The sequence below is a fragment of the Arthrobacter sp. PTI12 genome (genome assembly GCF_056679915.1).
In genome coordinates this window covers 1,357,496-1,413,964 of record NZ_CM155256.1, presented here as the reverse complement: position 1 = coordinate 1,413,964, position 56,469 = coordinate 1,357,496, and the positions used below count along the sequence as shown (strand labels likewise).

The window sequence follows — 56,469 nt, the reverse complement described above, 5'->3', positions numbered from 1 at the left end:
TTGACCAGCCCGAGTACGAAGCCGCCGATCAGACCGAAAATCATCAGCAGCGGCGCCAGCGAGGGGAACAGGAACACCGGAACAGCGGCGCCGACCAACACCATGCCGATCGTGGCAACGGTCTTGACGATGACGTCGTCGAACGTCATGCGCCCCGTATCCGCAGGACCTGCCGAAGGCTGGTTGTAGAGGTGCTCCAGCTGCTGCTGGTTCATAGCCGTTTGACCGGCCAAAGCTGTGGAACCGTACGCTGCCGAATTGTTGCCGCGGGCAGCGGTACGGAAGTTCTTACCGTTGAAAACCGGGTTTCCGCCGATTGCCATTGTGATGTAGTCCTCCATCTGGGGGCTGAGATTGTTCAACCCTACCAATATCAACGGATTCCACGCCGTTTTGTTCCTGAACCGCCCAGCCGGCTCTACCCGCGGCTGGAGAGCGCCAACGGTAGACTGTCGGCGTGCCAAACCTCCCTGGAGCGAAAGCTCCCCTGCCCGACGCACTGCCGCTGAAGATGCTGCACGACCGCCTCCTGGTCATCCTGGACAAGGACAGCAGCGAGCGGCGCTCGTCGTCGGGCATTGTCATTCCCGCCACCGCGGTGATGGGTAAGCGGCTCGCGTGGGCAGATGTGGCCGCGGCCGGACCCAGCGTCCGGCAGGTTTCGCGCGGTGACCGCGTGCTGTTCGACCCTGAAGAGAAATCCGAGGTCGACGTCGGCGGCACCGACTACATCCTCCTGCGCGAACGGGACGTCCATGCGGTGGCGCAACCAGAGACCGACGACGCCGGCACCGGCCTCTACCTCTAGCCACACCCTGGCGCCGGCCCAGTTTCCTCGCTCGAAGGCGTTCGCGCTACCCGCCGGTAGTCTCCGCCGAACAGTTGTTATGCAATTGCTATCTGGCAGGCCCCGTATGGCAAAAAGTGGTAACACAGCGCAGGTAACATAATCTCCACACTGAGTGACTTCGATCACAGGCTGTAAGGCCGTCGTACCTCGACGGACAAGCCACCATCGTGGAGGTTCATAACTTGATAACCAAGCCGACGCCGGCATGGCGCAGGAGGCTACTGATCCTGATTGCCGGCCTCATGGCCGCATGCTTCATGAGCGCACCCGCTGCAGGAGCATCAGCCTCCGTTGCTGCACCTGTCATGAACATGCAGACCCCCGCCTCCGTCCAGGCCGGGGAATTCCAAAACAGGATCAGCGGCGTGCTGCGCAACGCCGAGGGTCCGCTTGCAGACGTCCGCATCACGGTCACCGGTGAGGGTTTCGAAGGCGAAACCACCTCCGATGAAAACGGCCGCTGGGTTGTTGAGGTCGAGGAGCAGGGTGCCTACGAGGTGGAACTCGATGAGTCCACCCTCCCCGAGGGAGCCGCTCTGGCCGAAGGCCAGGAGAACCCCCGCACCGTTACCTTCGCCGGAACCACAAACATCACCACGCTCTTCCTGTTCGGTGAGGGCATTGTGCTGGAAACCACGAGTTTCTGGAACGTCTTCGCCGACCGCGCTGTGGCCGGCCTCAGCTTCGGCCTTCTCCTGGCACTGAGCGCGGTCGGGCTCTCACTGATCTTCGGCACCACCGGACTCACCAACTTCGCCCACGGAGAGATGGTCACGGCGGGGGCGGTACTGACCTTCGCCTTCGCGGCCATCGGGCTGCCGGCGTTCCTCGCAATCGTCCTAGCCGTCATCGCAGGAGGTGCGCTGGGCTATGTCCAGGACGCGGGCCTCTGGAAGCCGCTGAGGAAACGGGGCTCCGGGCTCATCCCGATGATGATCGTCAGCATCGGTCTCGCCCTGGCCCTGCGCTACATCATCCAGTTCTTCTTCGGCGGTGCAACGCAGCAACTTCCAGGCGCACAGGGCCGCATCCTCGACTTCGGGCCGGTATCCATCTCGCAGAACAACCTGACGTCGCTGATCACCAGCCTCGTTGTCATCCTGCTCATCGCGTTCCTGCTCCTGCGTACGCGCATCGGCAAGGCAACCCGGGCGGTCGCTGACAACCCGGCGCTGGCAGCTGCATCAGGAATCGACGTCGACCGCGTTATCCGGCTGGTCTGGGTGGTCGGCGGAGCACTCGCGGCCCTCGGCGGCATCCTCTGGGCCTACTACCGCCCCGGTGTCTCCTTCAATATGGGCCAGCAGATTTTGCTGCTGATCTTCGCGGGCGTGGTCCTCGGCGGGCTGGGTACAGTCTTCGGCGCCCTTGTCGGCTCGCTTATCGTTGGCCTCTTCGTCGAAGTGTCCACCATCTGGCTGGAGGCTGACCTCAAGTACGTCGGCGCTCTGCTCATCATGATCATTGTTCTTCTCTTCAAGCCAGAGGGCATCCTCGGCCGTCGAGAGCGCGTAGGTTAGGGGCCACCTGAAATGGACTTCGGAAATATTCTTGCCCTCGCCTTCGGCGAGATCATCAGCCCGACGACGGCGGCCTACGCGCTGGCGGCGCTCGGTCTCGCAGTGCACTTTGGCTATACCGGGCTGCTCAACTTCGGCCAGGCAGGTTTCATGGCGGTCGGCGCGTACGGCTTCGCTATCCCGACCCTCAGTTTCGGTGCGCCGCTTCCGGTCGCAGTACTGATAGCGCTGCTGGCTTCAGTGGTCTTCGCGATCCTGCTCGGCATTCCCACCCTGCGCCTGCGCGCAGATTACCTTGCCATCGTGACCATCGCTGCAGCGGAAATCATCCGCTATGTGGTGACGACCAACAGCCTCACGAACGTCACCGGCTCAGCCAACGGCCTCGCCGGAGGTTTCGAGAACGGGTTCTTCGCGCTGAACCCGTTCCCCGAGGGTGCCTACAACATCGGTCCGGTCGGCATGAACGCGGACGGGCTTTTCATCCGGGTGGTGGGCTGGACGATCGTTGCCCTGGCCTGCCTGTCCGTGTGGCTGCTCATGCGCAGTCCGTGGGGACGGGTGCTGAAGGGTATCCGCGAAGACGAGAACGCTGTGCGGTCCCTCGGCAAGAACGTCTACGCGTACAAGATGCAGGCGCTGATCATCGGTGGTCTGATGGGCACGGTTGCGGGGATGATCTTCACCATCCCCCGCGGCGCCGTGCAGCCGGCGAACTACGCGACGGAGCTCACGTTCTTCCTCTACACCGTGCTGCTGCTCGGCGGCATGGCCACCGTGCTCGGCCCGGTCATCGGCGCAATGATCTTCTGGGTGGTCCTCTCCCTCACCCAGAGCCTGCTCTTCGGCGCCATCGAGACCGGCGCCATCACATTCCTCACCAACGTCCAGGCCGGTCAGCTCCGGTACATCCTGGTGGGTGTTGCGCTCATGCTGCTCATGATTTTCAGGCCGCAGGGCGTACTCGGCAACAAAAAGGAGTTGGCGTTCGCATGAGTGAACCCACGGCGGAACCGACACCGCAACCCCCAGCAAAGCCAGGCGGACGGCGCGCAGCACATGCCGTTTCCGGCTCAGCCCAATCGCCAGCCGGGTCCATGCCCGGGCCCGCGGCGGATGGCATTGACTACATGACTGATTCACGGCCCATCACCGACGACACCCCCGGCCCGGGCTGCCGCAAGCGCGATCCGATCGTCACGGCGAAGAACGTCACCCGGAGCTTCGGAGGCGTCAACGCCGTCGATGTTGAGTACCTCGAGATCCCGCGGAACAAGATCACCGCGCTCATCGGCCCCAATGGCGCAGGCAAGACGACCCTGTTCAATCTGCTCACCGGGTTTGATTCGCCGCAGAGCGGGGAATGGACGTTCGACGGCCAGCCCCTGGCCGGCGTCGCGCCCTACAAAGTGGCGCGTCTCGGCATGGTCCGCACGTTTCAGCTGACCAAAATCATGGGCAAGCTCACCGTCATGGAAAACATGCGCCTCGGCGCTACAGACCAGCCGGGTGAGAGCCTCGCGCGAGCCCTCTTCAAGGGCCTGTGGGGCGGCCGCGAGAAGGAGATCACCGGCCAGGCCGAGGTCCTGCTGAAGAAATTCAAGCTGGATGCCAAGACTGACGACTACGCCGCCTCCCTCTCCGGCGGGCAGCGCAAGCTGCTGGAGATGGCACGGGCACTGATGGTCAAGCCGCGCCTGGTGATGCTTGACGAGCCGATGGCAGGCGTGAACCCGGCACTCACCCAGTCCCTGCTTGACCACATCAAGAACCTGAAGGCAGAGGGCATGAGTGTCCTGTTCGTCGAACATGACATGCACATGGTCCGGCACGTTGCGGACTGGGTGGTGGTCATGGCGGAAGGCCGCGTGGTCGCGGAGGGAACTCCCGACGTCGTCATGAAGGATCCGGCGGTCATCGACGCCTATCTCGGTGCTCACCACGACGTCGACCTCGGCGACTCCCACGGCGTGGAAAAGCTCGAGGCCGAGCTTTCCCACGACGAGGAGTCTGTGGTGGGAACAGAGAATGCGGGGCTCCTGGACCACGCCAGAATCACCGAGCTTGAGGGCACCGCCCGAGACACTGGAACAGAGGAGAAGCGGCCATGAGCGAAGCAGCGGGAACCGCAGGATCACAGCGCGCCCACGGCGCGGAGTCAGTGCCCGGCAAGTCCGTCGTGAAGGTCACCGATCTAGTGGCCGGCTACCTGCCCGGCGTCAACATCCTGAACGGTTGCTCAATCGAAGCGCGGTCGGGTGAACTGATCGGGATTATCGGTCCCAACGGCGCAGGGAAGTCGACTCTCCTGAAGGCAATGTTCGGCCTTGTGAAAGTGCACTCCGGCACCGTAGTGGTGCGTGACCAGGACATCACCGGCCTGAAAGCCAACAAGCTGGTCAGCAAGGGTGTGGGATTTGTCCCGCAGAACAATAACGTCTTCGCCACCCTGACCATCGAAGAGAACCTTCAGATGGGCATGTACCAGCGGCCCAAGGACTTCAAGGAACGCTTCGACTTTGTCACCGGCCTCTTCCCGGAGCTCGGCAAGCGGCGCGCCCAGCGCGCCGGGTCTCTCTCGGGTGGTGAACGGCAGATGGTGGCCATGGGCAGGGCACTCATGATGGAACCGGCCGTGCTACTCCTTGACGAGCCGTCCGCCGGTCTCTCCCCCGTCAAACAGGATGAGACGTTCCTCCGTGTCCATGAAATCAACCGGGCCGGCGTCTCGGTCATCATGGTGGAGCAGAACGCCAGGCGGTGCCTGCAGATCTGCGACCGCGCCTACGTCCTCGACCAGGGCAAGGACGCCTACACCGGCACCGGACGCGAGCTCATGAAGGACCCCAAGGTCATCCAGCTTTATCTCGGGACGCTCGCCGACACCGCGTAGCTCACGCCAGTAGAGGCCCTCTCCGTCCAGGAGGGGGCCTCAGCTGCGTTAAGGGCCCGCCCACACGCAGAAGAACCCCTCTCAGGCTGGGAGGGGTTCTTCTGTACTGTGCGAGTGAATCAGGTGGTGCGGTTAGAGCTGTCCTGCCTCGGAACGGTAAGGCTGCGGAACATTGTCCGCGTCGAACTCGTAGATACCGATGAAGGCTTCGGTCGGATCACCGTTCTCGTCGAACGTGATCGGGCCGGAGATGCCCTGGTAATCGATATCCTCGCCGTTGCGCTGGAGGGTGATGCAGCCTGCGTAGTCGAAGCACTCAGTGCCCTCCTTGGACACTGCCTCGAGTTCAGCTGCGATTGCTGCTCCGTCAATGCTTCCCGCTGCATCTGCGGCGAGGGCAATGAGGTTCACGGCATCGTAGCTTTCACCTGCGTAGTTCCAGACGTTCAGGTTCGGGTCGATACCGGCCAGCGCCTCCTTGAACTGGTCGCCTGCGAAGGAACCGGGCTGGGTGCCCTGTGCGCCTTCGAGAGTGCCGGGATCGAGATCCTCGCTGTAGTCGGCGGTGTTGCCGTCCACGAAGAACATCGATCCTGGGTCAACACCCTGACCGGTCATCAGCGGGATGATGCTGTTGGCCTGGTCGAAGCTGATAACCACGTAGGCGTCAGGCTCGGCTGCCACGAGGGCGTCCACCTGGCTGCTGAACTGCGAGTCACCCTCATTGAACATTTCCTCGGCGACGACCTGACCGCCGGCGCTCTCAACTGTTTCCTTGATACTGGCCTGGAGACCGGTGCCGTACGCATCGTTGAGTACGATCATGCCCACGGTCTGTGCACCACAGGCCATGATGTAGTTGCCGAGCACGCGGCCCTGCAGGACGTCGGAGGGAGCGGTCCGCCAGTAGAGCCCGTTGTCATCCCAGTCGGTGAAGTCCGGAGAGGTGTTCGCGGGCGACATCTGAACTACGCCTGCGCCGGTGATCTGGTTGATCACCGTCTGCGATACGCCGGACGACGCCGCGCCGACAATCGCACTGACATCCTGGGACAGGAGGTCGGTCACGGACTGCGTTGCAATGTCAGTGGTCGTGTCACCGGAATCGCGGTGGATGATCTCGATGTCCTGGCCGAGCACGCCGCCGGACTCGTTGATTTCCTGTGCCGCGAGGTTGACGCCTGCAATTTCGGGAGGACCGAGGAATGCGAGCGCGCCCGTTGTGGGCAGAAGGGATCCGAGCACCAAGGGAGATTCGGAAGTGGTTTCCGCCTCAGGTACTGCACTCGGATCGCCCTTTTCGCCGGGCTCGGGGGCTGCGCCGCCCTGACTCTCGGGACAGGTGAGTCCCGACGCTGCCGCTGCCGAGGCTGTCTCGTCCGAAGGTGAGGCGCCGTCACCTTCGGGGGTGGGATTTCCACCGCAGGCAGATGCGAAAAGTGCGACTCCCAGACTCAGGGCCGCAATCTTCGCTGCGCGCGGAGCATTCTCCCCGATGCTGAACCGCGCGGAGTTACGTGTTGCTGTCATGAAATTTATCTCCTCGATCGAAAGACTCGATCAGCCTTTGATGCGATCTCCAGGTGTTCCTGGTATGTGAAAAAGCTAGTGCAAAAACGTGTCCAAGATAAGCAAATCTGGTTACATCCTTGTAACGCTCGTCACAGGGGTCTTGACTAGCCTTCCAGCGGCATCGATCGAACGTGTGCGCGGCTCGCGTATTCTTGATGGGGTGCTCTGGTGGACTCCCTGCCGGGACGTCCGTCGGAAGTTACGCCCCAGTAGCCCAATGGCAGAGGCAGGAGACTTAAAATCTTCACAGTGTGGGTTCGAGTCCCACCTGGGGCACCATCGGCGATGCCGCGCAGTCAGCTCTCTTCAGTCCCGAAGTACAGGTGTTTGTGCAGCCGGCAGCCAGGGTTGAACGGTGCACTGCACGAGAAACATCCGTCAGCCTCCAGGTAGTCCCGGATGGACATGGTGCACCGGCACACACCGCACAAGATTGCATCCGTGCCGTACTCCCCCGGTGGCCAGACCTCGGCGGCGTGGTCTGCCGTCTCCGCATGGCACAGATGGCAGGGGTAAAACTCGCCGCAGCACCTGAACCGGATGGCAACGATGTCCAGGTCCGTCCGGTAATGCACGCAGCGCGTTTGATCATCAACCGCACGCCCCAGCACCTTCCTCACGATCGTGAACTATAGCTGCTTAAACGACGACGGCGGCACCCGTGAAGGGTGCCGCCGTCGCCTTGAGGAGGTACTAGGCCTTGAGGAGGTACTAGGCCTTGGCCTTGGTCTTCTCTGTATCCTCGGAGCGGTTCTTGTCCAGCGAGGGCGTCTCCTGCTTCTTCGGCGGAGGAGTGGCAGCCTCACGGAACTGGCGGCGTGGAGTCTGCAGATCCATCAGCTGGGTGGTGTCACGCCCGAAGACGAAACCGAGCACCCAGTTGCCCACTACGCGGGCCTTGCGCTCGAACATGGGCATTGCCATGCCGTGGTAGCCGCGGTGTGCAAGCCACGCGGGCAGTCCGCGCATGCCGAAGCCCATGATGTTGGCTACGCCCTTGTACTGGCCGAACCCGGCAACCGCACCGAGGTTCTTGTGCCTGTATTCACGGACGCGGCCCACGCCGTAGCGCTCAGCGTAGATGTTGTCGGCGAGAAGCTTGGCCTGCCGCACAGCGTGCTGCGCGTTCGGGACGCAGAAACCGCCCACGCCGCCGCCGGAGAGATCGGGCACTGCGGAAACGTCACCGGCCGCCCAGGCGCCGTCCAGCGGGCCGTCGTCGCCGGTGATGCGCAGCTCAGCGCTGGCGCGGACACGGCCGCGCTCGTCAATCGGGAAGTCCGTGTTGCGGACCACGGGGTTGGCCTGCACGCCGGCAGTCCAAACGAGAGTGTCTGTCTCGAATTCATCCGCCGGGGACTTGTCCGGCATATTGATCAGCTTCAGCTTGCCGTCCTTGGCGCTGGCCAGCGAGGTGTTCAGCTTGACCTGCACGCCGCGGGCCTGCAGGTGCTGCACAACCCATTTGGCCTGCTCTTCGGTGACCTCGGGCATGATGCGCCCCATGGCCTCCACCAGCACAAAACGGATGTCCGAACGCTGAAGGCGCTTGTTCTTCTTGACGGCAGCGCGCGCGAGGTCTTCCATCTCTGCAAGCGCCTCGATGCCGGCGAACCCACCGCCGACGACGACGAAAGTCAGCGCGCGGTCACGCTCCGCACCCGGCTCCATCAGGGATCCGGTCTCGATGCGCTCGAGGAGCTGGTTGCGCAGGGCGACGGCCTCCTCGATGGTCTTGAGGCCGATCCCCTCCTCCGCCAGGCCCTCGATCGGGAACGTGCGGGTGATGGCGCCGGCCGCGATGACGATGTCACGGTAGTTCAGCTCAAAAGGCTCACTGCCGTCCGCGGGTTCAACGGTTGCCGTGCGCGAGGAGTGGTTGACGCCCGTGACCTTGCCCGAGATGAGCTCGGTGTCAGTCAGGTGCATGCGGTGGGAGACGACGGCGTGACGCGCCTCAATGTTGCCACCGGCCACCTCGGGGAGGAACGGCTGGTAGGTCATGTAGGGCAAAGGATCAACGAGCGTGACAATGCCACCGTGATCCTTCACCTTCTTCTGCAGCTTGTGGGCTACGTACAGACCGACGTAGCCGCCGCCGACAACAAGGATCCGGGGACGATCAGAAAAGTTGGAGGTTTGAGCCATGAAACCAGCGTACCGGACTTTGTGAAAATCTTCACTAACTGTTGTCGCCGTCCGTTTCCGCGCCACCCTGCCGGTACACCCGGATGACCTGATACGTTCCGCCGAGCAGGATACAGAGGATCAGCCCGCCGAATCCGAACACGATGAAAGCGGGCAGCGATGTGGCAGCTGACGCACGCTCAGCGGCAGCCGGCACGGTCGGTTCAGGGATGTCGGGCAGCGGCTCTTCGGCCGGTGCCGGTTCCGGCGGAGGAGGCGGCGGCACCTCGCCGCGCCGGTACGTCTCGATGTACTGCGCCATGCTCACCACACCGCCCGCCCCCAGCAACAGTTCTTCAGGAACTGTGAGGTCGGCATTCACCGCCGCGGCGGCGTCGAGAATCCCGTGACCGTAGATGGTGTCCTTGCCGGGTATGCCGGCATCGCGTGCGGTCATGATGATCCGGTTGATGACCTGCGGAGCTGTCAGGTCCGGGTACTTGGCACGGATCAGTGCCGCGACGCCGGAGACCAGCGGCGCAGCACCGGAGGTTCCGGACCACTTGCTTGCGTACAGCCCACCCGGCAGCGCCCCGACGAGGTTCTCGGCCGGCGCCGCAATGCCGATGCTGATGCCCTCGGATGATGACTCCCGACTCGCCGCACCCTCCGCATCCAGCCCGCCCACAGCGAGAACACCGGGCATGGTGGCCGGCGCACCTACCTGCACGGACCCGCCGGCGCGGTTGCCGGCGGCGGCGACAATGACGACGTCGTTCTGTTCGGCATAGAGGAATGCCTCGTCCCAGCTCTCCGGCCAGGTGGGAGACGTGCTGCCCAGCGACATGTTGATCACGGACGCCCCGTTGTCCACCGCCCACCGCACAGCGTTCGGGATCTGTTCGTCAATGCTGACCCCCGCGGGATTGGCGCCCGTGGACTCGCCGCCGATCCAGAGCGAGACGGCAAGCAGCTCTGACTCCGGTGCAACCCCGACGACGCCGTCCGGCCCCCGTCCGGCAGCCTTGACTGCAGATTCCCCGGCCTTGGCAGACGCCTCAGCAGATGCCTCAGCTTCAGCAGACGGCGGTGCGGAGCCCGACGGCTTAGCCGATGGCGATGCAGTGCCGGACGGTGTGGCGGACGGGTTTGGTTGAGGCTCTTCGGGCTCGTGCCCACGGCCGGCAATTAGGCTGGCCACCAGTGTGCCGTGCTCAGGCACCTCGCCGATACCGCGCTGCCCGTTGGGCGCTCCTGCTCCGGAAACATCGGTGCCGACGGTGACAACGCCTTCCAGGTCCGGGTGGCTTCCATCCACCCCGCTGTCTATCACCGCGACCGTCACTCCGGCACCCTTTGTGTCCTCCCACGCCTCGGTGATTCCGTAATCTTCCAGCCAGTATTCACGCTCGCGGATCTCCCCGCCATGGGCCGCAGCGCCTCCCACCGGGATGATGACGCCGGCGGAAAGACCCACTGCAAGCACGACGGCGGCAATCGACCGGGGAACAAGGGCGCCGGACGGCACGGGACGCACTGTCATCCATGTTCCCTTCGGGAGACGGCGCTGAGAGCGATTCCGTCCAGAATGTCATGCTCACTCGCCACTGCGCTCTGCACGCGGCCTTCCGTGGCGTCGGCAACCCGCCGGACGATTGTCCGCCAGATCAGGGCGCCGGCTCCGATCACGTCCACGCGGCCGGGGTGCATGTAAGGCAGGGCCGCGCGTTCGGAACGCGACAGGTGGAGCAGCGAGGTGGTGGCGGTATCGATCTCGTCAACCGTCAGGGACGTGCCATGGATCCGCTCCGACTGGTACTCCGGAAGTTTTAACGCGTGCGCTGTCACGGTGGTGATGCTCCCTGCAACGCCGATGACGCCGTGGACGGAGGCAAGGTTGACGTCGGTGTTCGCCTCATCGATCATCCTGCCGATCTCTTCCTCGGCAGCGGCGATCTCCTGCTCCGTCGGCGGGTCCGAGCGCAGGAACCGCTCAGTGAAACGGACGCAGCCCATATCCGTGCTGCGCGCCGAAAGAACCTGGTTACCGGTGCCGACGACGAATTCGGTACTTCCGCCGCCGAGATCGACCACGAGGACAGGGGCGTCGTTCTCCCCTGCCAGCACGCTCGCGGCCCCGGAGAACGACAGCTCCGCTTCCTCGCCGCCGCTGACGACCTCCGGTTCGATGCCGAGCCGGTCCCGTACGCCGGAGACGAAGACGTCGCGGTTGCCCGCATCACGGGTAGCCGACGTCGCCACGAACCGGACGCTCCCGGCGTCGTGCTGCTTGATCAGTGCAGCGTACTCATCCACGGCCTCGAACGTCCGCTCCAGCGCTGCTTCGGAAAGCATGCCGGTGGCGTCAACTCCCTCGCCGAGGCGCACCACCCGCATCAGGCGGACGACGTCCGTCAGCCCGGTACCGCCGTCGACATCCGCGATCAGCAGGCGAATCGAGTTGGTTCCGCAATCAATGGCTGCAGTACGCATGTCAGCCCTTCCCTTCGCTCGTTCGACGTTCGGCACGTTTGGCATCCAGCTCTGCAGGGCTGAGGCCCTGGGTCTTCACATGCCGGCTGAGATCGCGGTTCGGCGCGTGTCCGCTGGTGTCCCACGCGCCCACGCAGCGGCACTGATCCGCAGTCCACCATTCCGCGATGGCAGCCAGCGCCTCATCTCCCAACGGATTCACACCCGGACCGGCCGCAAGGGAATGACCGACCAACACATGAAGGCACTTGACGCGTGAGGGCATGCCGCCGGCGGACACGCCGTCGATCTCCGGCACAGGACCGATGCCGGTGCGCTCCCCGATCTCGGACCGCGCGCGGAGGTACGCCTCGTGGGCCTGCCGGTAGCGGGCCGCGAGAGCGGGGTCCTGTTCGAGCCGCTCCGTCATTTCGGTCATGGTCCCGCCGGCTTCCAGGCGGGACACCGCCGCGGTGATGACCGGATGCGTGAGGTAGTAGGTCGTGGGGAAGGGGATGCCGTTACTGAGTCGCGGGGCGGTGGTCGCCACCAGCGGATTGCCGCAGACGCACCGGGCACCGATCTCGACGACGTCCCGCACCGGGCGGCCCAACTGCCGGCTGAGGGTCTCGAGATCAGCCGGTGTGGGGGCAAGCGGATTCGATTCCGTCACTGCTGTCCTTCCTGAACCTTGTCTACCTCCGGCGTTTTTGTCGCCTGGTTGCGGTTTCGGAGTGCCTTTGACAACAGATAGGCGACAAAAACTTCCGCATACCAAGGTTAGTCGGTGGCAGCCCGCTCCACAGATTCCCAGAGGGCATCCGCCCACGGCAGATCCTCCGGCGCCGCGGCGGACTGCTGTTCCGCCGACGTCTCCACGCCTGTTCCGCCCTTGACCAGGTAGCGGGTTTCTCCGGGCATCACCAGGAAGAGGCGGTCGCGGGCCTGCTGCTTGATGTACGCGGGATCCTCCCACCGGGCGATCTGCGTTTCGAGGACGCCCTGCTCCTGCTGCAGCGCCGCGATGCGATCCTGCAGGGCTTCGGTTTCCGACTGCTGCTGCAGGTAGGTGCGCACCGAGGGCGCCAGCAGCACGATGATGGTCACCAGCACGACGGCGAGCGCCAGCAGGCGGCCGGAGAAGGCTTTGGCGGGGATCGGTTCCGCGTCCTCCGCCGGCACAATCACTCGATCCGAGGGCTTGCGGAAGGGTGCGCTCGCGGTCCGGATGGCTCCCGCCAGTTGGGAGCGTTCCGCGGCCCTGGCTTCGGACGGGGAGGATTTTTTGCGCGGTTCGGGCGATGCCGGAGTACGCGCTGCCCTCTGCGGTGCCGGCGGCGTCTCCGTCTTGCGGCCCGCACCCGACGGCGCTGAACGCGCTGAAGCGCCCTGGGTACCAGGGCGCTTCAGTTGCGGCGTCTGCTGCCTCTGCCCGTCAGTGCGCGCTCGCGTTGTACGCGGAACGCTGGGGCGTCGGGTGGACATCGGACTCCTCGCTCACGCTGTGTTCTGCCGTCAGGTCAGGGGAAATGCCCCGACAAAGACGGTTACCTGCTTAACGAGGGTAACGCCCCATGAAGGACCAATCAGGCAGTGAAACGCGGGAAGGCCGAACGTCCCGCGTAGCGCGCGGCGTCGTCCAGTTCTTCCTCGATGCGCAGCAGCTGGTTGTACTTGGCTACGCGCTCCGAACGGGCCGGTGCGCCCGTCTTGATCTGCCCGGCGTTGGTTGCCACGCAGATGTCAGCGATGGTGGTGTCTTCGGTCTCACCCGAGCGGTGGGAGGTGATCGTGGTGTACCCGGAACGCTGGGCCAGGGAAATGGCGTCCAGTGTTTCGGTGAGCGTGCCGATCTGGTTCACCTTTACGAGCAGCGAGTTGGCGGTGTCAGCCTTGATGCCGCGCTCTAGCCGGACCGGGTTGGTGACGAAGAGATCGTCGCCGACGAGCTGGACCTTGTCACCGATGGACTCGGTGAGTGCCTTCCAGCCGTCCCAGTCTTCCTCGTCCAGCGGATCCTCGATCGAGACCAGCGGATAGTCGCGTACCAGCTCCTCGTAGTAGGCGCGCATCGCCGCGGAATCGAGCGTCTTGCCCTCGAAGGTGTAGCTGCCGTCCTTGAAGAACTCGGAAGCGGCAACGTCCAGCGCGAACGCGATGTCCGTGCCCGGGGTGTAGCCGGCGCGCTCGACCGCGGTGGTGATGAGGTCGAGGGCATCGCGGTTGGAGGGAAGATTGGGAGCGAAGCCGCCCTCGTCGCCTAGGCCGGTTGCCAGGCCCTTCTCGTTCAGGACCTTCTTGAGCTCGTGGTAGACCTCGACGCCCCAGCGGAGCCCCTCGGAGTAGGACTCGGCTCCCAGGGGAACGATCATGAACTCCTGGATGTCGACGTCGGAATCGGCATGCGATCCACCGTTGAGGATGTTCATCAGGGGAACGGGCAGCACGTGCGCGTTGGGACCGCCCAGGTAGCGGTACAGGGGCAGTGCGGAGGATTCAGCGGCTGCGCGGGCAATCGCGAGGGAGACGCCGAGCATGGCGTTGGCGCCCAGGTTCGACTTGTTCTCGGTGCCGTCCAGGTCAATCATGGCCTGGTCGATGGCGCGCTGGTCTCCTGCATCGAAGCCGAGCAGTGCCGGCTGGATCTGCTCGATGACGGCTTCCACTGCCTGGAGTACGCCCTTGCCGAGGTAGCGGTCCTTGTCGCCGTCGCGGCGCTCGTTTGCCTCGAAGGCGCCCGTGGAAGCACCGGAGGGAACAGCCGCGCGGCCGAAGGTGTCGTCGTCGAGCAGTACCTCGACCTCAACCGTGGGGTTGCCGCGGGAGTCGAGGATTTCACGTGCGTGGATGGCGTCAATGATTGCCATGGAAATGCTCCTGTTCGTGTCTGTGGAGTTTCTTCGGACGGACAGCGCAACGTGCTCAGCTCTAAAAAGCTGATGCGTCTGCGCGGGGATTCGTACTCAGCCTAATTGAAAGCGGCCGTCGATGGCCGACCGTGACGGGCTCTTTTCACTTGGGGACGACGGGCACGGCCGAGCCAGACCGCGCGAGATGCTCATCCTGGTACCTGCGCACAGCAACGCGCAGCGCCCGCTCAGGATCCAGCCCCGCGTCAACTGCACGCCCGACGACGGCGAGGAGCACCCGGCCGACCTCGTCCTCCGACGCCGGGTCCGCTTCAACCGACGGCTCGACGACGCCGCCTTCCTCTCGCCCGGAGGTTCCGTTGCGGCGTGCGCGCTTGAGCGTCTTCGCCGCCGCTGCGAGCGCCGGAAGCCCCGCCGGGATGCTCGCAAACGGCGTGGAGTCGGGCTGTTCCTGCGCCTTGATGCTGTGCCACGACGCTTCGATCTCCGCAATCGAGGAGGTCGGTACGTCCCGGAGACCGCCGTCGGGAGTGAAAACGTGCGCGTTCCGCCGAATCATCTTTGCTGTGAGTCCGTCGATGACCTCCGCCAGGGCGAACGATCCGCTTTCCTCCTGCAGGCGTGCGTGAAGCACCACCTGCAGGAGGACGTCCCCGAGTTCGGAGCGCAGTTCAGCAACGCTGGCCGGCCCCTCAAGCACCTCCAAAAGCTCGTAGCACTCCTCAAGCAGGTACTCGGCGAGCGATTCGTGGGTCAGCGTACCCATCCAGGGGCAGCGCTCCCGGAGCTGCCCGATGACGTCGACCAAGCGCTCGAGGGCCGCTCCCGCCCGCTGGGCGCTTTGGGTCATGCGCCGTTGGCGCCGTCATACCCCTGCGCGATGAGCTCCGCGAGAGCGGTGCGGCTGTCGAGGGGGATGAACGCGGCTTCCACGGCGTTGAGGGTCAACTCAAGCAGGTCATCGAGGTCATAGTCGAAGGTTTCAACGAGGAGCTCGAACTCCTCGGTGAGCGTGACACCGCTCATCAGGCGGTTGTCCGTGTTGACGGTGACGTTGAAACCGAGCTGGTACAGGAGGTCGATCGGATGGCTCGTGATGTCCTTGCCGAAGGCCTCGATCGCTCCGGTCTGCAGGTTCGACGACGGGCAGACCTCGAGGGGAATACCGCGGTCGCGGACCCACGCGGCCACCTGGCCCAGGCTGGCCATGCCGACCGGGGCGTCCGAACCGCCGTCGTCATCGAATTCCACCGTAATGTCCTCAGCGATGCGCACGCCATGGCCCAGCCGCTGCGCGCGTCCGCTGACGAGGGCGTCGACAATGCTCTCGACGCCGGCAGCCTCACCCGCATGGACCGTTGCCGGGAACTGGTGCTGGGCGAGGTAGGTGAAGGCGTCCGCGAAGCGGGCGGCGGGGAAGCCGTCCTCGGCGCCGGCAATGTCGAAGCCCACGGCGCCGCGCTCGCGGTGGCGGACCGCCAGTTCGGCGATCTCCTGACCGCGGTCCGCGTGCCGCATGGCGGTGATCAGCTGTCCCACCTGGATGGTGCGGCCGCGTGCGGCAACTGCCTCCACGCCGGCGTCGAGACCTTCCTGGACCGCCTCGACAACCTCATCGAGGGACAATCCCCCGGTGAGGTGCTGCTCCGGTGCCCAGCGCACTTCTCCGTAGACCACGCCGTCGTCTGCCAGGTCTTCCACGAACTCCTGCGCCACGCGGGAGAGACCGTCGCGGGTCTGCATGACCGCGATGGTGTGGTCAAACGTCTCCAGGTAGCGCACCAGGGAACCGGAGTCTGCGGAGTCACGGAACCACTGGCCCAGTGCAACCGGATCGGTCGAAGGAAGCTGGTGGCCTACCGCTTCGGCGAGTTCGATGATCGTCGCAGGCCGGAGTCCGCCATCCAGGTGATCGTGCAGCGAAACTTTCGGCAGGGCACGGATGTCGAAGGTGAGGTCAGGAGCAAGGGAAGTCATTGGTTCAGTCACAGGCCAAGACTACGCGAGGCCAGTGACTTCGCTGCGGGTTCCTCCAGACTGTCCGGTTCAGGGGTGCGTGGGTGCAGCGGCTCCGGGCGCGGCCTCGTGGGGGTCGAGCCGCGCACAGCGCTGATGATGCGGTCAACGATGAAGCCGAGGACCACGGCGATCGCTATCGCAACAGTGACGCCCAGGAGGTGGTTGTCTTCGAACCACGCGCCGGCAAGGGCGCCGATCCCCACCGAGTAGCTCCCCCAGGCCAGGGCGGAAATACCCGTCAGCGCAACGAAGCGCCGTCGTGAGTAGCCGGTTGCGCCGGCCGTGAGATTGACCGCCACGCGTCCGAAGGGAATGAAGCGTGCAACCAGGATCAATGATGCCGCCCGCTTCTCAAGTTCGTAGCCGGCCCATTCGAACGCCTTCTGCGAGCGTGGACGGCGCATCCACCGGAAGCGCTGGGTACCGACGCCCCTGCCCATCAGGTAGGCGATATTGTCACCGGCAAACGCCCCGAGGGCAGAGACAAGGATCAGGAGCCAGGCGTTGGGCACGCCCTCGGTGATAATCAGCGACGCGAGACCCACCACCACTGACTCGCTGGGGAACGGCGGAAAGAACCCGTCAACCGTGCAGCAGATGAACACCAGCAGGTAGACCCAGGGCTGCTCGGCGGTGCTGAGAATGAAATCACTCAGTCCATTCGTGACAGCATTAATCGCGTCCACTACCTGCGCTCCTTGGATTGTGCGGATCGGCTCCGGTTGCCGCCGCCCCAGGTGGGTCAGTGACCTTCTATAAGAACCATGCCAGCCGTGGATCAGGAGGGTCCATGGGGTATGCCCCTGTAGAACCCCTGATCCAGCCTTTTTCCAAGGTTATGGTTTGACCCGCTCCCGCCGCGTCGCCCAATGGGGTGATGTTCCCGGTACGGGACTCGTCCCCAGGTAGTAGGTGAGTACCCTGACAGGGGCCCCTGAGAGGGCCCCTGATGTCAGGCGATTCGGCTCAGGCGATGCGGTCGATGATGAGCTGCTGCGCCGGGCGCGCACCGTCGGGTACAATCACGACGGCGGTTTCCAGCGCCTCACGCGCGCGATCGAACTTCTCGGGGGTGTCAGTCAGGAGGGTCATCAGCGGCTCTCCCGCGCGGACCATAGCGCCGGGCTTGGCATGCAGCCGGATACCCGCTCCGGCCTGGACCGCATCTTCCTTGCGTGCGCGTCCGGCTCCCAGGCGCCAGGCAGCAACACCGACGGCCAGGGCATCGAGCCCGACGAGGACTCCGTCGGCCGGTGCATAGATGGTTTCGGACTCCCGGGCGACGGGGAGCGCAGCGCGAGGGTCCCCGCCCTGCGCCTCGATCATGCGGTTCCAGACGTCCATCGCACGGCCGTCCCTGAGCGCCTGAGCGGGATCAGCATCGCGTACGCCGGCGGCAGTCAACATCTCCTCCGCCAGTCGGACCGTCAGCTCAACGACGTCCTGCGGCCGCCGCCGGCAAGTACCTCAACAGATTCCTCAACCTCGATGGCGTTGCCCGCCGTCAGCCCGAGCGGGGTAGACATGTTGGTCAGGAGGGCAACGGTCTTCACCCCGGCGTCCGTACCGAGGGCCACCATGGTTTCGGCAAGCTCGCGGGCCTGGGCCTCGTCCTTCATGAACGCGCCGCTGCCCACCTTCACATCGAGGACCAGCGAACCCGTTCCCTCAGCGATCTTCTTGCTCATGATCGACGACGCGATCAGCGGAATGGCCTCCACTGTCCCGGTGACATCACGCAGCGCGTACAGCTTCTTGTCGGCAGGAGCCAGCCCTGCGCCCGCCGCGCAGATGACGGCGCCGACGTCGGCCAGCTGGGCCATCATCTCGTCGTTTGACAGCTGGGCGCGCCAGCCCGGAATGGACTCGAGCTTGTCAAGTGTGCCTCCGGTGTGGCCGAGGCCGCGCCCGGAAAGCTGCGGCACGGCGACGCCGAAGACGGCGACCAGCGGCGCGAGCGGGAGGGTGATCTTGTCTCCGACACCGCCTGTGGAGTGCTTGTCACTGGTCGGCTTGCCAAGGGCGGAGAAATCCATCCGCTCGCCGCTGGCGATCATCGCGGCCGTCCAGCGTGAGATTTCCGTGCGGTCCATGCCGTTGAGCAGGATCGCCATATTGAGCGCGGCCATCTGCTCGTCCGCGATCGCACCGCGGGTGTAGGCGTCAATGGTCCAGTCGATCTGGGCCGGGCTGAGAGTGCCCCTGTCACGCTTGGTGCGGATGATGTCAACGGCGTCGAACTGTTCGCTCATTCGGTGCTTCCTGTCTCTGTAGTGCCGGCGGCTGACCTGCCCGCGTCTGCGAGGTGCTGCGGGCCGAACGCGTCGGGCAGTACCTCGTCCATGGTCCGGATTCCGCTCACGGTCATCAGCTGCATGCCCGGCGCCCGGAATTCATAGAGCAACTGACGGCAGCGTCCGCACGGCATCAGTGCGTTGCCGTCCCCGTCCACACAGCTGAAAGCGACGAGCCTGCCACCGCCGGTCATCTGGAGCTGGCTGACCAGCGAGCACTCCGCGCAGAGGGTGAGCCCATAGGACGCGTTCTCCACGTTGCAGCCGGAAACAATCCGCCCGTCGTCCGTCAGGGCGGCAGCCCCCACCGGGAAGTTGGAGTACGGGACATATGCCTTCCGCATTGCAGCGGTTGCCGCTTCGGCGAGAGCCTCCCATGGGAGGTCAGCGGCAGAGCCGGCCGTCGTCGTCGTGCTTTCATCCATGGTTCCCATGGCTCTACTCCTTGACGTAGGGGATGCCGCCGGCTGCCGGCGGGCGGGACCGCCCCACCAGGCCTGCGACCGCCAGGATGGTCACGATATACGGCAGCATGGCCAGGAACTGGCTCGGGACGTCCGTCCCGATGATGGACAGGACAAAGCGCAGGTTGGTCGCGAAGCCGAACAGCAGGGCCGCGAAGAACGCGCCGATCGGGTTCCAGCGTCCGAAGATGAGCGCGGCGAGGGCAATATAGCCCTGACCCGCGGTCATGTCCCGGGTGAACGTGCTCACCGAAACCAGCGTGAAGAACGCACCTCCGAACCCGGCAACAGCACCGCCCAGAAGGACATTCCAGAACCGCGTGGCGTTGACCTTGATGCCCATGGTGTCTGCAGCCTGCGGGTGCTCGCCCACGGCCCGTACGCGCAGCCCCCACTTGGTGCGGTACAGCCCGAGCCAGATGATAATGACGGCGGCGTACATGAAGTAGCCGACGATGGTCTGCTGGAACAGGATCGGCCCGATGACCGGAATGTCCGCAAGCAGCGGGATGCGGATGTCCGGCAGGCTCGGCGGGGAGTTGAACGTTGCCGAGTCACGGCTCAGGAGCGTGGAAGCGAGGAAGCCGGTCAGTCCGGAAACCAGCACGTTCAGAACCACGCCGACAATGATCTGGTTCACCAGGTACTTGATGCTGAAGATCGCGAGGATCAGCGAGACCAGGACGCCGGCGAAGGCGGCGGCGATCAGTCCCACGTAGACGCTGCCGGACACCGATGCGGCAACGGCTGCGGCAAACGCTCCGGAGAGCAGCTGGCCCTCGATCGCGATGTTGACGACACCGACGCGCTCGCACAGTACCCCGGACAGCGATCCGAAGATCAGCGGGATGGCCAGCGTCACTGATCCTGCCACCAGGCCCGCTAGGGAGATGGTTGGGCGATCAGCAATCCCCACCACCCAGGTAAGGAATCCGACCACGAAGAGGAACGCGTAGGCGATGCCGGCCCAGCGGTTGATGCTCGCGCCGCGGCGCACCTGCAGGTATGAGTAGACCGTGATTGCGATGAGGGCGATGGCCACAACCCAACCGACCACGTTCGCCGGCAGCGCGATGTCCGCGAGACGGAAGCGGTCGGAATCATCCGAGACCCGGAAGACAGCGGTGGTCGCCGGCCCGCCGAGTGCGAAGACGAACAACGCCAAAAGGGCTCCGACACCGAATCCGATCGGCGCCTTCCAGCTCCTGGTCGATGATCCCGTGACCCGTGAATCAGTCACCGATGCTGCGATGCTCATGCTGCACCTCCGGATGTGGTCGCCTTCTGGTTCTTGCGGGACGGCTTTTCCTTCCGGTCAATCCGGAAGATCGCCTTGACCAGCGGCGGCGCGGCGATGAAAAGGACAATGAGTGACTGCACCACGAGGACAATGTCGATCGGCGTGCCGGTGAGGGTCTGCATCTGCACGCCTCCCGCACGGAACGCACCGAACAGCACGCCCGCGAAGAACACACCCCACGGATGGGATCTGCCCAGCAGCGCAACGGTAATCGCATCGAACCCGAAGCTCGCCGCAATACCGCTGGTCAGCACCTGCTCGGTTCCTGCCACCTGCGCAACTCCGGCCAGGCCGGCGAGACCGCCGGCAAGCATCATGACGACGACGTAGCCTTTGGTCACGCTGATGCCCGCGGTGCGCGCAGCGAACGGGTTGGCGCCCACGGCGCGGAGTTCGAAGCCGACGGTGGACCGGTTCAGCAGCCACCAGACGCCGTAAGTTGCAGCGATCGCCACCAGGAAACCGAGGTGCAGGCGGAACTGCGGACCGAGGATCTGGGGGAACAGCGCCGTTTCGTCCAATCGCGGGCTGATCGGGTTAGCCGATCCCGGATTCTGGAAGGACGGGGTGGTCAGCAGATATCCGACCAGGTAGATGGCGATGTAGTTCAGCATGATGGTCACAATGACCTCGTGCGCACCGGTGCGCGCCTTGAGGATGCCGGGAATGAACCCCCAGAGGGCGCCGCCCACGAACCCAGCGAGGACAACGAAGACCAGATGCAGGCCGAAGGGCAGGTGCCAGGAGAATCCGATCCAGCCGGCAAACATGGCGCCGAGGATGATCTGCCCCTGTGCACCGATGTTGAACAGCCCGGCACGGAAGGCGACCGCCACGCCAAGGCCCGCGAGGATGAGCGGCGTTGCCACGGTGAAGGTCTCCGTGAGCGGGCGGAACATCAGGGCAAGGGAATCGGCGCGCGGGTTGAACACCGCACCCTGGAACAGCGCCACGTACGCGCTGCTTGCCGCTTCCCAGGCTGCCACGAGGGTGTCAGTAGGCCGGGTGAAGAAGTACGACGCAGCTGCGGCGACGTCCTCGTCCGTCAGCGCGATGAGAATCCCGCCGAGGACGATCGACAGCACGACGGCGAGAATCGCCACGAGCGAGGAGCCGGTGACAATGCTCTTCAGAATTCCGCGGCCGCGGTCCTCGGAGTCCTCGGGTGCCGGCGTTGTATCACCGGTGCCCGGTGCCGGCGGCGGCGCAGCAGTGTCCTCGGCTCCGGCTTCGGTACCCCTGTTCGCGGCGCTCATCGGTTTTCCTCCCCGGTTCCCCGGTGCTGGCCCTGTCCCAGGGCCTCTTCGGCCGTCATCCCGGCCATCATGAGTCCGAGCACGTCGCGCGACGTGTCGCCGGGCACCACGCCCATAAGTTCTCCTCCGTGCAGGACCGCAATGCGGTCCGCAAGTTCACTGATTTCATCGAGTTCGGTGGATACGATCATCACCGGTGTGCCGCTGTCGCGCTCTGTCACGATGCGTTTGTGCAGGAATTCGATCGAGCCGACGTCCACGCCGCGCGTGGGCTGGGAGGCAATGAAGAGGTTCAGCGGCCGTGACAGTTCCCGGGCCAGGACCACCTTCTGCTGGTTGCCGCCGGAGAGCGTGCTGACGGGCGCTTCGGCGCTCTGGGTCCGCACGTCGAACTCCGCGACTTTATCCCGGGCATTCTTGAGGACCACTGACGGTTTCATGGCCAGTCCCTTGGCGAAGGGCGGCTCGTTGTACCAGTTCAGGATCATGTTCTCGGCGATCGAGAAACTGCCCACCAGGCCGTCCACCTTGCGGTCTTCAGGAACAAAACCCACGCCTTCGCGGATGATGTCCTTGACCTTCATTCCGAGCAGTTCCTTGCCGTTGAGCTGAATGGATCCCGAGGCATGCGGGTGCAGCCCGAGGATCGCTTCCGTGAGCTCCGTCTGGCCATTTCCCTGCACGCCGGCGACTGCCAGGATCTCGCCCTGTGAAATCTCGAAGCTGACGTTGTCCAGCAGATTCTGCCCACCGGGCCCGGGAACGGTGAGGTTGCGCACGGTGAAAGTGGTTTCACCGGGCTTGGCGGGCGCTTTGTTGAGGTTGAGACTGACCTGCCTGCCCACCATCATCGTGGCCAGTTCTCCGGTGCTGGCGGTGGGTTCAACCGTTCCGACGACGGCGCCCCTGCGGATCACCGTAATGACATCGGAGACTGCCTTCACTTCACGCAGCTTGTGCGAGATGAACACGATGGCCGTGCCGCCCGCCTTCAGCTCCTCGATGATCTGGATCAGTTCGTCGGTTTCCTGGGGAGTGAGCACGGCAGTGGGCTCATCCAGGATCAGCACCTCCGCCTTGCGGACCAATGCCTTGATGATCTCCACCCGCTGCTGCACGCCCACGGGGAGGTCTTCGACGAGGGCATCGGGATCAACGTCGAATCCGTAGCGGTCGGAGATCTCGCGGATGCGTGCGCGGGTCTTGTCGAGGTCGAGGATGCCGCCGGCCTTGGTGTGCTCATCGCCCAGCGCCACGTTCTCGGCGACCGTGAAGACCGGGATAAGCATGAAGTGCTGATGCACCATGCCGATACCGGCGGCCATGGCATCACCCGGCCCGCGGAAGGTGACCGGCTTTCCGTCCACCAGGATGCGCCCGTCACTGGGTTCATACAGTCCGTAGAGGACGTTCATGAGGGTCGACTTGCCGGCACCGTTCTCGCCGAGGAGGCAATGCACCTGGCCGGGGTTCACCACCAGATCGATATTGTCATTGGCAACAAGGGAGCCAAACCGTTTGGTGATTCCCTGCAGTTCGAGCTTCACAACCCCAACCAACCTGTCCTTTGTGGGAGCTGGGCAGCGACGGTGAGGAAACACCTCGTCCCGTCCGCCGGCGCCAGCATGCAGAATCAATTCAACCGTAACGCGAACGCGCCGCCCGCTCCTTGCAGGACCACAAGAACCATCCTGGGAGCGGGCGGCGCGTTTTCGAGCGGTGTTACTGGGGGCTTGCCTCGGACTCGACCGTGATCTCGCCGGAGATGATGCCTGCCTTGATCTCCTCAAGTTCAGCCTTCATCTCGTCGGAGACGGCTTCCTCCTGGTCGTGGAACGGGGCAAGTGCAACGCCGCCGTTCTCCAGGGTGCCGACGTACGGCTCGTTGCTGAAGTTGCCGTTGACGTCTTCGGTGATGACCTGCTCCACTGCTTCGCCCATGAGCTTCATGACGGAGCTGAGGATGTACTCGGTGCCGCTTTCAACGGTCTCGAAGCCGTCCGAGTCAACCCAGATCACCTTGTTGCTGCCGCCGTCTGCGTTGGCTTCCTCAACGGCCTCGATGGTGCCGAGGCCCACGGGTCCGGCCACCGGCATGATGATGTCCGCGCCCTCGTTAATGAAGTTCTGCGTGTTGGTCTTGCCTGCAGCCTGGTTGGAGAAGTCACCGATGAACGTGCCGGTCTGTGCTTCCTTGTCCCAGCCGAGGAGCTGGACGTCGGCGTCCTTCTGCTCGTTGTAGTAAGCAACACCTTCAGCAAACCCGTCCATGAAGATGGTCACGGTGGGGATCTGGATACCGCCGTAGGTGGCAACCTTGCCGGTCTCGGAGGTACCCGCGGCCAGGTAGCCCGCCATGAACGCGGCCTGCGCCGTGTCGTAGATGATCGGCTTGACGTTCGGCAGGTCGATCTGGTTGTCGTCAACAATGGCGAAGTTGGTCTCCGGGTTTGCTTCCGCTGCCTCGGCAGTGGTGGCAGACAGCAGGAAACCGACCGTGACGATCATGTCGCAACCCGAGGTGACCATGGAGTTCACGTTGGGAGTGAAGTCGGTCTCAGCCTGCGACTCTGCCTGCTGAATCTCGATGCCCAGCGATTCTTCGGCGGCCTTGATGCCCTCGTAGCTGGACTGGTTGAACGACTGATCGTCGAATCCGCCCGAGTCGGAAACGATGCAGCCGGTGTAGTCGGTTGCCTCGGCCGCGGGATCGGATCCGCCGCCTTCGGTCTCGGCCGGCGGCGCGCCGCAGCCGGCCAGGAGAAGGGCCGCAGCCCCCAGTGCTGCAACGGACATGCCGGTGCGGCGCTGAATCAAGCTCCGTGAATTCTTCAATGTTCCTCCGATAAGAAGTAAGCCCACGAACAAGAGATCAATGAGTGTCCGTCTGCACTGCCCTGAAGCGGGGATACAAGCTCTGTTTTCATTGATGTTCGTGGCGCCGGTCCCGCCTCAAATTCGGGACTCGATGATGAAGCTTACTCTAACGCGGAGTGACCGGGCACACTACCAAAGCGCCGCCCGGTTTCTACATTGTTCAAGTTTTGTTACCAACGGGTAGGTAGACCTATCCGGCGGCTGGAGCTTGCGCCGGCACCCTGCCCCACACCTCCGCAATGGAAGTGAGGGAATCAATGCGGGAGTCGACGTCGTAGGTTGTTCCGGTGATCATGAGTTCCTGGACTCCCGTGAGTTCCACCAGCTCCTCCAGTCGCGTGGTCACCTGCTGGACAGTCCCAACCGCCTTGATTGCGGGCAGGTGATCGAGCATCATTTGCTCCTGGTCCGTGAAGGTGCGTTCGGCGGCCTCCTGGGGCGGTACGATCGGCGCCGGCCGGCCGGAACGCAGCGACAGCGCCATCACCCTCGCCGGTCCCGCAAGGTATTCGGCTTCTTCCGCGGTGGCGGCCGTCAGCGCCGACGTAGCCAGCATTGCGTACGGCTCCGCGAGGGCGGGCGAGGGTTGGAAGTTGGAGCGGTAGAGGCGCATGACCGCGGCCGGGTCCTCATTGCCAAAGTGGTGGGCGTAGCTGTAGCGCAGGCCGAGCATCCCCGCCAGCTGCGCGGAGTAGCCGCTCGAGCCGAGCAGCCACACATCGGGGAAGGACGACGCCGCCGGCGTGGCCGCCAGCCGCATTCCACGGTCAGGCGTCCGGTTGTCACCCAGGAGCGCGAGGACTTCGAGGACGTGCTGGGGGAACTCTTCGACGCCGAGCCCGTCGGTCTGGCGGCGCAGGGCCATCGCTGTCATCTGGTCCGTACCCGGTGCCCGGCCGATGCCGAGGTCGATCCTGCCGGGGTGCAGCGCCTCCAGCAGCGCGAACTGCTCTGCGACCACGAAGGGCGCATGGTTCGGCAGCATGACGCCGCCTGACCCCAGCCGGATCTGCGACGTCTTTGCAGCGAGGTGGGCAATCAGCACCGAAGGGCTGGTGGAGGCAACGGAGGGCATGTTGTGGTGCTCGGCCACCCAGAAACGGGTCAGTCCCAGACCGTCTGCGGCCTGGGCAAGCCTCGTGCTGTCGGCAAGGGCATCGGAACTGGAACGACCGGATCCGACGGTAGCGAGGTCGAGGACGGACAGGGGCACGCGGGGACTGTTGGAGCTGCTCACGCTACGTGGCAACCGCAGCGGGCCCGTGTGAATTCCCGGGCCCGATTCCCGGGCCTGGCCGACTAGCGCCGAAGACTAGTGCCGGAGACCGAGGACTGCCCGCATGGCGGCAGCTGCCATGACGCGCACGCCGCAGCCGATCGCCTGCTCATCAGGCCGGTAATCCCCGCGGTGCAGATCATAGGTTTCGCCGCCCGGGGTGCGGGTACCAAGGCGCATCATGGCCCCGGGCACCTTCTGGGTCATCCAGGCGAAATCCTCCCCGCCCATTGACTGCGGGGTGAGGACCACTGAATCGGGGCCGAGTTCCGCGCGGGCGGCTGCCTCGATCAGCCCGGTCTCCGCCTCCGTGTTCACCACAGGCGGGACTCCCCTGGTGTGTTCGATCTTCACATCCACCCCGAACGGAGCAGCGAGTTGCCGCACGGTTTCATCCATGAGGTCGCCCGCCGCTTCCCAGGCCTCGCCGTCGAGGCACCGCATGGTGCCGGACATGAAGCCGTGCGCCGGGATGGCGTTGGGAGCGGAGCCGGCGTGCATCTGGCCCCACACCACTGAGACGGCGCTGCGCACATCGATACGCCGGGACAGGACGGCCGGGACATTGGCCGCGATATGCGCGAGGGCGAAGACGAGGTCCTCGGTGAGATGCGGCCGGGACGTGTGCCCGCCGCGTCCGCTGAGCTCCACGCGGACGGTATCCGACGCCGAGGTGATGGCGCCGATGCGGGTTCCCACCAGTCCGACGTCAATACGCGGATCGCAGTGCAGCGCAAGAATCCGGGGAACTTCGGAGAGGACTCCCTGGGCGATCACGTCCAGGGCTCCACCCGGCATGGTCTCTTCAGCGGGTTGGAAGATCACCCGCACCCGGCCGCCCAGCGGAGTTTCCGCGTCGATCTTCGCCAGCACCAACGCAACCCCCAGCATGACGGTGGTGTGGATGTCATGGCCGCACGAGTGGGCGATGCCCGTCGAGCCAGAGGCGTAGGGCAGCCCGGTCTCCTCAAGAATGGGCAGGGCGTCGATGTCTGCCCGCAGGCCGATCCGGATGTCACCTTCACCGATGTCCACGTACAGGCCAGTTCCCTCGAGGCGTTGCGGCCTCAGTCCGGCCGCCTCCAGCCGCTCAACGAGCCGGTCAGTGGTGCGGTACTCCTTGTGGGACAGTTCCGGATGGTTGTGGAGATCGCGCCGAAACCCCGTCAGCTCATCCAGCATCGGAGCGGTCCACACACCGATATGTGGGACTACGGGAGCTTCAGTGGAAGTTTTCTGCACTTCACCAGCGTAACGAACCTGCGGACAGCCGCTTCAACCCCGCGTCATTGAGCGACTCGCAGCTCCGTTGACCGCGACCATCCCAAGCGTGCAGTCAGAGGACGTCGACGTCACCGCTGGCGCGCAGCGATTCCACCGCCTTCTTCACTTCCTGCGCGTGTTCCTTGGTTGTCACCAGAAGTGCGTCGGGAGTGTCCACAATAACGACGTCGTCAATTCCGATAAGCGCGATCACACGCTTGGTATCCGACACCACAATTCCCGACGCGTTCTCAGAGAAGACACGTGCACCCTCTCCCATGACGGTGAGCTCGCTGTTCTCCATGGCCGGGTTGAGGCGGCCGATCGCGGCGAAGTCGCCGACGTCATCCCAGCTGAAATTGCCGGGAATCATGGCTACATCTCCGGCCGCTGCAGCGGGTTCGGCAACGGCGTAGTCGATCGCGATCTTCGGCAGGGTGGGCCAGACGCGGGCTGCAACTTCGTTGCGGGACCGGGTGTCCCACGCGGCGGCGATTTCCATGAGGCCGGCGTAGAGCACGGGCTCATTCGCTTCTAAGTGCTTGAGCATGAGCGCCACCGGAGCCACGAACATGCCCGCGTTCCAGCTGTACTTACCGCTGTCGATGTACTCCCGGGCAACTGCCACCGAAGGCTTCTCCACGAACTCGATCACCGAATGGGCACTCGGCGCCGCGTCGATCTTCAGCGGCTCTCCGGCCCGGATATAGCCGAACCCCGTGGATGGATGGGTAGGCAGGATCCCGATGGTCACGATGTAGCCCTCAGCAGCGGTATGGACGGCTTCGCGGACCGCTGCCTGGAAATCTTCGGCGGGCGCGATCACTGCGTCCGCTGCGAAGGAGCCCATGATGATTTCCGGATCCCGGTGATAGAGAATTGCCGCGGCCAGGCCGATCGCGGCGGCCGAATCCTTTGGCTCACTCTCCAGGACGAGGTCCGGGTCCTTCAGCTCCGGCAGCTGCGCGCGCACAGCCCTCCGGTGGGCCTTGCCCGTGACGACCATGATCCGCTTGCCGCTGAGCGGCTGCAGCCTCTCGTAGGTTGCACGGATCAGGGTGCTGCCGGAGCCGGTCAGGTCATGCAGGAATTTGGGTGCGGCCGCACGGGACAGCGGCCACAGCCGCGTGCCGGTTCCGCCTGCCGGGATTACACCGTGGAAGCGGTCCAGGGGGCTGTGCTCATGAGTACTCATCGCTCCCACATTAACCCAGCGGGAACACAGCGCTTCAACCGCCCCGCATATCACTTGTAACAACCCTCTGTTAACAAGGTCACAACGTAGGGCTGCCTAAATTGAACACCCCATCGGCCGGGCCTAGATTAGGCTTGTGGAAAGAGTGCTCTCGCGGGGCGACATTCCAGCGTTGAAGACGCGCTAACGCCCCTGCGACACAGGGAGGTTTTTCAGTGTCGAAGACACCAGCAGGCACCCTCTACCGCGGCCGCGAAGGCCAGTGGTCCTGGGTTGCGCATCGTATTACCGGCGTCGTGATTTTTTTCTTCCTACTCGTGCATGTGCTGGACACCTCTTTGGTGCGGGTTTCGCCCGAGGCCTATGACGCCGTGATCGAGTCGTACAAGAATCCCATCATGGGTCTCGGAGAGCTGGGACTGGTAGGCGCCATTGTCTTCCACGCGTTCAATGGCCTCCGCGTTGTCCTGGTGGACTTCTGGAAGAAGGGCCCCCGGTACCAGCGCCAGATGCTGTGGGCCGTCGTCGGGCTCTGGGCAGTCACCATGATCGCCTTCTCCATCCGCCATCTCGCCGTTGTTTTCGGAGGTCACTAAGCCATGGCTGCTCCCGTCGTTGAATCTCCCCGTTCCGGACGCATTTCACCGCAGTACCGGCGCAGCGGCAGTTCCAAGGGAAACTTCGAGATGTTCGCATGGTTGTTCATGCGGCTCTCGGGTGTGGTCCTTGTGGTGCTGATCTTCGTCCACCTGTGGACCAGCCTCATCGCCGGAGACGGCATTGAGGGCGTTGACTTCGGCTTCGTCGCCGGCAAGTGGGCGGATCCGCTGTGGCAGGTCTGGGACCTCGTCATGCTCTGGCTCGCCATGCTCCACGGCACCAACGGTGTCCGCGTCATCATCAATGACTACGCGGAAAAGGACTCCACCCGGTTCTGGCTGAAGAACGTGCTGTACGTCTCCACGGTCGTCATCGTTGTGCTCGGCACCCTCGTGATCTTCACCTTCGATCCGTGCCCTGTGGTCAACGGAGTCCCGCACGTCGCCGACTACTGCCCGGCGCCGTAATTTTTCGGCCGCTGGTCGCCAAGGCACCAGGGCGGCCCGCTTCACCACCAGTTTCAACAGAAAGAGCACAGTATGCAGGTCCATAAGTACGACGTCGTTATTGTGGGCGCAGGTGGCGCCGGCATGCGCGCCGCGATTGAATCCGGCCAGCGCGCAAGGACGGCTGTACTGACCAAGCTCTACCCCACCCGTTCACACACGGGTGCGGCGCAGGGTGGCATGTGCGCCGCCCTCGCCAACGTCGAGGAAGACAACTGGGAATGGCACACCTTCGACACCGTGAAGGGCGGCGATTATCTGGTTGACCAGGACGCCGCTGAGGTCATGGCGAAGGAAGCAATCGACGCCGTGCTGGACCTCGAGAAGATGGGCCTGCCGTTCAACCGCACGCCCGAGGGCCGCATTGACCAGCGCCGCTTCGGAGGCCACACCCGGGACCACGGAAAGGCCCCCGTCCGGCGCTCCTGTTACGCCGCTGACCGCACGGGTCACATGATCCTGCAGACGCTGTACCAAAACTGCGTTAAGCACAACGTCGAGTTCTTCAACGAGTACTACGTACTGGACATGCTGACGGTGGACGAGGAGTTCACCGTAGACGGCGTAACACGCATCCGGAAGCGGGTTGCCGGCGTCGTCTCCTATGACCTCGCCACCGGTGAGCTGCACGTCTTCCAGGCCAAGTCGGTTGTCTTCGCGACCGGCGGTGTAGGCAAGGTCTACAAGACCACCTCCAACGCGCACACGCTGACCGGCGACGGCATGGGCATTGCCTTCCGCCGCGGTATCCCACTGGAGGACATGGAGTTCTTCCAGTTCCACCCCACCGGCCTGGCCGGGCTCGGGATCCTGCTCTCCGAGGCGGCCCGCGGCGAGGGCGCAATCCTTCGCAACTCCGAGGGTGAGCGTTTCATGGAGCGGTATGCTCCCACCATCAAGGACCTCGCACCCCGTGACATCGTGGCGCGTTCCATGGCCAACGAGGTGCGCGAGGGTCGCGGCGCCGGGCCCAACAAGGACTACGTCCTCCTGGACCTGACGCACCTCGAACCAGCGCACATCGACGCAAAGCTGCCGGACATCACGGAGTTTGCCCGTACCTACCTGGGCGTGGAACCGTACACCGAGCCGGTGCCCGTGTTCCCGACCGCGCACTATGCAATGGGCGGTATCCCCACCAACATCAAGGCTGAGGTTCTGCAGGGCAATGACACCGTTGTCCCCGGCCTCTACGCCGCGGGTGAGGTTGCCTGCGTTTCCGTTCACGGCTCCAACCGCCTCGGGACCAACTCGCTGCTGGATATCAACGTCTTCGGCAAGCGTGCGGGAATCGCCGCGGCTGAGTACGCCGTCACAGCCGAGTTCGTTGAGATCCCGGACAACCCGCTGGTCGAGACCGAGCGTCTGCTGGACACCATGCGCAGCTCAGAGGGCGGCGAGCGCGTTGCCCAGATCCGCCAGGAACTGCAGGACATCATGGACGCCAACGTCCAGGTGTTCCGTACCGAACAGACCCTCAAGGAAGCCCTCGAGGTCATTGACAAACTTGAGGAGCGCTACACCCGCGTCACTGTCCAGGACAAGGGCAAGCGTTTCAACCTTGACCTGCTGGAAGCCGTTGAGCTCGGGTTCCTGCTGGATATGGCCAAGGTCATGACGGCAGCTGCCCTGCATCGCCAGGAATCCCGCGGCGGCCACTTCCGCGAGGACTACCCCGAGCGTGATGATGAGAATTTCATGACCCATTCCATGGCCTACAAGGATCCTTCCGCCACTGAAACCAGCGGGGTGCGCCTTGAGACCAAACCGGTAGTCTTCACCCGTTACCAGCCCATGGAGCGTAAGTACTGATGAGCACCGAAACAGTCGAAAAAGAACCGGCCTCGAAGGTTGACCTGGCACCCGGAGTAGGTGGCGGAGGTGAGATTCCAACCTTCGACATCACCCTCAAGGTGCGGCGTTACAACCCCGAGGTCTCTGATGACGCGCACTGGGACGAGTGGAAGCTCACCATGTACGGCACGGACCGCGTCCTGGATGCTTTGCACAAGGTGAAGTGGGAGCATGACGGCACCGTTTCGTTCCGCCGTTCCTGCGCGCACGGCGTCTGCGGTTCCGATGCCATGCGCATCAACGGCCGCAACAGGCTGGCGTGCAAAACCCTGCTGAAGGATTTGGACACCTCCAAGCCCATCCTGGTCGAACCGATCAAGGGCCTGCCGGTGGAGAAGGACCTCATTGTCGACATGGAACCGTTCTTCCAGTCGTACCGCGAGATCATGCCCTTCCTCATCAACCGCGGCCACGAGCCAACCCGGGAGCGCCTGCAGTCGTCGGAGGAGCGCGAGCGGTTCGATGACACCACCAAGTGCATCCTCTGCGCAGCGTGCACTTCATCCTGCCCGGTCTTCTGGACAGACGGCCAGTACTTCGGGCCGGCGGCCATCGTCAACGCACACCGCTTCATCTTTGACTCACGCGACGACGCCGGCGACATGCGTCTGGAGATCCTCAATGACAAGGAAGGTGTGTGGCGCTGCCGCACCACCTTCAACTGCACAGAGGCGTGCCCGCGCGGCATTCAGGTCACCCAGGCGATCGCCGAGGTCAAGCAGGCCATCCTGTCCCGCAAGGTCTAAAAGCGCTTCTACTGCGGACGAAACGGCGCGGCTACCGAAAGGTGGCCGCGCCGTCGTCGTTCCCGGAAGTTTTGCGCAGCTCCGGCGACTTCGACGCCGGCCAAGTCGCTTTAGGTGCCCGAAAGTTCCGAGGTTTTAGCCGCCGCCGCCCTGCTGCGCTGGCGCAGGGACCGTGCGCGGCCGCCGCGTGCGCGGGAGCGGGCGGACTGGGCATCTGCCGCACCGATGGCGCCCCAAGCCGTTGCCAGCAGGTAGACCTGGCTCAGCAGGAAGAACCAGACAAACAGCCCGATGATGACGGCGAAGGGAGCGAGCAGCGGGTTGCGGTCCACTCCGGCCAGCAGGAGGGTGCTGAAGGTCCGCAGGACGGTGCTGCCCACTCCCGCGATGAGGGCAGACTGAAACAGGACGGCCCGGGGCATCTGGATGGCGGAGGCCGAGTGGAACAGGATGACTGCGACGAGGGTATCCAGCAGGAGCGTGACCGTCGTGCCTGCGATTTGCGTCAACGGTTTGGCAGCACTATCCAGGCCCAGCCATTGAAGGACCAGATCCAGGACGGTATTGGCAATCAGCCCGACAGCGGTGGTGACGATGAGCGCCACCGCAAGCACAAGCAGAATCCCAAGGTCCTTGAGCTTGACCAGGATGGGATTCGCCTGGACCGCGGGCAGGTCGAAGATACCGCGCATCCCCTCGCGTACGCCCCCGATCCAGCGCAGCGACGTGAAGAGCATGACAACCGTTGAGATGAGCAGGGCGAGGCTGAGCCCGGACTCCAGGTCGAAGAGCTCTTCGGTTGTGGCGAACCCGGTGCTGCTGGTGCCCTCCCCGTCAGTGTCGATGAGCCCGGGTGTGGTTCGGTCCACTGCACGGACGATCATCTGTTGCAATTCGGTGTTCCCGGCGACTACCAGCCCTGCGATTGAGAAACCAACAACCAGTAATGCGGCAATGGCGAAAAACATGTTGTAGGCGATCCCTGCGGCCATGAGCGGACCGTGGCGACTGGTGTAGAGCTGGAAAGCCCGCATGGGACGGAAAGCGTTCAGCTTGGCCAGCAGATATTGGAAGGTGGCCAGAAGAACGGGTGCTCCCCCGCCCTTTTCCCGCCGGGCCCGGCCGAGATCGCGGCGGGCTTGCAGAACCTTCAGCTTGAGCTTCATCCGCTCCGTTGGGAACGGGTTATCAGGCGCCCGGTTTTTCGCCGGCGGTAGCGTTCTGGCCAAAAGCGAGCTCTTCCCGTAGTTTCCACACGCCCGTGACGTCGTGCTCGTACAGTCCCATGGTACGTACCGTAAAGGATGCCTCGAAGTCGTCGAGCTGCACCTCGGCCGAATCCATGTTGGCTTCGCTTACGTCATGGGCCACGGTGACGTGTGGGTGGAAGGGGTACTCGAGGTCGCGGGCAAGGGGCCCGGCCTGTAGCCGCCGGTGCAGGTCAACGCAGGAATCAAAACCCTCGGTGACATTGATGAAGACCACAGGGGTGAGCGGACGGAACGTGCCGGTGCTTTTCAGGGTGACCGTGAAGGAACTTTGCGCGGAGGCCACCTCACGCACGTGGGCGATGGTCGACGGCCAGTCCGCGGCCGGGGTGGTGGTGATCAGCGTGATGTGCGGTGGGACGAGAGCAGCCATCGGATCGCCGAAGGAGGCCCGCCAGCGTTCGAGCTCGCCTGCAATGGGCTCGGGAATCGCGATCACCACACCCACGAGCTTGCCCTCCACAGCACGCCGGCCCACTACGTAGGTCGGTTGGTGCTGCTCGGTGTCGCTGAGGGGGTGGCTCATGATCCTAGAAGGCACCCGCCGGTCCGCGTCCGCGCGCAGGGAGGAAACCTACTTTTGAGAACACATCTGCCAGCGTAACCGACGCGATTTCCCGCGCCTTTTCCGCGCCTACCGCGAGCAGCCGGTCAAGCTCGCCCGGATCGCCGAGCAACTCCAGCGCGCGTGCCCGCACAGGCTCGAGGCGATCAACCACCACGTCCGCAAGCTCCACCTTCAGGTGACCGTACATCCGGCCTTCGAAGTGCCCGACGACGTCCTCCAGACTCATGCCGGTCATGAGCGAATAGATGGAGAGCAGGTTGGAGACGCCCGGTTTCTCCTCGCGATCGAAGCGAATGTCCGTGCCGTCATCCGTCACTGCCGATTTAATGCGCTTGGCGGTGACTTTCGGTTCATCCATGATGTTGATCAGTCCCGCCGCGGAGCTTGCGGACTTGGACATCTTGGCGGTCGGATTCTGCAGGTCATAAATTTTGGCCGACTCCTTCTGGATGAACGGCTTGGGAACCACGAACGTCTCTCCGAATCGCGTATTGAAGCGCTGCGCGAGGTCCCGGCTCAATTCAATATGCTGGCGCTGGTCCTCACCGACGGGAACGCCTTCCGGCTGGTACAGCAGGATGTCCGCCGCCTGCAGGATGGGGTAGGTGAACAGGCCGACCGACGTGGAATCGGTGCCCTGCTTGAGCGACTTGTCCTTGAATTGGGTCATGCGGGAAGCCTCGCCGAACCCGGTAATGCAGTTCAGCACCCAGGCCAGCTGCGCGTGTTCAGGCACGTGTGACTGCACGAAGAGCGTGCACTTGTCCACATCCACACCGCCGGCAATGTACTGCGCGGCGGTCAACCTGGTGCGCTCAGCGAGCTCCGCCGGATCCTGCGGCACGGTAATGGCGTGGAGGTCGGGAATGAAGTAGATCGCGTCATAGGAGTCCTGCATCCGAACCCACTGCACGAGGGCTCCGAGGTAGTTGCCCAGGTGGAGGGAACTGCCCGAGGGCTGCATACCGGACAGAACCCGCTGACGTGTCGCTGTGGAGGAGGTCATATCAGTCCTGTGGTTGTAAGAGCTTGTAGTCGACGACGAGCGGCGCGTGATCCGAAAAGCGCGCTTCCCAGGAGTGGGCTCGATCGACGACGGCGGTGGTGGCGGCTGTTGCCAGTTCAGGGGTGGCGAGGTGGTAGTCGATGCGCCAGCCGGCGTCGTTGTCGAATGCCTTGCCGCGCCAGGACCACCAGGTGTAAGGGCCGTCAACGTCCCCGGCAAGGTCACGGTGGACATCAACCCAACCCACCGCATCGCTGAAGAAATGATCGAAGTAGGCGCGTTCCTCCGGCAGGAAGCCCGCCTTCTTCAGGTTGCCCTTCCAGTTCCGGATATCCCGGGTGGTGTGTCCGACGTTGAGGTCTCCCACCACCAGGGCGTGGTCGCGGGTGCCGCGCAGCTCGGTGAGCCGCGCCGACATCAGGTCGAGGAACCGGTACTTGTCCTGCTGCTGCGGCGAGTCCGCCTCCCCTGAGTGCACGTAGGCGCTGACCACGCTGAGGGTGGTTCCGTCCAGGTCGAAATCAGCTTCCACCCAGCGACCAGCGGAGGCGAAGTACTCGTCACCGATGTGCTCGCGGGTCTCCGTGGGCTCCAGACGGGAAGCGACGGCGACGCCGGCACGGCCCTTGGCCGCGGCCTCAGAGTGCAGAATGTGCCAGGAGTCCCCAAGGAGCTCCCGCACCACCTTGTCCGGTGCACGCACCTCCTGAAGGCACAGGATGTCGATGTCCCTGTCCTCAAGCCACTCCTGCATCCCCCGCCGGTATGCTGCGCGGATTCCGTTCACGTTCACGGTGGCAATACGAAGGGCTTCTGGGTGCTTGCTGCTTATCAGGGTTTGTGCCGAACTCACCCGATCAACCTTACCGGAGCGCTAGTCGACGACAGTGCCCTCAACCGGGCCGTCGTCGTCGTTTTTCATCATGCTGCGGGCATTGTGGGAAGTGATCTCGATGGTTTCAAGCGCACGGTCCACCATGCCCTGGTCCGTGCCGAGATGATCGCGGATCACGCGGGCCTGGACCTGGACGATCTTGAAGCTGTGATCGAGCTTCTGATCCCGCATTGCAGCGCTTGTACCGGCCGGGCCTCCGCCCGCCATGCCCCCGCCGGCGGCCCTGTTGAACTCGTCGATCCGGGCGCTCGCCTTGCGTGCGGCAGAGCGCACCGTAAACACCACGAAGCTGAAAATCAGCAGCCACCCAAGGGAGATGATGACCACCAGCCAGCCGACGACGTCGTTCTCATTGGCTGCGAAGACCACAGCCACCAAAAACACCACCAACATGATGGCCATTCCTACGCCGCCCATACGCAGGCTCAGTCCCTTGCCCGCGGTTTTTCCAGAGGTTCCCAGTGGTTGCATGCCTCTATTGTCGCAAACCGGCAGCGCGGGCAAGGTTGCTTCCACCACCGGCGAAAAGACGGTTCGAGCATCCGAAGAAGGCGCGCGGGAAATTTAATTCAGATCACACCCATCCGTGATGCAACCCACGCCGAACTAAGGTCATGCGCATCCTTTCCGGTGCGCGTCCCATTCGCACCATGGAGGAATCATGAACAAGAAAGCACTTTTCGCAGTCCCCACCCTCGCTATGGGTCTGCTGGCAATGGGCGGCGCACCCGCAATGGCTGATCATGCCACCGGCTACTACTCCTCGACCCTCGGGCAGCTGAACGGCACCACGGGCACCGGCAGCATCACGGTTGATGTGAAGGGTACCGAAGCCACGGTCAACCTGACGGTCTCCGGCCTTGCCGAGACCTTCATGGACGGACCTTACCCGCACGTCCAGCACATCCACGGTGGAGCGGAGGGCACTTGCCCGACGCCCGCTGCTGACACGGACGGCGACGGCCTCGTCAGCGTGACCGAGGGCGCTCCGTTCTACGGCGGAATCGTCACCACGCTGTCCACCAGCGGCGATACCAGCCCTGCTGCCGGTCTTGACCTGGCACTCGGCGGACAGGGCGGTTCCTACACCATTTCCCGCACGTTCGAACTGAACCAGGAAACCCAGGACGCGCTTGACGCCGGCACCGCCGTCGTTGTTGTCCACGGTCTCGATCCCGCCACCGCAGGCGTCAGCGAAGAGGTCTTCAGCGCACCGAGCGACCTGAACCCGGACCTCCCGATCGGCGCAACCTCGCCTGCTCTGTGTGGCACCCTGGTTGCTTCACAGATGGGCGCAATGCCTGAGGGTGGCGCTGACACCGGCGTTGCTCAGGAGACCGGCTCCAACCTGGGCATGATCGCCCTCGGTGGCGGCCTGGTTCTGGCAGCAGCAGCCGGCGGCACCTACGCTGTCCGTCGCTCAACCACCAAGTAAAGGACTGATCTGATCTCATGATCAGCTCCAACTCCGGCCGCCGCAGAAGCTTTGCAGTTTCTGCGGCGGCCGCCCTTTTGATACTCACCGGTTGCGGCACAGGCACCGGCAGCGAGGGTGCTCAGGCCCCAACGACGACGACGACGACGGCTACCTCCGTGCCGGCAACAACGGCCCCTTCCGCGAGCCCCGAAACGTCCCCCTCCGCGGAGCCTTCCCAGACACCCGCCCTTCCGCCGGTGCTGGAAGCTTCCGAACCGGTCTCCTTCTCGATACCCACCATCGAAGCGGGTTCCGAACTGCTCTCGCTTGGACTACGGGAAAACGGGTCCCTGGAAGTGCCGCCGGACGGACCCGGAGCACCAGCCAGTTGGTACAACCAGTCCCCCACGCCCGGCGAGCGCGGACCGGCTGTCTTGCTGGGCCATGTCAACGCCACCGGCGGCGGCCCCGGCGTCTTTGCGGACCTCAGGGCGCTGAAGGCCGGCGACCTCATCGAGGTCAAGCGCAAGGATGGGTCCACCGCCACTTTCGCAGTGACCAAGGGCGAGCAGTACCCGAAGGATGACTTTCCCACCCAGCAGGTGTACGGGAACACTGAGGGCGCCGAGCTCCGGCTCATCACCTGCGACGGCTATGATCCGGAAACCGGGCTCTTCGACGACAACTACGTTGTGTACGCCGAACTGGTCACCTGAGGGTCCGTTAGCAAGCCGTGCCTACCAGCACACGAGGCAGAACGGGTGGCCTGCCGGGTCCAGATAGACCCGGTAGGTGCCCGTCCCCGACTCCAGACTGGTAGCCCCTAGCGCGAGCACCTTCTGCTCCGCGACGTCGAGGTCTTCCACCCGGACATCGAGATGCACCTGCTGCGGGATCTCCTGGCCCGGCCACCTCGGCGGCATGTATCCTTCGACCTGCTGGAAGGCGAGGGCCGGACGGTCCGGGGCATCACCGATGGTGATCCACCCATTGTCATCATGCTGGACGCGGATCATGCCCAACAGGTCCTCATAGAAGGACGCCAGCTGGTCCGTGTTTGAGCAGTCGAAGACGGTTGCGTGCCATTTCCCAATCATGGTCCCAGTATCTGCCGTCTCCACCGCGAATGGTAGGCAATCGCGGACACCTTCCGTCCTTACGCGTTCCTACTTCAGAAACAGCTTCCGGAGGCGCGTGGTGGTCAGGACCATCCCCACGAGGATCATCACCAGGTAATAGGTGATATGGACCGCCGTTGCAGGGGTAAAGATGCCAATACTGAGTTGACGCAGCAGTTCAACGCCGTGCCAGAGCGGCAGAGCCTGGATGAACCACTGGATGCCCTGCGGGTAAACACTCAATGGATAGAACGTCGCCGAGAACAGGAACATCGGCAGCATCACGAAATTGATCCAATCCATCTGCTGGAAGGTCTTCATGTAGCTGGTGATGCCCATGCCGAACGAGGCGAAGCCAAAAGCAATCAGTACGGAAGCCGGAACCATCAGCAGTGCCCACGGCGTGGTGATCAGCCCCATCAGCCCCATGACCGCGGTGAAGCCCGTGGCGTACAGGGCGCCCCGCAGGAGCGCGAGGAAAATCTCGCCGATCGCAACATCCAGCGGCCCCAGCGAGGTGTACAGCATACCCTGGTAAAGCTTTGCGAAATTCATCTTGAAAAACACGTTCCAGGTGGAGTCATAGACCGCGCCGTTCATCGCGGAGACTGCAAGGAGCGCCGGCGCTATGTAGGCGGCGTAGCTGATTTCCTCTCCGCCGGGCCCGACGACGGTGCCCACCAGTGCGCCCAGGCCCACCCCCATGGAGATGAGGTAGAGCACCGGCTCGAAGAACCCGGACACCATGATCAGCCAGTTGCTGCTCTTGGTGGCCATGAGTCCGCGCGCGATCACTGCTTTGGCATTTCGTGCGTACAGCGCACTGAACGGGCGGTCCTTCACCTGGACCCGGTAGTCCTCTTCAGTGAGAATGTTGCTCACTTGCCCAGTCTCCGTTCATACATGCGGCGGGCCAGGACCCAGCCGAGCAGTGCCAGCGCCCCCAGATAGAGGATGTGGATTGCCGAGAGCCAGACCGGCTCGTCATACCCGTAGGTCAGCACCCGTCCCAGTTCCGTACCGTGCCACAGCGGGGAGATCCACCCGATCCAGCGTAGGAAGATGGGCAGCGTTTCGAGCGGGAAGAAGGTGCCGGAAAACAGGAACAACGGAGTCACGATGAAGCGCATGACCAGCGCGAACTGGCCCTTGTCCTCGGTGACGCTGGCCGAGTACGCCATGAGCGGGAGCCCGAACGAAAGCCCGCAGACAACGGCGACGATGATTGCCACCGACCCCCAGGCAGATGGCGATGCACCGAAGGCAGCAACGATCGTGAAGTAGATCGCGGACATCAGGAAGAGCCTCAGCGAGATCGCGATGATGTATCCGTTGACGATCTGGTGCACGGCCAGCGGCGAGGCATGCGGACCGTAGTAGACGCGCCGCCACTTGAAGCCGTCCATGACGGGATAGGTGAACTCCGTGGCGGCCGTCATGATCGTGGCGGAGGACAGGAGCGCCGGCGCAATGAACGCAAGATAGCTAACGCCGCCGAAAGCGCTCTCGGCGCTGTTGCTGTCCACGAGCGTGGCGAGGCCGACTCCCATTGCGAAGAGATACATCACGGGATTGCCCACGCTGTAGGCGAGCAGCGTCCAGCGGTAGCCGTTCATCACCTTAAGGGCGTGTTCGGCGTAATACCAGGAGCCGAACTTCCTGGCGCGTTCCGCCGCGACCATCGGGGAATGGGCAGCGCGGACGGCCTGCTCATTCTTCGTATTTCCCGTTTCCCGGCGGCCGCCCGGTGCGGGCTGATCCGGGGTGCCGGTGTGCTGGCTAGTCAACGAGGCTCCTACCGGTCAGTCGCAGGAAAACATCCTCAAGGGAGGACCGGCGCACAAGGGAGGTAATGGGATGAAGACCGCGGGCGGTGACCTGCTCGAGGGCAGACTCGCCGTCGTGCGTGTAGATCAGCACGCGGTCCGGCAGGGACTCGAGCCGTTCGCCGATGCCGGCCAGATCCGCTGCCACCGTTGTGTTCCTTTCCGAGCCGAAGCGGAGCTCGAGCACCTCACGGGTGGAGTGCTCGCGGATGAGTGTGGCGGGAGATCCCTCAGCCATGATCTGCCCCTTGTCCACCACGACGAGGCGGTCGCAGAGCTGCTCCGCCTCATCCATGTAGTGGGTCGTGAGGATCAGGGTAACCCCGGACTCCTTCAGACGGAACAGCCGGTCCCAGAGAATATGCCGCGCCTGTGGATCGAGGCCGGTGGTGGGCTCGTCCAGCAGGAGGATCTTCGGCTCGTTGATGAGAGACCGGGCGATGGTCAGGCGCCGCTTCATGCCGCCTGACAGCGAGTCCACCTTCGCCTTTGCCTTGTCGGTGAGCTGGGCGAACTCAAGCAGCTCATCCGCCTTGGGTTTGAGGTAGCTCATCGGCAGGCCGAAGTAGCGGCCGTAGACCAGCAGGTTGTCCCGGACGCGCAGTTCCTCGTCCAGATTGTCCTGCTGCGGCACGACGCCGAGGTGCGCCCGAACCTCCGGACCATGCTGCTCAGGGTCCAGACCCATGATGGTCAGCTTCCCGGAGGTGCGCTGCGAGACGCCGCCGATCATCCTCATGGTGGTCGACTTGCCGGCGCCGTTGGGACCGAGCAGGCCGAAGGACTCCCCCGCTGGTACGTCGAATGAGATGCCGTCGACGGCAGCGAAATTCCCGTAGTGCTTGGTCAGCCGGTCAGCGGAGATGACGTAGTTCGGAATAGTTTGGTTGGGCACCAGAACAGCCTAGAGCCTACCCTGGGAGTTTTTGTCGCCTATCTGCTGTTCCGGCGACACTTTGGCAGCAGATCGGCGACAAAAACTGCAACTAGCTGGTGACGCCCGCATGACGTTCCGCAGCCTCGACAACGTTGGCCAGGAGCATCGCGCGCGTCATGGGGCCCACTCCCCCGGGGTTGGGCGAAAGCCAGCCGGCGACGCCGGCTGCGTCCTTCGCGACGTCGCCGCGCAGGATGGCCTTGCCGGTCTCAGGATCAGTCACCCTCGTGACCCCCACGTCCAGGACGATAGCGCCGGGCTTCAGATGTTCAGCCGTGATCATCCCGGGCAGGCCCGCGGCCGCCACGACGACGTCGGCCTCGCTGAGGTGCCGCGGCAGGTCCACTGTGCCGGTATGCGCCAGCGTGACGGTCGCGTTGATCGCACGCCGGGTCAGCAGCAGGCCAAGCGGCCTACCTACAGTCACCCCACGTCCCACGACGAGCACGTTCTTGCCCTTGAGCTCGATGTCATGGCGCAGAAGCAGCTCGACGATGCCATGCGGGGTGCACGGCAGGGGCGAGTCCATAGGTCCGTTGACATTGAGGACGAGCTTCCCGAGATTGGTCGGGTGCAGTCCGTCGGCGTCCTTGCCCGGCGTCATCCGCTCCAGGATGGCATGTGCGTCGATGTGCGCAGGCAGAGGCAACTGGACGATGTAACCGGTGGTGGCGTCGTCGTCGTTCAGTTCGTCAATGACCTTTTCGAGGTCCTCCTGGCTGATGTCCCCCGGCAGGTCGCGGCGGATCGAGTTGATGCCCACCTGCTCACAGTCGCGGTGCTTTCCGGCGACGTAGGAATGGCTCCCAGGGTCATCTCCGACCAACACCGTACCCAGGCCGGGCGTGATGCCCTGGCCCTTCAGAGTGGTGACCCGCTCTGTGAGTTCGCTGCGGATTGCGGCCGCTGTTGCCTTGCCGTCAAGAATTTGTGCGCTCATCTACGCCGCTCCTTTGTTGAGCTGTTCCCTGTCCAATTCCTCGAGCAGGTACGCCTTGCCACGCTCACAGCACCCTGTGAAACAGCACTCCGCTGTGGGGATCTCGTACTCATCCGAGCGGGCTGCCGCCGAGTCCAACGCACCTGGGGGCAGGTCTTCTACCATTCCTCGTGCCCGGGGTAGAGCGGGAAATCGGCAGCGAGGCGGGATACGCGTGCACGCAGCCCCTCGACGTCAGCACCGGGCTTCAAAACTGCAGCGATGATTTCGCCCACCTCGGCGAACTCGGTGGAGCCGAATCCGCGGGTGGCGAGAGCGGGGGTGCCGATGCGGAGGCCGGAGGTGACCATGGGCGGGCGCGGATCATTGGGGACCGCGTTGCGGTTCACCGTGATGCCCACCGAGTGCAGGAGGTCCTCCGCCTGCTGACCGTCCAGCTCGGAGTGGCGGAGGTCCACCAGGACCAGATGCACGTCGGTTCCGCCGGTGAGGACCGACACTCCGTGCTCGGTGACGTCAGCGCCCATGAGCCGCTCTGCAATGATGCGGGCGCCCTCGAGGACGCGCTCCTGGCGCTCCTTGAATTCTTCCGTGCCGGCAATCTTGAAGGCCGTGGCTTTGGCCGCGATGACGTGCATGAGCGGGCCACCCTGCTGGCCCGGGAAGACGTTGGAGTTCAACTTCTTGGCCCACTCCTGTTTGGCCAGGATCACGCCTGAGCGGGGGCCGGAGAGGGTCTTGTGCACGGTGGAGGTGACCACGTCCGAGTGGGGAACCGGGCTTGGGTGCAGACCGGCTGCCACGAGGCCTGCGAAGTGGGCCATGTCAGTCCAGAGCAGGGCGCCGACCTCGTCAGCGATGGACCGGAATGCTGCGAAATCGAGGTGACGGGGGTACGCGGACCAACCGGCGATGATGACCTGGGGTTTCTCAGCCAGGGCCTGCTCGCGGACGCGCTCCATGTCGAGGCGGTGCGTGTCATTCTCGACACCATATGCTGCGACTTCATAAAGCTTGCCGGAGAAGTTCAGCTTCATGCCGTGGGTCAGGTGGCCGCCGTGCGCCAGGGACAGGCCCATGATCTTCTCGCCGGGCTTGATCATCGCAGCGAGCGCGGCGGCGTTGGCCTGGGCTCCTGAGTGCGGCTGGACGTTGGCGTACTCCGCACCGAAGAGCGTCTTGACGCGCTCGATGGCCAGGCTTTCTGCGACGTCAACATGCTCGCAGCCGCCGTAGTAACGGCGGCCCGGGTAGCCCTCCGCGTACTTGTTGGTCAGGACCGAGCCCTGAGCTTCGAGGACCGATCGCGGCGCGAAGTTCTCGGAGGCGATCATCTCGAGGGTGTCGCGCTGGCGTGCGAGCTCATTGTTGAGGACCGCGGCGATTTCCGGGTCCACCTCGGACAGCGGCGCATTGGTCACGGACTGGGTCACAGAGGGAGAGGATGAAGTCACGGAAGGCTCCTGGTGAGATGAGGGTTCTACAGGTCAGGCTACCTGTTGACCGGGGTGCGCCCGAAAGTTCCAGCCAAACTGGCTCGAAGTGTTTCGGACGGTGACTCGCAGCGCTGCTGCGGCCCTGCCGTGCCCGGTAACCTTGGAGCGTGACTGAAGCTGTACAGGCCGGTGTTCCCGGCAGCGCGCCGTCGTCGTTCATTCTGACGCTCTCCTGTGATGACCGGCCGGGAATTGTCCATGCCGTTTCCGGGGCGTTGGTGGCTGCTGACTGCAATATCACCGAGTCCCAGCAGTACGGCAGCCCGGACTCGGGGACGTTCTTCATGCGGGTGGCGATCACCACGCGATCGGAACGGGGCGCCGTCGAAGCGCACCTGGCGCCGGTAGCCCAGGCGTTCGGGATGACGTGGGGGCTGCACGCCGAAGGCACACCGGCGCGCACGCTCATCATGGCCTCCAAATCCGCCCACTGCCTCAACGACCTGCTCTTCCAGCAGCGCGCGGGGATCCTGCCGATCGAGGTGCCCGTGATTGTTTCGAACCACACGGACCTGGCTGACCTTGCCGCATTCTATGGCGTGCCTTTTCACCATGTTCCCGTCACTGCTGACGGTAAGGCTTCGGCGGAGGAACGACTTTTGGAGCTCGTGGCCGAGCATCGGATTGAACTCGTGGTTCTTGCACGGTACATGCAGGTGCTCAGCGACTCCCTGTGCTCGCAGCTGGTCGGGCGTGCAATCAATATCCACCACTCGTTTCTGCCGTCGTTCAAGGGTGCGCGTCCCTACCACCAGGCGCACGCCCGCGGCGTGAAGCTGATCGGTGCAACTGCCCACTACGTGACCCCGGCTCTGGACGAGGGCCCCATCATCGAGCAGGAAGTCATCCGCGTGGATCACGCGCGGACGGCACCACAGCTGGCCGCGATGGGTGCGGACGTCGAAAGCCGGACGCTGGCACAGGCCGTGCAGTGGCATGCCGAGCACCGTGTGCTGCTCGATGGCACGCGGACCGTAGTCTTCAACTAGGTTCGTTCAGGAGTAAACATGAGTGATGAGACGCCACTGCGCTACCGCGTACTGACCGGCCCCGAAGACCGCGCGTTCTGCGCGCGGGTGAGCGAGGCTCTGGAGAGTGGCTACCGGCTGCATGGCTCCCCCGCCGTGACGTTCAACGGCGAGCGCGTGATCGTTGCGCAGGCAGTAGTGCTGGAGGACTGAGGTTGGCTTTGTCTTCGCCGCGGGCGGGTCGCGGAGGCCGGTGGGGAGGGCGGGTGGCGGAGGCGGGTGGCGGAGGCCGGTCGCGAGGGCGGGTGGCGGAGGCCGGGAGCGGAGGCCGGGAGCAACCTGGACAAAGGTGAGTGGGATGTGTGCCGGTTTCCCGCCGGCCGGGACTCGAAAGGAGCAGTTCAGACGAAAGTGAGCAGCATTTCCCTCACCTCGGTCCGAATACTCCTGCTCTATGTCCAGGTTGCCCGATTCACTGTCCTGGGTGCTCGGCCCGGCGTCTGGATTGCTCCTCGCGGCTTCACCCAGCGCCTCACGGACGCCGGTTGATGCGTGGCAATCCCGCCTTGGTGAGCTCTCGTAGCAGGAGCTGAGGATTTGTGGCTTCCTTCCATTCCCACCGCACCACGTTTTTGCCTGTGGCTCGTATGCGGTTCTCCCGGTTCTTCTCATCGATCACCACTTGGGCAACGGTTTTCCCCTGCATGTACTCGGGTTTCTGATACTTACCCCGACCGTCGAACTCTCCGACCAGCGCGTGATCCTTCCACCAGAAGTCAACGACAGCGGCCAGTCCCAGCTCATCCATCACTCTGTACTGCAGTTCGGGCGCCGGAAATCCGAGCTCAGCGATATACACCCGACTCAGAGACTCGCCCGGATACATCGCCGAGCCATCGGCGAAGTCGAGGACCCGGCGGACTTTTCGACGTTTGGCTCCGGATGGAAGCAGGGCGATAAGGTCTTCAACGTCCGCCTTGGTCACTGGACGCTTCCGACTTTCTGCTGGGAGGGGCTTCGTGTTGAGCAGCCTGTCCATGACAGCAACTGCCCATGGAAAGTCATAGATCATACAAAGATCGACGGCCGTCTGGATCTTGCCGGTCACACGTAGCCCGCAACCCATCGCTTCGGCGGAGACCTCGCCTGCAGGAGACGTCATCCGGCGCACTCCATTGCTACTCTTGCGCCCGCTACCCACCGGCACGATCACCTGGATGTCCGGCGGCAGGTCCGAGCGGGGGAACCCCCAGAGCACTCCCGCTGTCTCCGCCCCGAACAGTGGAGGACGACGTGCAGTGCTGGTCATCGCCTTGAGCATTCCGCGATAACGCTGCTCGTCCTCGAGTTGTCCCCAGCTTTGGGCGTCCACATAACACCCGTGCCTGATTCTCAGCAGCTCGCCGCTCTTGGCACGTCGGGAGAGCTCCCGCGGCCAGGCCTCCTCGTACGGTTTGTCAGCGCTGGTGCGGATTCGCAGTGGAAAGTCAGCCATGGTTTCCAGCAAAGCCCATAGTCCGCCCGCACGCGGATGGAGAACCGGCTATGTGGATAACGCCCGCAATTCCCGACCCCGCCAGAGACGGAGGCGAGCGACGAAGTGGGACGCGGACGGCGGGTGACGAAGTGTTGAGGCGGAGGCGGGAGCGAAGTGGGACAGACGCGTACGGGGGGGTTGCTAGCGGGGCTGGAGCAACATGGTCCAGCGTGAGCGAAATTTCCCTCACCCCGGTCCGGGTTGCTCACCCGCCAGTCCAGGTTGCCCACCCGCCAGTCCCGATTACCCCCGGGCCCGGTCCGGATTGCTCCACGCGAAGGAGCTCGGCCTGAGATCTCACGGGGATAGGCTGGGCGGATGGGACACATCATTGAATTCGGCGGTAACACTCCCTCGATCCCGGAGACCGTGTTCGTAGCACCGACGGCTTCCGTCATCGGCAAGGCAACCTTCGGGGATAACGCCAGCGCGTTCTACGGCGTCAGTGTGCGCGCAGACACTGAGACCATCACCATCGGCGCGGGTACAAACCTGCAGGACAACGTGGTCGTGCATGCCGATCCGGGCTTCCCCGCCACCGTGGGAGACCGCGTGAGTGTGGGGCACAGCGCCGTCGTGCATGGGTGCACGATCGGGAACGACTGCCTGATCGGCATGAGCGCCACCATCATGAACGGCGCAACCATCGGAGAGGGATCCCTGGTTGCCGCCGGCGCCGTGGTGCTCGAAGGCATGCAGGTTCCGCCGCGTTCGCTGGTGGCCGGTGTCCCGGCGAAGGTCCGCCGGGAGCTGACCGACAACGAACTGCAGGACGTCCGGGACAACGCTTCCCGCTATCAGGAGTTGGCTGCTCTCCATCGAGTTGCGTTTACTTCTTGACGGCAACAACCTTCGTGTAGGAATCTGTAGGCATGTCCGTTGAGTCTGCCGCGCCGTCGAGGCCTGCCCCCAAGCCGAGCCTTCATAAGCCAGGTTCCCAGTCGGCTCTCCGGCAGCTCAATGAGCAAAGAATCGTCCAGGCGCTTGCGACCGGCGGTCCTCAGACCCAGGCTGAACTGGCCCGCCAGACCGGGCTTTCCACGGCGACGGTCTCCAACATTGTTCGCGGTATGTCGGACTCAGGCACAGTAACAACGAGCCCCACCACCAGCTCCGGGCGCAGGGCCCTGTCCGTTGCGCTCAATGACAACGGGTTAGTTGCTGTCGGCATCGACATCGGCCGAAGGCACGTGAGGGTAGTCCTTGCCGGCCCGGACTACCGTGTTCTTTGCGAGGAAGCCATCCCGCTGACAGCCGGCCACACCGCGGAGGAAGGGCTCGACGCCGCCGCGGAACTCCTTGAACGGCTGCTGACGGAATCGGGTACTCCCCGAAGCGCGCTACTCGGCGCCGGCATCGGAATCCCCGGCCCCATTGACCGTCGCACAGGAACCGTTGTGCAGGGCGCCATCCTGCCTGAATGGGTGGGAATCAACATCCTCGAGACGTTCAGTGAACGCCTCAGAATCCCTGTGTTCATTGACAATGACGCCAACCTCGGAGCGCTGGCGCAGGTCACCTGGGGGCCGCACAGTTCGGTGGAGAACCTGATCTTCGTGAAGATCGGCTCAGGCATCGGCGCCGGCCTGATCCTCAACGGTGCGCTGTACTACGGCAACGTCGGGATCACGGGAGAACTAGGCCACACCACCATCGACGAGCACGGCCTCATCTGTCGGTGCGGCAACCGCGGCTGCCTCGAAACCGTCGCCTCGACGGCAACCATGATCAGCCTGCTAGAGCGCACCAGCCACCGGCCGCTCACGGCGCCCGACATTGTGCAGCTCGCCCTCGACGGAGACACCGCAACACTTCGCGTCCTCGACGATGCCGGCCTCGCGATCGGCCGCGCCATTGCCCATGTCGCCAACCTGATCAACCCCGAACTGATAGTTCTCGGCGGGTCCCTGACCGGCCTCGGCGATATCCTTCTTGACCCCGTCCGGCGCGGATTGCTTCGGCATGCAGTGCCGGTTGTCGGAGAATCGACAACTGTCAGCATGGGCTCCCTCGGGGACCGCGCCGAAGCACTCGGGGGCGTCGCCGTCGTCTTGTCCCAGCCCAGCCTTAGCTCAAGCTAAGTTCTGGTTTTCCAACAGTTCGACATTAATTGCGTTCAAGACTTGACGCCAACACCTTACTCAGAGTTTACTTTTTTGGCGGGCCATTTCGGTCCAAGGACAGCGCAGTCAGTTGCGGGAAGGCCTCTATGGACAACCACACCATCCTCGAGATGCAGTCGATCACCAAGGAATTTCCCGGTGTGAAAGCACTCGATCATGTTTCCCTTTCCGTTACGGCCGGCGAGATTCACGCGATCTGCGGTGAAAACGGTGCTGGGAAATCCACCCTGATGAAGGTGCTCTCCGGGCTCTATCCTTACGGCGACTACCAGGGTCAGATTGTCTTCCAGGGCAAGGAGATGCAGTTCAAGGACATTCGTTCCAGCGAAGCCGCCGGAATCGTGATCATCCACCAGGAACTCGCGCTGATCCCCGAGCTGTCCATCGCCGAGAATATTTTCCTCGGCAATGAGCCCACACGCTTCGGAGTGATCGACTGGGACAAGGTCAACCTCTCCGCCGTCGAGCTCCTGGCCCGCGTCGGGCTGAGCGAAGACCCGACTACCAAGATCAAGGACATCGGTGTCGGCAAGCAGCAGCTGGTCGAAATTGCCAAGGCCCTCAGCAAGTCCGTTAAGCTGCTCATCCTCGATGAGCCCACAGCCGCACTCAACGAAGCTGACTCCCAGCATCTGCTGGATCTGATGTCCGGACTGCGCTCCAAGGGCATCTCCTGCATCATGATCTCCCACAAGCTCAACGAGATCGAGCAGATTGCGGACTCCATCACGATCATCCGTGACGGCAAGGCAATCGAAACCCTGCATATCAAGAACGACGGCGTGGACGAGGACCGCATCATTCGCGGCATGGTCGGACGCTCTCTCGAGTCCCGTTTCCCTGACCACACCCCGAAGATCGGCGAAACGTTCTTCGAGGTGCGCAACTGGACGGTCGGCCACCCCAACGTTGCCGACCGCCTGGTCTGCAAGAACTCAAGCTTCAAGGTGCGGCGCGGGGAGATCGTCGGCTTCGCCGGCCTGATGGGCGCCGGGCGCACGGAACTCGCCCGTTCCGTGTTCGGCCGCTCCTACGGCAACTTCAAGTCCGGCCGGATCTTCAAGGACGGCAAGGAAGTCACCTTCAAGTCCGTGCCGCAGGCAATCGACGCGGGCCTCGCCTACGTTACCGAGGACCGCAAATCGCTCGGGCTGAACCTCCTGGATGACATCAAGACCACCACCGTCTCCGCAAACCTCAAAAAGATCACCCACAACTTCGTGGTGGACAACGACGAGGAATACCGCGTGGCGGAGGAATACCGGAAGTCGCTGCGGACCAAGACACCGAGCGTCAACGAGGGCGTGGCCAAATTATCCGGCGGCAACCAGCAGAAGGTGGTGCTGTCGAAATGGATGTTCACCGATCCCGATCTGCTCATTCTTGACGAGCCGACCCGCGGCATCGACGTAGGCGCCAAATACGAGATCTACGGCATCATCCAGAAGCTCGCAGACCAGGGCAAGGGCGTGATCGTCATTTCCTCAGAGCTCCCGGAACTCCTCGGTCTCTCAGACCGCATCTACACCATCTTCGAAGGCTCCATCACCGGCGAGGTGACCCGTGAGCAAGCCAGCCAGGAATCCCTGATGAAACTCATGACCGCCAGCAGAAAATCTGCCTGACCGAATCCCTAGGACGCACCATGAATTCCCTCAAGCGAATGTTCGGCGGCAACACCCGGCAGTTCGGGATGATTTTCGCCCTGATCGCCCTGATTCTGTTTTTCCAATGGCAGACCGGTGGCAACACACTCACACCGACCAACGTCATCAACCTGTTCAACGGCAACGCGTACATCCTGATCCTGGCAATCGGCATGGTGCTGGTCATCATCGCGGGCCACATCGACCTCTCGGTCGGGTCCGTGGCAGCCTTCGCCGGCGTCGTCGTCGCCATCTCCATCCGCGACTGGGGCATTCCCTGGTACCTCGGGATCGTGCTCGGGCTTGTCCTCGGTGCACTGATCGGAGCGTGGCAGGGATTCTGGGTTGCCTACGTGGGCATACCGGCGTTCATCGTGACCCTGGCGGGCATGCTCCTGTTCCGTGGAGCGAACCAGTACGTGGGCGAATCAAACACCATTCCCGTACCTGAGGCGTTCCAGTTCATCGGGGCCGGCTACCTCCCCGAGGTGGGACCCGTCACGGGATATAACAACCTCACGGTGCTCCTGGGTCTGCTCGCTGTGGGCTTCTTCGTGTACCAGGAGTTCAGCAACCGCCGCCGCACCGCGCAGATCGGCTCAGAGGTGCAGCCGCTGTGGATCTCCGTGGCGAAACTCGTCCTCCTCGCCGCCGCCATCCTGTACGTCACGTCCCTGTTTGCCACCGGCCGCCCGGGAACGTCCTTCCCTATTCCCGGGCTCATCCTCGCTGTCCTGGTCATCATCTTTGCGTTCATCTCGAACAAGACCGTGGTCGGTCGCCATGTGTATGCCGTCGGTGGCAACCGCCACGCGGCCGAGCTCTCCGGCGTGCAGAGCAAGCGCGTGAACTTCCTGGTGATGATGAACATGTCCATCCTTGCGGCACTCGCCGGAATGATCTTCGTGGGCCGGTCCACAGCATCGGGCCCCTTCGACGGCGTGGGCTGGGAACTCGATGCGATCGCGGCAGTGTTCATTGGCGGTGCAGCAGTGACCGGTGGCGTGGGAACGGTGATCGGCTCCGTGATCGGCGGCCTCGTCATGGCCGTCCTGAACAACGGCCTGCAGCTGATGGGCATCGGCGCCGACATGACACAGATCATCAAGGGTCTCGTGCTGCTGATCGCAGTCGCGTTTGATGTGTACAACAAGAGCCAGGGGAAGCCCTCCATCATCGGATTGCTCACCCGAAACTTCGGCGGCGGGCGAAACAAGCCCGATGCGCCGTCAGCGCCCGAGGAAAACCCCGCAGCCCGGGAGGCAGTGGGCACAAAGCAGGTCCTCTAGAACCGATCCGCCGGTTCTGGCCAAAACCTTTCACTGACAACCAAAGCAAGATGCTAAAGAAAGAGAAATCGAATGCGTAACTTCGCAAAATCACTTGCAGCACTCACTGCAATTTCAGCATTGGCGCTGACATCCTGTGGCCGCGAGGATCCCGGTACGGCAACCGGGACCGCCGGCGGCACCGAGACCGCCTGCGAAGGGTTCGAGGAAGGCGCCGCCATCGGTGTAGCGCTGCCCCAGAAGACCTCGGAGAACTGGGTCCTGGCGGAGCAGCTGTTCAACGATGGCCTGACCGAAACCGGGTACGAGCCGTCCGTCCAGTTTGCCAATGGCGGCGTGGCGGAGCAGCAAGCCCAGATCAGCTCAATGATCACCAACGGCGTGGAGGTCCTCGTGGTCGGTGCGATCGACGGCGCACAACTGGGCAACCAGCTGCAGCAAGCCAAGGACGCCGGGATCACGGTCCTCGCCTATGACCGTCTGCTCACCAACACCGAAAACGTGGACTACTACGTGGCCTATGACAACTTCAAGGTCGGTGAGCTGCAGGGCCAGGCCCTCCTGGACGGGTTGGCTGAGCGCAAGGGTGAAGGTCCTTACAACATCGAACTGTTCGCGGGCTCTCCCGATGACGCGAACGCCCAGGTCTTCTTCGACGGCGCCATGAGCGTCCTTCAGCCGAAGATCGACGACGGCACGCTCAATGTCGTCTCAGGCCAGACCTCCTTTGACCAGGCAGTGACCCAGGGCTGGAAGGCCGAGAACGCGCAGCGTCGCATGGATACCCTCCTCAGCGGTAACTACGCCTCCGAGGAATTGCATGGCGTGCTCTCACCGAATGACACGCTGGCACGCGCCGTCCTCACCTCGGTTGCGGCTGCAGGAAAGGATACGCCGGTTGTCACCGGCCAGGACTCCGAGGTGGAATCGGTCAAGTCGATCATGGCAGGTGAGCAGTACTCCACCATCAACAAGGACACCAGCAATCTGGTGGAGCAGACCATCACGATGGTTGAAGCCATCGGCGCCTGTGAAGAGGTCGAGGTCAACGACACCGAGTCCTACGACAACGGCGTGAAGGTTGTCCCGGCCTACCTGCTGGAACCGCAGATCGTCACCCAGGAAAACGCGGCAGAAGCGTACGCCGATGACCCCACGCTCGCTGAGCTGGTCAAGTAGCCAACTCCAGGAAGATCCCCGGCCGCATTTCGCGACCGGGGATCTTTTTTCGTCGCATGCTAAAAGTGAGGCTCTCCCAGGTCGGCGCTTCGGAGCTCGCAATGCCCATGCGACGCCGGGTGAACGGAGTGGCGCTGGTCCTTGAAGCGGGTTGCGGACGTACCCCTGCCGTAACGGGTGGACGTGCCCTCCTGCATTCGGAAGTATGAAGGAATGACGACGAACCTCCGCCTCCCTGTGCCCCCGTGCGTTGCGCCGGACGCGCCCTCGCCTTTCGCCGCTACCGGCGCGCCGCTGCGCTGGGGCGTGGTTGCCACGGGCGGGATCGCACGGAAAGTGACCGAGGATATCGCCCGCCTCGAGGACGCGGTGCTGCAGGCGGTGAGTTCGCGTAGGGAAGATCGGGCGCGCACCTTCGCCGATACGCACGGCTTCGCAACCGTGCATTACGACGACGGCGGCTCCCGGGGTTTCGAGCGGCTGGCTGAGGATCCGGACGTGGACGTCGTCTATGTAGCGACTCCGCATGGCCAGCACTACGAAGTATGCAAGGCACTGCTTGCCGCCGGCAAACACGTTCTGTGCGAGAAAGCCTTCACCGTCAACGCGCGTGAGGCGGAGGAGCTCATCAATCTGGCCCGGGAGAAGCGGGTGTTCCTCATGGAGGCGGTGTGGACGCGCTTCCTCCCCAGCGTGAACCGGGCGTGGGACATCATCCACTCGGGCGAACTCGGCGATATCCGCTGGGTACAGGCGGACCTCGGTTTCCCAGCTGCCTATAACCCCGAAGCCCGCCTGTGGGACCCGCTCGCCGGTGGCGGAGCACTGCTGGACCTCACAGTTTACCCGTCCACGTGGGCGCTGGGATCGCTGGGCTTCCCCACTTCGGTTGCGGCCGAAGGCACACTGAATGACGACGGCGTGGACGCGCAGAACGCGCTGACCCTCACCTATGCAAGCGGCGCGCAGGCCCAGCTGTCGTCGTCGTTGTTGGCCTCCGGGCCCAGCCAGGCCACTGTCGCCGGTAGCAAAGGGTGGCTACGCACGTCCGCTCCGCTTCACAACCCGCGGGAACTGTACGTCCATCCGCACGGAGGCGAAGCACGGGTGGAGAAGTTCGAACAGGCAGGGAACGGGTACGCCTATGAGCTACGCGAAACCACGCGGTGCATTCAAGAGGGTCTCCTCGAAAGTCCCACCATGCCGCTTCAGCACACGCTCGACACCATGCGGATGTTCGATGGCGTCCGGGCCCAGCTGGGCCTTAGATATGCCAACGACGACCGGTAGCGGGCCCAAAAACCACCGTGAGTTGAATTAGCTCGCGAGGTTCGTTTCCGGCGCTGGCCGCTGCGTCTCTCCGGCTGCACCGCGGCGTCGCCAGTACGCTGCCAGAAGTGCGCCGGAGACGTTGTGCCAGACCGAGAATATTGCTGCGGGGAGGGCTGACTCCGGGGTCATATGTGTCCGGGCGAGGCCTGCTGCGAGGCCCGAGTTCTGCATTCCAACCTCGATCGCCGTGGTGCGCCGGGACGGAATCGGCAGCTTGAAAACTCGTGCAGCTCCATAGCCGAGCGCATACCCGAGGCCGTTGTGCAGGACTACTGCCAGCAGCACAAGCAAGCCCGCCGAGAAAATTGCTTCGGCGCTCAGCCCGACTACAGCCATGACCACCAGGGTGATCGCGGCAACCGAGATCCAGGGCAGTACGGGAAGCGCCGCTGCCACAAGACGAGGCAGGAGCAGGCGTGCGGCCAGACCAAGTGCCACGGGAATCAGCACAATCTGGACGATGGACCATGCCATGGCGCCGGCGTCTACCGGTAGGTATTGTCCTGCCAGCCAGAGGGTGAGCAGAGGAGTCAGGAGCGGAGCAAGCAGTGTCGACACAGTGGTCATGGCGACTGACAGTGCTACATCACCCTTGGCCAGGTAAGACACCACGTTGGATGCTGTGCCGCCGGGGCAACATCCAACGAGGATCACACCGGCTGCAAGGGCGGCCGGCAGTCCGAGCACGGAAACCACCAGCAGCCCCAGCAGCGGCATCACTACGAATTGCGCAACGACGCCGATCACCACCGGAATCGGGCGCCTGGCAATCATTGCGAAATCCGGCGGTGTCAGGGTCAGGCCCATCCCGAACATGATGACTCCGAGAAGAGGATTGATCGCCGGTGCGAGGCCGGTGAACGCCGTCGGTATCATCAACGCGACGGCGCCGCCGCCCAGGACAAGCAGCGGGAAAATGGTAACTGCAATGCGCGCGTTGCGTTCCTCAGCGGACGCAGCTGAGTGTTGCGATTTCATGCTTCAAGAAGTAACACGGGCGTTTCACCGCGGTCGCATCCGGCCCGGAATTGTTACGAGTAGCACCTAACGCAGGCGCGGCGAATGGCCGGAGCCACGTGGGCTCCGGCCATCGCCGTGGATCAACCTAGATGCGTGCGGTACGGGGCCGACGCGACACCAGGGCAACACCGCATCCCAGCAGCAGGCCTCCTACCAGAAGCAGCACCGACGAATCGGTTCCTGTCTGCGCGAGGCTGCCACGGGTCGCATTGCCCGAGGTGGCGTTCGTGTCAGCGGCAGCGCTTGTACCGGCACTGGCCATGACGCCGGCGCTCGCCAAAACCACCGTGGACTCGGCGGTCATACCGTTGTCCGAAGCAGTGTTGCCACCTTGAGCCCCGTTGCCGGGAGTACCACTCTGATCACCTGGAACAGCAGGGCCACCGTTAGCAGGAGAGTCCCCTTCACCGGGGGTTACTCCATCACCGGGCGTCGTGGGGAAGCCAGGTTCAGCGGACGAGCCCGGATTCTCAGGGTTGACCGGGGTCTCAGGATCAGTCGGATCCTCGGGATTAACCGGGGTCTCAGGATCAGTCGGATCCTCAGGGCTCACGGGAACAGAAGGACCATCCGCGGCAGATCCACAACCGGACGAGTTGCTGTCGCCAATCACCGAGACTGCATTGCAGCCAACGTTGACAGGAACGATCACACCGAGGTCAACTCCGATGTCACCAAGAAGCCCGCCATCGTCAGTGCCTTCAGCGGCACCTGTCGAGGTATCCCCCGAGGATTCACCACCAGCAGCAGAATCGGAGCCACTGGTCGAAGAATCACCAATCACCGACACCGCGTTACCACCAACATTCACCGGCACAACCGCATCAACACCCGCAACAACGTCACCAAGAAGCCCGCCATCGTCAGTGCCTTCAGCACCATCCGTCGAGGTATCCCCCGATGTCGAACCCTCAGCACCAGAATCAGCACCGCTCGTCGAAGAATCACCAATCACCGACACCGTGTTACCACCAACATTCACCGGCACAACCGCATCAACATCACCGACAACATCACCAAGAAGCCCGCCATCGTCAGTGCCTTCAGCGGCACCTGTCGAGGTATCCCCCGAAGATTCACCACCAGCAGCAGAATCGGAGCCACTGGTCGAAGAATCACCAATCACCGACACCGCGTTACCACCAACATTCACCGGTGCTACAGCGGCAACGCCGGCAGTGATACCACCGATATGCCCTTCCCCCACCGAAGCCTGGGCCTCGCCACCGCCGATGGTACCGCCGCCAGCGCTACCACCGGCCGCTGCAGTAGAGCCAACGGTTGAGGAATCACCTATCAGTGAGATCGAGTTACCACTCAAATTCACTGGTATGGCTGCCTCGACAGCTGCGGTCACGCCGCCGAGGAGGGTGCCTTCCGATCCGGTGGCGCCAGCAGGATCGCTGCTATCGACGGCCACTCCATCCGATGACGACGTCGACCCCTCAGAGGAAGCGTCCCCAATCACCGAGACGGAATTGCCGCTGACATTTACGGGCGCTACGACGTCGCCAACTACCGCTATGCCGGTCTCATCGGCTGATGCCGCCCCGGCGCCAAGGACGAGGATGCCCCCGGCGAGGAGGAATACTTTGATTCCTCGTTGTATGCAGGTTTGCATGATGTGTTTCTCCTGAATTGATGAGTATGGATAGCACGCAAGAGCGCGCCACAGTGACCGTCTGCCGCCCGCATGAGGGCAACCGACGGCTCATCAATCAGGAGTTGAACCGGGGTCGAAAGTTGGCCCAGAAGACAGCGCAGCAAGATAGCCGAACTGTGAAGCGCCAAGAGAAGAAATGCTGAAATCGAAAGAAAAATGGCTGTCAGCGGCGTATGGACTGCTCGCGCCTGCTGACCCTGCAGCAGCAGCGCCGGAAGCGGCATTACCCGCCGCGATGCCAACCGAACCGTCCGATTGCTGAAGATCAGCTACCGCAAGATCTGGAA

General features: G+C 63.7%; 55 protein-coding genes, 1 tRNA gene and 1 pseudogene (2 of these 57 only partly in view). 21 read left to right on the top strand and 36 right to left on the bottom strand.

What is annotated here, in order from left to right:
• Positions 1 to 323: the start of a Bax inhibitor-1/YccA family protein gene (locus tag AC1MBU_RS07025; protein WP_479789733.1), read on the bottom strand. The gene continues 532 nt to the left of window position 1, outside the view; 323 of the gene's 855 nt are visible here — the first part of the coding sequence; it begins with the start codon at positions 321 to 323; the stop codon falls past the left edge of the window.
• A gap of 188 nt (positions 324 to 511) precedes the next feature.
• Between AC1MBU_RS07025 and AC1MBU_RS07020 the strand changes: the two genes are divergently transcribed.
• The 5 genes from AC1MBU_RS07020 to AC1MBU_RS07000 all read left to right on the top strand — a co-directional run bounded on the left by AC1MBU_RS07020 (position 512) and on the right by AC1MBU_RS07000 (position 5,263).
• Positions 512 to 808 carry a GroES family chaperonin gene (locus AC1MBU_RS07020; protein ID WP_082566144.1) on the top strand — a complete coding sequence of 99 codons (297 nt, stop codon included), beginning with the start codon at positions 512 to 514 and terminating at the stop codon, positions 806 to 808.
• 284 nt (positions 809 to 1,092) lie between these two features.
• A complete protein-coding gene (locus AC1MBU_RS07015) occupies positions 1,093 to 2,370 on the top strand; it encodes a branched-chain amino acid ABC transporter permease (protein WP_404800758.1) in 1,278 nt (425 codons plus the stop codon).
• Positions 2,371 to 2,382: 12 nt separating this feature from the next.
• Entirely contained in the window at positions 2,383 to 3,366 is a 984-nt protein-coding gene (locus tag AC1MBU_RS07010) for a branched-chain amino acid ABC transporter permease (protein ID WP_277359524.1), read from the top strand.
• A gap of 101 nt (positions 3,367 to 3,467) precedes the next feature.
• Positions 3,468 to 4,481, top strand: a complete 1,014-nt coding sequence (locus AC1MBU_RS07005; protein WP_404800759.1) for an ABC transporter ATP-binding protein — start codon at positions 3,468 to 3,470, stop codon at positions 4,479 to 4,481.
• Positions 4,478 to 5,263 carry an ABC transporter ATP-binding protein gene (locus AC1MBU_RS07000; RefSeq protein ID WP_277359525.1) on the top strand — a complete coding sequence of 262 codons (786 nt, stop codon included), beginning with the start codon at positions 4,478 to 4,480 and terminating at the stop codon, positions 5,261 to 5,263. Before AC1MBU_RS07005 ends, AC1MBU_RS07000 begins: the two co-directional genes overlap by 4 nt.
• Positions 5,264 to 5,395: 132 nt before the next feature.
• Here AC1MBU_RS07000 and AC1MBU_RS06995 read toward each other — a convergent pair whose 3' ends face one another.
• Positions 5,396 to 6,793 carry an ABC transporter substrate-binding protein gene (locus AC1MBU_RS06995; protein ID WP_056548887.1) on the bottom strand — a complete coding sequence of 466 codons (1,398 nt, stop codon included), beginning with the start codon at positions 6,791 to 6,793 and terminating at the stop codon, positions 5,396 to 5,398.
• 245 nt (positions 6,794 to 7,038) lie between these two features.
• On the opposite strand from AC1MBU_RS06995, the gene AC1MBU_RS06990 reads away from it, so the two are divergent.
• Positions 7,039 to 7,114: transfer RNA gene (locus AC1MBU_RS06990), tRNA-Leu, on the top strand.
• Between the two features lie 17 nt (positions 7,115 to 7,131).
• Here the strand turns inward: AC1MBU_RS06990 and AC1MBU_RS06985 are convergent.
• From AC1MBU_RS06985 to AC1MBU_RS06895, 19 genes and pseudogenes are all read right to left on the bottom strand, one after another.
• The gene (locus AC1MBU_RS06985; protein WP_471673544.1) at positions 7,132 to 7,410 is read right to left on the bottom strand and encodes a CHY zinc finger protein; all 279 of its coding nucleotides are present in this window, start codon (positions 7,408 to 7,410) and stop codon (positions 7,132 to 7,134) included.
• A 136-nt stretch (positions 7,411 to 7,546) separates the two neighbouring features.
• Complete coding sequence (locus AC1MBU_RS06980) at positions 7,547 to 8,983, bottom strand: NAD(P)/FAD-dependent oxidoreductase (RefSeq protein WP_471673113.1); 1,437 nt, start codon at positions 8,981 to 8,983, stop codon at positions 7,547 to 7,549.
• 34 nt (positions 8,984 to 9,017) lie between these two features.
• Positions 9,018 to 10,505, bottom strand: a complete 1,488-nt coding sequence (locus AC1MBU_RS06975; RefSeq protein ID WP_479789603.1) for a S8 family serine peptidase — start codon at positions 10,503 to 10,505, stop codon at positions 9,018 to 9,020.
• Positions 10,502 to 11,455, bottom strand: coding sequence for a Ppx/GppA phosphatase family protein (locus AC1MBU_RS06970; protein WP_346028471.1), 954 nt, complete (start codon positions 11,453 to 11,455; stop codon positions 10,502 to 10,504). Before AC1MBU_RS06970 ends, AC1MBU_RS06975 begins: the two co-directional genes overlap by 4 nt.
• Position 11,456: 1 nt before the next feature.
• On the bottom strand, positions 11,457 to 12,107 hold the full coding sequence (locus AC1MBU_RS06965; RefSeq protein ID WP_479789602.1) for a DUF501 domain-containing protein: 651 nt from the start codon (positions 12,105 to 12,107) through the stop codon (positions 11,457 to 11,459).
• 107 nt (positions 12,108 to 12,214) lie between these two features.
• Positions 12,215 to 12,919 (bottom strand): FtsB family cell division protein, encoded by a 705-nt coding sequence (locus AC1MBU_RS06960; protein ID WP_479789601.1) that lies wholly within the window; start codon positions 12,917 to 12,919, stop codon positions 12,215 to 12,217.
• Positions 12,920 to 13,020: 101 nt separating this feature from the next.
• Positions 13,021 to 14,301 carry a phosphopyruvate hydratase gene (gene eno, locus AC1MBU_RS06955; protein WP_056548894.1) on the bottom strand — a complete coding sequence of 427 codons (1,281 nt, stop codon included), beginning with the start codon at positions 14,299 to 14,301 and terminating at the stop codon, positions 13,021 to 13,023.
• Between the two features lie 145 nt (positions 14,302 to 14,446).
• A complete protein-coding gene (locus tag AC1MBU_RS06950; protein WP_479789600.1) occupies positions 14,447 to 15,154 on the bottom strand; it encodes a MazG nucleotide pyrophosphohydrolase domain-containing protein in 708 nt (235 codons plus the stop codon).
• Positions 15,151 to 16,293, bottom strand: coding sequence for an adenosine deaminase (locus AC1MBU_RS06945; protein ID WP_479789599.1), 1,143 nt, complete (start codon positions 16,291 to 16,293; stop codon positions 15,151 to 15,153). The genes AC1MBU_RS06950 and AC1MBU_RS06945 overlap by 4 nt, the downstream gene beginning before the upstream one ends.
• Positions 16,290 to 17,009, bottom strand: coding sequence for a DedA family protein (locus tag AC1MBU_RS06940; protein WP_277358175.1), 720 nt, complete (start codon positions 17,007 to 17,009; stop codon positions 16,290 to 16,292). Before AC1MBU_RS06940 ends, AC1MBU_RS06945 begins: the two co-directional genes overlap by 4 nt.
• Before the next feature lie 280 nt (positions 17,010 to 17,289).
• A pseudogene (locus AC1MBU_RS06935) lies at positions 17,290 to 18,575 on the bottom strand (thymidine phosphorylase).
• On the bottom strand, positions 18,572 to 19,042 hold the full coding sequence (locus AC1MBU_RS06930) for a cytidine deaminase (RefSeq protein WP_277358228.1): 471 nt from the start codon (positions 19,040 to 19,042) through the stop codon (positions 18,572 to 18,574). The pseudogene AC1MBU_RS06935 and the gene AC1MBU_RS06930 overlap by 4 nt, the downstream one beginning before the upstream one ends.
• 13 nt (positions 19,043 to 19,055) lie before the next feature.
• Complete coding sequence (locus AC1MBU_RS06925; RefSeq protein ID WP_277358177.1) at positions 19,056 to 20,339, bottom strand: ABC transporter permease; 1,284 nt, start codon at positions 20,337 to 20,339, stop codon at positions 19,056 to 19,058.
• The gene (locus AC1MBU_RS06920; RefSeq protein ID WP_277358178.1) at positions 20,336 to 21,637 is read right to left on the bottom strand and encodes an ABC transporter permease; all 1,302 of its coding nucleotides are present in this window, start codon (positions 21,635 to 21,637) and stop codon (positions 20,336 to 20,338) included. Before AC1MBU_RS06920 ends, AC1MBU_RS06925 begins: the two co-directional genes overlap by 4 nt.
• Positions 21,634 to 23,184, bottom strand: coding sequence for an ABC transporter ATP-binding protein (locus AC1MBU_RS06915; protein WP_479789598.1), 1,551 nt, complete (start codon positions 23,182 to 23,184; stop codon positions 21,634 to 21,636). Before AC1MBU_RS06915 ends, AC1MBU_RS06920 begins: the two co-directional genes overlap by 4 nt.
• Before the next feature lie 175 nt (positions 23,185 to 23,359).
• Complete coding sequence (locus AC1MBU_RS06910; protein ID WP_428831052.1) at positions 23,360 to 24,433, bottom strand: BMP family lipoprotein; 1,074 nt, start codon at positions 24,431 to 24,433, stop codon at positions 23,360 to 23,362.
• A 271-nt stretch (positions 24,434 to 24,704) separates the two neighbouring features.
• A complete protein-coding gene (locus AC1MBU_RS06905) occupies positions 24,705 to 25,751 on the bottom strand; it encodes an LLM class flavin-dependent oxidoreductase (RefSeq protein ID WP_479789596.1) in 1,047 nt (348 codons plus the stop codon).
• 75 nt (positions 25,752 to 25,826) lie between these two features.
• Entirely contained in the window at positions 25,827 to 26,972 is a 1,146-nt protein-coding gene (locus AC1MBU_RS06900) for an amidohydrolase (protein ID WP_479789732.1), read from the bottom strand.
• A gap of 154 nt (positions 26,973 to 27,126) precedes the next feature.
• The gene (locus AC1MBU_RS06895) at positions 27,127 to 28,248 is read right to left on the bottom strand and encodes a mannose-1-phosphate guanylyltransferase (protein ID WP_277358182.1); all 1,122 of its coding nucleotides are present in this window, start codon (positions 28,246 to 28,248) and stop codon (positions 27,127 to 27,129) included.
• Positions 28,249 to 28,463: 215 nt separating this feature from the next.
• Between AC1MBU_RS06895 and sdhC the strand changes: the two genes are divergently transcribed.
• From sdhC to AC1MBU_RS06875, 4 genes are all read left to right on the top strand, one after another.
• Positions 28,464 to 28,844: a succinate dehydrogenase, cytochrome b556 subunit gene (sdhC, locus tag AC1MBU_RS06890; protein WP_056548914.1), complete on the top strand. Its 381-nt coding sequence runs from the start codon at positions 28,464 to 28,466 to the stop codon at positions 28,842 to 28,844.
• A 3-nt stretch (positions 28,845 to 28,847) separates the two neighbouring features.
• Positions 28,848 to 29,315: a succinate dehydrogenase hydrophobic membrane anchor subunit gene (locus AC1MBU_RS06885; protein WP_277358183.1), complete on the top strand. Its 468-nt coding sequence runs from the start codon at positions 28,848 to 28,850 to the stop codon at positions 29,313 to 29,315.
• Between the two features lie 72 nt (positions 29,316 to 29,387).
• Complete coding sequence (gene sdhA, locus AC1MBU_RS06880; RefSeq protein ID WP_479789593.1) at positions 29,388 to 31,166, top strand: succinate dehydrogenase flavoprotein subunit; 1,779 nt, start codon at positions 29,388 to 29,390, stop codon at positions 31,164 to 31,166.
• The gene (locus AC1MBU_RS06875) at positions 31,166 to 31,954 is read left to right on the top strand and encodes a succinate dehydrogenase iron-sulfur subunit (RefSeq protein ID WP_056548921.1); all 789 of its coding nucleotides are present in this window, start codon (positions 31,166 to 31,168) and stop codon (positions 31,952 to 31,954) included. Before sdhA ends, AC1MBU_RS06875 begins: the two co-directional genes overlap by 1 nt.
• A gap of 110 nt (positions 31,955 to 32,064) precedes the next feature.
• Here AC1MBU_RS06875 and AC1MBU_RS06870 read toward each other — a convergent pair whose 3' ends face one another.
• From AC1MBU_RS06870 to AC1MBU_RS06850, 5 genes are read right to left on the bottom strand one after another with little or no spacing between them, the layout of a single operon-like run.
• Positions 32,065 to 33,120 (bottom strand): YihY/virulence factor BrkB family protein, encoded by a 1,056-nt coding sequence (locus AC1MBU_RS06870; protein ID WP_346028477.1) that lies wholly within the window; start codon positions 33,118 to 33,120, stop codon positions 32,065 to 32,067.
• Between the two features lie 22 nt (positions 33,121 to 33,142).
• Complete coding sequence (locus tag AC1MBU_RS06865) at positions 33,143 to 33,748, bottom strand: 2'-5' RNA ligase family protein (protein WP_479789590.1); 606 nt, start codon at positions 33,746 to 33,748, stop codon at positions 33,143 to 33,145.
• A gap of 4 nt (positions 33,749 to 33,752) precedes the next feature.
• Positions 33,753 to 34,796 (bottom strand): tryptophan--tRNA ligase, encoded by a 1,044-nt coding sequence (trpS, locus tag AC1MBU_RS06860; protein ID WP_479789588.1) that lies wholly within the window; start codon positions 34,794 to 34,796, stop codon positions 33,753 to 33,755.
• Between the two features lies 1 nt (position 34,797).
• Entirely contained in the window at positions 34,798 to 35,649 is an 852-nt protein-coding gene (locus AC1MBU_RS06855) for an exodeoxyribonuclease III (protein WP_277358187.1), read from the bottom strand.
• Between the two features lie 21 nt (positions 35,650 to 35,670).
• The gene (locus AC1MBU_RS06850; RefSeq protein WP_277358188.1) at positions 35,671 to 36,162 is read right to left on the bottom strand and encodes a hypothetical protein; all 492 of its coding nucleotides are present in this window, start codon (positions 36,160 to 36,162) and stop codon (positions 35,671 to 35,673) included.
• Between the two features lie 190 nt (positions 36,163 to 36,352).
• On the opposite strand from AC1MBU_RS06850, the gene AC1MBU_RS06845 reads away from it, so the two are divergent.
• Both AC1MBU_RS06845 and AC1MBU_RS06840 read left to right on the top strand, forming a co-directional pair.
• A complete protein-coding gene (locus AC1MBU_RS06845; protein ID WP_277358189.1) occupies positions 36,353 to 37,126 on the top strand; it encodes a CHRD domain-containing protein in 774 nt (257 codons plus the stop codon).
• A gap of 17 nt (positions 37,127 to 37,143) precedes the next feature.
• Entirely contained in the window at positions 37,144 to 37,824 is a 681-nt protein-coding gene (locus tag AC1MBU_RS06840; protein WP_479789584.1) for a class F sortase, read from the top strand.
• A 21-nt stretch (positions 37,825 to 37,845) separates the two neighbouring features.
• Here the strand turns inward: AC1MBU_RS06840 and AC1MBU_RS06835 are convergent, their stop codons facing one another.
• From AC1MBU_RS06835 to glyA, 6 genes are all read right to left on the bottom strand, one after another.
• The gene (locus AC1MBU_RS06835) at positions 37,846 to 38,205 is read right to left on the bottom strand and encodes a VOC family protein (protein ID WP_479789581.1); all 360 of its coding nucleotides are present in this window, start codon (positions 38,203 to 38,205) and stop codon (positions 37,846 to 37,848) included.
• A 69-nt stretch (positions 38,206 to 38,274) separates the two neighbouring features.
• Complete coding sequence (locus AC1MBU_RS06830) at positions 38,275 to 39,099, bottom strand: ABC transporter permease (protein ID WP_346028738.1); 825 nt, start codon at positions 39,097 to 39,099, stop codon at positions 38,275 to 38,277.
• A gap of 5 nt (positions 39,100 to 39,104) precedes the next feature.
• The gene (locus tag AC1MBU_RS06825) at positions 39,105 to 39,908 is read right to left on the bottom strand and encodes an ABC transporter permease (RefSeq protein ID WP_479789731.1); all 804 of its coding nucleotides are present in this window, start codon (positions 39,906 to 39,908) and stop codon (positions 39,105 to 39,107) included.
• A gap of 97 nt (positions 39,909 to 40,005) precedes the next feature.
• Positions 40,006 to 40,947: an ABC transporter ATP-binding protein gene (locus AC1MBU_RS06820; protein ID WP_277358191.1), complete on the bottom strand. Its 942-nt coding sequence runs from the start codon at positions 40,945 to 40,947 to the stop codon at positions 40,006 to 40,008.
• Between the two features lie 91 nt (positions 40,948 to 41,038).
• Positions 41,039 to 41,929, bottom strand: coding sequence for a bifunctional methylenetetrahydrofolate dehydrogenase/methenyltetrahydrofolate cyclohydrolase (locus AC1MBU_RS06815; RefSeq protein ID WP_479789576.1), 891 nt, complete (start codon positions 41,927 to 41,929; stop codon positions 41,039 to 41,041).
• Between the two features lie 158 nt (positions 41,930 to 42,087).
• Positions 42,088 to 43,383 carry a serine hydroxymethyltransferase gene (gene glyA, locus AC1MBU_RS06810; protein WP_479789574.1) on the bottom strand — a complete coding sequence of 432 codons (1,296 nt, stop codon included), beginning with the start codon at positions 43,381 to 43,383 and terminating at the stop codon, positions 42,088 to 42,090.
• Between the two features lie 149 nt (positions 43,384 to 43,532).
• Here glyA and purU point away from each other — a divergent pair, with 149 nt between their 5' ends.
• From purU to AC1MBU_RS06795, 3 genes are all read left to right on the top strand, one after another.
• A complete protein-coding gene (gene purU / locus AC1MBU_RS06805) occupies positions 43,533 to 44,414 on the top strand; it encodes a formyltetrahydrofolate deformylase (protein WP_277358194.1) in 882 nt (293 codons plus the stop codon).
• Positions 44,415 to 44,432: 18 nt separating this feature from the next.
• Positions 44,433 to 44,606, top strand: coding sequence for a DUF1737 domain-containing protein (locus tag AC1MBU_RS06800; RefSeq protein WP_479789571.1), 174 nt, complete (start codon positions 44,433 to 44,435; stop codon positions 44,604 to 44,606).
• A 198-nt stretch (positions 44,607 to 44,804) separates the two neighbouring features.
• Positions 44,805 to 44,942: a hypothetical protein gene (locus tag AC1MBU_RS06795; RefSeq protein ID WP_277358195.1), complete on the top strand. Its 138-nt coding sequence runs from the start codon at positions 44,805 to 44,807 to the stop codon at positions 44,940 to 44,942.
• On the opposite strand, the gene AC1MBU_RS06790 is transcribed toward AC1MBU_RS06795, so the two are convergent.
• Positions 44,926 to 45,888, bottom strand: a complete 963-nt coding sequence (locus tag AC1MBU_RS06790; RefSeq protein WP_471673102.1) for a hypothetical protein — start codon at positions 45,886 to 45,888, stop codon at positions 44,926 to 44,928. The genes AC1MBU_RS06795 and AC1MBU_RS06790 overlap by 17 nt on opposite strands.
• A 360-nt stretch (positions 45,889 to 46,248) precedes the next feature.
• On the opposite strand from AC1MBU_RS06790, the gene AC1MBU_RS06785 reads away from it, so the two are divergent.
• From AC1MBU_RS06785 to AC1MBU_RS06760, 6 genes are all read left to right on the top strand, one after another.
• Entirely contained in the window at positions 46,249 to 46,770 is a 522-nt protein-coding gene (locus AC1MBU_RS06785) for a gamma carbonic anhydrase family protein (RefSeq protein ID WP_277358197.1), read from the top strand.
• Between the two features lie 32 nt (positions 46,771 to 46,802).
• The gene (locus tag AC1MBU_RS06780) at positions 46,803 to 48,011 is read left to right on the top strand and encodes an ROK family transcriptional regulator (protein WP_479789568.1); all 1,209 of its coding nucleotides are present in this window, start codon (positions 46,803 to 46,805) and stop codon (positions 48,009 to 48,011) included.
• A 128-nt stretch (positions 48,012 to 48,139) separates the two neighbouring features.
• Positions 48,140 to 49,678: a multiple monosaccharide ABC transporter ATP-binding protein gene (gene mmsA, locus AC1MBU_RS06775; protein WP_277358199.1), complete on the top strand. Its 1,539-nt coding sequence runs from the start codon at positions 48,140 to 48,142 to the stop codon at positions 49,676 to 49,678.
• 20 nt (positions 49,679 to 49,698) lie between these two features.
• A complete protein-coding gene (gene mmsB / locus AC1MBU_RS06770; protein ID WP_056548945.1) occupies positions 49,699 to 50,988 on the top strand; it encodes a multiple monosaccharide ABC transporter permease in 1,290 nt (429 codons plus the stop codon).
• Positions 50,989 to 51,060: 72 nt separating this feature from the next.
• Positions 51,061 to 52,167, top strand: a complete 1,107-nt coding sequence (locus AC1MBU_RS06765; protein WP_479789565.1) for a substrate-binding domain-containing protein — start codon at positions 51,061 to 51,063, stop codon at positions 52,165 to 52,167.
• A 213-nt stretch (positions 52,168 to 52,380) separates the two neighbouring features.
• A complete protein-coding gene (locus AC1MBU_RS06760) occupies positions 52,381 to 53,457 on the top strand; it encodes a Gfo/Idh/MocA family protein (protein WP_479789563.1) in 1,077 nt (358 codons plus the stop codon).
• Positions 53,458 to 53,484: 27 nt separating this feature from the next.
• Here the strand turns inward: AC1MBU_RS06760 and AC1MBU_RS06755 are convergent, their stop codons facing one another.
• From AC1MBU_RS06755 to AC1MBU_RS06745, 3 genes are all read right to left on the bottom strand, one after another.
• Positions 53,485 to 54,477, bottom strand: coding sequence for a bile acid:sodium symporter family protein (locus AC1MBU_RS06755; protein WP_471673099.1), 993 nt, complete (start codon positions 54,475 to 54,477; stop codon positions 53,485 to 53,487).
• Positions 54,478 to 54,604: 127 nt separating this feature from the next.
• Positions 54,605 to 56,140, bottom strand: a complete 1,536-nt coding sequence (locus AC1MBU_RS06750; RefSeq protein ID WP_479789561.1) for an LPXTG cell wall anchor domain-containing protein — start codon at positions 56,138 to 56,140, stop codon at positions 54,605 to 54,607.
• A gap of 93 nt (positions 56,141 to 56,233) precedes the next feature.
• Positions 56,234 to 56,469, bottom strand: partial view of a hypothetical protein gene (locus AC1MBU_RS06745; RefSeq protein WP_479789559.1) — the 3' end only. It continues 808 nt past the right edge of the window; 236 of the gene's 1,044 nt are visible here — the last part of the coding sequence; its start codon lies off the right edge, out of view; its stop codon occupies positions 56,234 to 56,236.

Bases quoted from the DNA above. Each gene is read 5' to 3' on its own strand.
- AC1MBU_RS07020 (WP_082566144.1), top strand. From the start codon at position 512: ATGCTGCACGACCGCCTCCTGGTCATCCTGGACAAGGACAGCAGCGAG.
- AC1MBU_RS07015 (WP_404800758.1), top strand. From the start codon at position 1,093: ATGGCCGCATGCTTCATGAGCGCACCCGCTGCAGGAGCATCAGCCTCC.
- AC1MBU_RS07010 (WP_277359524.1), top strand. From the start codon at position 2,383: ATGGACTTCGGAAATATTCTTGCCCTCGCCTTCGGCGAGATCATCAGC.
- AC1MBU_RS07005 (WP_404800759.1), top strand. From the start codon at position 3,468: ATGCCCGGGCCCGCGGCGGATGGCATTGACTACATGACTGATTCACGG.
- AC1MBU_RS07000 (WP_277359525.1), top strand. From the start codon at position 4,478: ATGAGCGAAGCAGCGGGAACCGCAGGATCACAGCGCGCCCACGGCGCG.
- AC1MBU_RS06995 (WP_056548887.1), bottom strand. From the start codon at position 6,793: ATGACAGCAACACGTAACTCCGCGCGGTTCAGCATCGGGGAGAATGCT.
- AC1MBU_RS06980 (WP_471673113.1), bottom strand. From the start codon at position 8,983: ATGGCTCAAACCTCCAACTTTTCTGATCGTCCCCGGATCCTTGTTGTC.
- AC1MBU_RS06975 (WP_479789603.1), bottom strand. From the start codon at position 10,505: ATGACAGTGCGTCCCGTGCCGTCCGGCGCCCTTGTTCCCCGGTCGATT.
- AC1MBU_RS06970 (WP_346028471.1), bottom strand. From the start codon at position 11,455: ATGCGTACTGCAGCCATTGATTGCGGAACCAACTCGATTCGCCTGCTG.
- AC1MBU_RS06960 (WP_479789601.1), bottom strand. From the start codon at position 12,919: ATGTCCACCCGACGCCCCAGCGTTCCGCGTACAACGCGAGCGCGCACT.
- eno (WP_056548894.1), bottom strand. From the start codon at position 14,301: ATGGCAATCATTGACGCCATCCACGCACGTGAAATCCTCGACTCCCGC.
- AC1MBU_RS06950 (WP_479789600.1), bottom strand. From the start codon at position 15,154: ATGACCCAAAGCGCCCAGCGGGCGGGAGCGGCCCTCGAGCGCTTGGTC.
- AC1MBU_RS06930 (WP_277358228.1), bottom strand. From the start codon at position 19,042: ATGGATGAAAGCACGACGACGACGGCCGGCTCTGCCGCTGACCTCCCA.
- AC1MBU_RS06925 (WP_277358177.1), bottom strand. From the start codon at position 20,339: ATGAGCATCGCAGCATCGGTGACTGATTCACGGGTCACGGGATCATCG.
- AC1MBU_RS06920 (WP_277358178.1), bottom strand. From the start codon at position 21,637: ATGAGCGCCGCGAACAGGGGTACCGAAGCCGGAGCCGAGGACACTGCT.
- AC1MBU_RS06910 (WP_428831052.1), bottom strand. From the start codon at position 24,433: ATGTCCGTTGCAGCACTGGGGGCTGCGGCCCTTCTCCTGGCCGGCTGC.
- AC1MBU_RS06900 (WP_479789732.1), bottom strand. From the start codon at position 26,972: ATGCTGGATGAGCTGACGGGGTTTCGGCGCGATCTCCACAACCATCCG.
- AC1MBU_RS06895 (WP_277358182.1), bottom strand. From the start codon at position 28,248: ATGAGTACTCATGAGCACAGCCCCCTGGACCGCTTCCACGGTGTAATC.
- AC1MBU_RS06885 (WP_277358183.1), top strand. From the start codon at position 28,848: ATGGCTGCTCCCGTCGTTGAATCTCCCCGTTCCGGACGCATTTCACCG.
- sdhA (WP_479789593.1), top strand. From the start codon at position 29,388: ATGCAGGTCCATAAGTACGACGTCGTTATTGTGGGCGCAGGTGGCGCC.
- AC1MBU_RS06875 (WP_056548921.1), top strand. From the start codon at position 31,166: ATGAGCACCGAAACAGTCGAAAAAGAACCGGCCTCGAAGGTTGACCTG.
- AC1MBU_RS06870 (WP_346028477.1), bottom strand. From the start codon at position 33,120: ATGAAGCTCAAGCTGAAGGTTCTGCAAGCCCGCCGCGATCTCGGCCGG.
- AC1MBU_RS06865 (WP_479789590.1), bottom strand. From the start codon at position 33,748: ATGAGCCACCCCCTCAGCGACACCGAGCAGCACCAACCGACCTACGTA.
- trpS (WP_479789588.1), bottom strand. From the start codon at position 34,796: ATGACCTCCTCCACAGCGACACGTCAGCGGGTTCTGTCCGGTATGCAG.
- AC1MBU_RS06850 (WP_277358188.1), bottom strand. From the start codon at position 36,162: ATGCAACCACTGGGAACCTCTGGAAAAACCGCGGGCAAGGGACTGAGC.
- AC1MBU_RS06845 (WP_277358189.1), top strand. From the start codon at position 36,353: ATGAACAAGAAAGCACTTTTCGCAGTCCCCACCCTCGCTATGGGTCTG.
- AC1MBU_RS06840 (WP_479789584.1), top strand. From the start codon at position 37,144: ATGATCAGCTCCAACTCCGGCCGCCGCAGAAGCTTTGCAGTTTCTGCG.
- AC1MBU_RS06835 (WP_479789581.1), bottom strand. From the start codon at position 38,205: ATGATTGGGAAATGGCACGCAACCGTCTTCGACTGCTCAAACACGGAC.
- AC1MBU_RS06825 (WP_479789731.1), bottom strand. From the start codon at position 39,908: ATGGTCGCGGCGGAACGCGCCAGGAAGTTCGGCTCCTGGTATTACGCC.
- AC1MBU_RS06815 (WP_479789576.1), bottom strand. From the start codon at position 41,929: ATGAGCGCACAAATTCTTGACGGCAAGGCAACAGCGGCCGCAATCCGC.
- AC1MBU_RS06800 (WP_479789571.1), top strand. From the start codon at position 44,433: ATGAGTGATGAGACGCCACTGCGCTACCGCGTACTGACCGGCCCCGAA.
- AC1MBU_RS06790 (WP_471673102.1), bottom strand. From the start codon at position 45,888: ATGGCTGACTTTCCACTGCGAATCCGCACCAGCGCTGACAAACCGTAC.
- AC1MBU_RS06785 (WP_277358197.1), top strand. From the start codon at position 46,249: ATGGGACACATCATTGAATTCGGCGGTAACACTCCCTCGATCCCGGAG.
- AC1MBU_RS06780 (WP_479789568.1), top strand. From the start codon at position 46,803: ATGTCCGTTGAGTCTGCCGCGCCGTCGAGGCCTGCCCCCAAGCCGAGC.
- mmsA (WP_277358199.1), top strand. From the start codon at position 48,140: ATGGACAACCACACCATCCTCGAGATGCAGTCGATCACCAAGGAATTT.
- mmsB (WP_056548945.1), top strand. From the start codon at position 49,699: ATGAATTCCCTCAAGCGAATGTTCGGCGGCAACACCCGGCAGTTCGGG.
- AC1MBU_RS06765 (WP_479789565.1), top strand. From the start codon at position 51,061: ATGCGTAACTTCGCAAAATCACTTGCAGCACTCACTGCAATTTCAGCA.
- AC1MBU_RS06760 (WP_479789563.1), top strand. From the start codon at position 52,381: ATGACGACGAACCTCCGCCTCCCTGTGCCCCCGTGCGTTGCGCCGGAC.
- AC1MBU_RS06755 (WP_471673099.1), bottom strand. From the start codon at position 54,477: ATGAAATCGCAACACTCAGCTGCGTCCGCTGAGGAACGCAACGCGCGC.
- AC1MBU_RS06750 (WP_479789561.1), bottom strand. From the start codon at position 56,140: ATGCAAACCTGCATACAACGAGGAATCAAAGTATTCCTCCTCGCCGGG.